Source organism: Enterococcus sp. DIV1307a, assembly GCF_050537425.1.
GTDB classification, from domain to species: Bacteria; Bacillota; Bacilli; order Lactobacillales; family Enterococcaceae; genus Enterococcus; species Enterococcus faecalis.
In genome coordinates this window covers 1,298,871-1,356,541 of the sequence record NZ_CP172914.1, presented here as the reverse complement: position 1 = coordinate 1,356,541, position 57,671 = coordinate 1,298,871, and the positions used below count along the sequence as shown (strand labels likewise).

The 57,671-nt window shown below is 37.3% G+C and carries 59 protein-coding genes and 2 pseudogenes (2 of these 61 cut by a window edge); 8 read left to right on the top strand and 53 right to left on the bottom strand.

Features of this window, described 5'->3' with window-relative positions; translation table 11 throughout:
- From IGL90_RS06605 to IGL90_RS06595, 3 genes are all read left to right on the top strand, one after another.
- Positions 1–1,547: the 3' portion of a sucrose-specific PTS transporter subunit IIBC gene (locus tag IGL90_RS06605; protein WP_002360285.1), read on the top strand. The gene continues 382 nt to the left of window position 1, outside the view; 1,547 of the gene's 1,929 nt are visible here — the last part of the coding sequence; its start codon lies beyond the left edge, outside the window; its stop codon occupies positions 1,545–1,547.
- A 272-nt stretch (positions 1,548–1,819) separates the two neighbouring features.
- Entirely contained in the window at positions 1,820–2,701 is an 882-nt protein-coding gene (locus tag IGL90_RS06600) for a helix-turn-helix domain-containing protein (RefSeq protein WP_002363971.1), read from the top strand.
- Between the two features lie 132 nt (positions 2,702–2,833).
- Positions 2,834–4,267: a cryptochrome/photolyase family protein gene (locus tag IGL90_RS06595; RefSeq protein ID WP_010826515.1), complete on the top strand. Its 1,434-nt coding sequence runs from the start codon at positions 2,834–2,836 to the stop codon at positions 4,265–4,267.
- Positions 4,268–4,371: 104 nt separating this feature from the next.
- Here the strand turns inward: IGL90_RS06595 and IGL90_RS06590 are convergent.
- The 9 genes and pseudogenes from IGL90_RS06590 to IGL90_RS06550 all read right to left on the bottom strand — a co-directional run bounded on the left by IGL90_RS06590 (position 4,372) and on the right by IGL90_RS06550 (position 14,114).
- Positions 4,372–5,230: pseudogene (locus tag IGL90_RS06590) on the bottom strand (IS30 family transposase).
- A pseudogene (locus IGL90_RS06585) lies at positions 5,216–5,353 on the bottom strand (helix-turn-helix domain-containing protein); the annotation flags it as partial. The pseudogenes IGL90_RS06590 and IGL90_RS06585, both read right to left, overlap by 15 nt.
- 218 nt (positions 5,354–5,571) lie before the next feature.
- A complete protein-coding gene (locus tag IGL90_RS06580) occupies positions 5,572–6,201 on the bottom strand; it encodes an HAD family hydrolase (protein WP_048736810.1) in 630 nt (209 codons plus the stop codon).
- 8 nt (positions 6,202–6,209) lie between these two features.
- Complete coding sequence (locus tag IGL90_RS06575; protein ID WP_048736808.1) at positions 6,210–6,971, bottom strand: DeoR/GlpR family DNA-binding transcription regulator; 762 nt, start codon at positions 6,969–6,971, stop codon at positions 6,210–6,212.
- A 222-nt stretch (positions 6,972–7,193) separates the two neighbouring features.
- Complete coding sequence (locus IGL90_RS06570; protein WP_048736806.1) at positions 7,194–8,630, bottom strand: catalase; 1,437 nt, start codon at positions 8,628–8,630, stop codon at positions 7,194–7,196.
- A gap of 302 nt (positions 8,631–8,932) precedes the next feature.
- Entirely contained in the window at positions 8,933–9,943 is a 1,011-nt protein-coding gene (locus tag IGL90_RS06565) for a hypothetical protein (protein WP_048736805.1), read from the bottom strand.
- Between the two features lie 138 nt (positions 9,944–10,081).
- On the bottom strand, positions 10,082–10,507 hold the full coding sequence (locus IGL90_RS06560; protein ID WP_002394459.1) for an 8-oxo-dGTP diphosphatase: 426 nt from the start codon (positions 10,505–10,507) through the stop codon (positions 10,082–10,084).
- A gap of 87 nt (positions 10,508–10,594) precedes the next feature.
- Positions 10,595–12,373 (bottom strand): ABC transporter ATP-binding protein, encoded by a 1,779-nt coding sequence (locus IGL90_RS06555; protein ID WP_002360293.1) that lies wholly within the window; start codon positions 12,371–12,373, stop codon positions 10,595–10,597.
- Positions 12,366–14,114 (bottom strand): ABC transporter ATP-binding protein, encoded by a 1,749-nt coding sequence (locus IGL90_RS06550; protein ID WP_048736801.1) that lies wholly within the window; start codon positions 14,112–14,114, stop codon positions 12,366–12,368. Before IGL90_RS06550 ends, IGL90_RS06555 begins: the two co-directional genes overlap by 8 nt.
- A gap of 136 nt (positions 14,115–14,250) precedes the next feature.
- On the opposite strand from IGL90_RS06550, the gene IGL90_RS06545 reads away from it, so the two are divergent.
- Positions 14,251–15,069 carry a helix-turn-helix transcriptional regulator gene (locus IGL90_RS06545; RefSeq protein ID WP_002357554.1) on the top strand — a complete coding sequence of 273 codons (819 nt, stop codon included), beginning with the start codon at positions 14,251–14,253 and terminating at the stop codon, positions 15,067–15,069.
- Positions 15,070–15,123: 54 nt separating this feature from the next.
- Here the strand turns inward: IGL90_RS06545 and IGL90_RS06540 are convergent, their stop codons facing one another.
- Together IGL90_RS06540 and IGL90_RS06535 are read right to left on the bottom strand one after the other, a co-directional pair.
- A complete protein-coding gene (locus tag IGL90_RS06540) occupies positions 15,124–15,651 on the bottom strand; it encodes a GNAT family N-acetyltransferase (RefSeq protein WP_002357555.1) in 528 nt (175 codons plus the stop codon).
- Between the two features lie 19 nt (positions 15,652–15,670).
- The gene (locus tag IGL90_RS06535) at positions 15,671–16,171 is read right to left on the bottom strand and encodes a GNAT family N-acetyltransferase (protein ID WP_048736800.1); all 501 of its coding nucleotides are present in this window, start codon (positions 16,169–16,171) and stop codon (positions 15,671–15,673) included.
- A 176-nt stretch (positions 16,172–16,347) separates the two neighbouring features.
- Between IGL90_RS06535 and IGL90_RS06530 the strand changes: the two genes are divergently transcribed.
- Positions 16,348–16,956, top strand: coding sequence for an NUDIX hydrolase N-terminal domain-containing protein (locus IGL90_RS06530; RefSeq protein ID WP_002363964.1), 609 nt, complete (start codon positions 16,348–16,350; stop codon positions 16,954–16,956).
- Positions 16,957–17,006: 50 nt separating this feature from the next.
- Here the strand turns inward: IGL90_RS06530 and IGL90_RS06525 are convergent, their stop codons facing one another.
- From IGL90_RS06525 to IGL90_RS06510, 4 genes are all read right to left on the bottom strand, one after another.
- Complete coding sequence (locus IGL90_RS06525; RefSeq protein ID WP_048736798.1) at positions 17,007–18,347, bottom strand: NADH oxidase; 1,341 nt, start codon at positions 18,345–18,347, stop codon at positions 17,007–17,009.
- A 297-nt stretch (positions 18,348–18,644) separates the two neighbouring features.
- Positions 18,645–19,088, bottom strand: coding sequence for a Fur family transcriptional regulator (locus tag IGL90_RS06520; protein ID WP_002357560.1), 444 nt, complete (start codon positions 19,086–19,088; stop codon positions 18,645–18,647).
- Positions 19,089–19,226: 138 nt separating this feature from the next.
- A complete protein-coding gene (cysK, locus tag IGL90_RS06515) occupies positions 19,227–20,159 on the bottom strand; it encodes a cysteine synthase A (RefSeq protein WP_002357561.1) in 933 nt (310 codons plus the stop codon).
- Between the two features lie 228 nt (positions 20,160–20,387).
- Positions 20,388–21,248, bottom strand: a complete 861-nt coding sequence (locus IGL90_RS06510; RefSeq protein ID WP_002357562.1) for a glucosaminidase domain-containing protein — start codon at positions 21,246–21,248, stop codon at positions 20,388–20,390.
- A gap of 354 nt (positions 21,249–21,602) precedes the next feature.
- On the opposite strand from IGL90_RS06510, the gene IGL90_RS06505 reads away from it, so the two are divergent.
- On the top strand, positions 21,603–22,793 hold the full coding sequence (locus IGL90_RS06505; RefSeq protein ID WP_048736796.1) for an MFS transporter: 1,191 nt from the start codon (positions 21,603–21,605) through the stop codon (positions 22,791–22,793).
- A 50-nt stretch (positions 22,794–22,843) separates the two neighbouring features.
- On the opposite strand, the gene tkt is transcribed toward IGL90_RS06505, so the two are convergent.
- On the bottom strand, positions 22,844–24,838 hold the full coding sequence (gene tkt, locus IGL90_RS06500) for a transketolase (protein WP_002360299.1): 1,995 nt from the start codon (positions 24,836–24,838) through the stop codon (positions 22,844–22,846).
- A gap of 71 nt (positions 24,839–24,909) precedes the next feature.
- The gene (locus IGL90_RS06495) at positions 24,910–25,152 is read right to left on the bottom strand and encodes a DUF896 family protein (protein ID WP_002384502.1); all 243 of its coding nucleotides are present in this window, start codon (positions 25,150–25,152) and stop codon (positions 24,910–24,912) included.
- A 150-nt stretch (positions 25,153–25,302) separates the two neighbouring features.
- Between IGL90_RS06495 and lexA the strand changes: the two genes are divergently transcribed.
- Complete coding sequence (gene lexA, locus IGL90_RS06490) at positions 25,303–25,923, top strand: transcriptional repressor LexA (protein WP_002357566.1); 621 nt, start codon at positions 25,303–25,305, stop codon at positions 25,921–25,923.
- 13 nt (positions 25,924–25,936) lie between these two features.
- On the opposite strand, the gene queG is transcribed toward lexA, so the two are convergent.
- The 31 genes from queG to IGL90_RS06335 all read right to left on the bottom strand — a co-directional run bounded on the left by queG (position 25,937) and on the right by IGL90_RS06335 (position 52,413).
- Positions 25,937–27,106 (bottom strand): tRNA epoxyqueuosine(34) reductase QueG, encoded by a 1,170-nt coding sequence (gene queG, locus IGL90_RS06485; RefSeq protein WP_010712461.1) that lies wholly within the window; start codon positions 27,104–27,106, stop codon positions 25,937–25,939.
- A gap of 23 nt (positions 27,107–27,129) precedes the next feature.
- On the bottom strand, positions 27,130–27,624 hold the full coding sequence (gene dfr, locus IGL90_RS06480; RefSeq protein ID WP_002360302.1) for a trimethoprim-sensitive dihydrofolate reductase: 495 nt from the start codon (positions 27,622–27,624) through the stop codon (positions 27,130–27,132).
- Positions 27,625–27,641: 17 nt separating this feature from the next.
- Positions 27,642–28,589, bottom strand: a complete 948-nt coding sequence (locus IGL90_RS06475; protein WP_002398298.1) for a thymidylate synthase — start codon at positions 28,587–28,589, stop codon at positions 27,642–27,644.
- Positions 28,590–28,606: 17 nt separating this feature from the next.
- Positions 28,607–30,496: an ABC-F family ATP-binding cassette domain-containing protein gene (locus IGL90_RS06470; protein ID WP_002365663.1), complete on the bottom strand. Its 1,890-nt coding sequence runs from the start codon at positions 30,494–30,496 to the stop codon at positions 28,607–28,609.
- Positions 30,497–30,679: 183 nt separating this feature from the next.
- Positions 30,680–30,901, bottom strand: a complete 222-nt coding sequence (locus tag IGL90_RS06465) for a hypothetical protein (protein WP_048736792.1) — start codon at positions 30,899–30,901, stop codon at positions 30,680–30,682.
- A complete protein-coding gene (locus tag IGL90_RS06460) occupies positions 30,898–31,233 on the bottom strand; it encodes an LXG domain-containing protein (RefSeq protein WP_240466834.1) in 336 nt (111 codons plus the stop codon). The genes IGL90_RS06465 and IGL90_RS06460 overlap by 4 nt, the downstream gene beginning before the upstream one ends.
- 225 nt (positions 31,234–31,458) lie before the next feature.
- Positions 31,459–31,806: a hypothetical protein gene (locus tag IGL90_RS06455; RefSeq protein ID WP_048737610.1), complete on the bottom strand. Its 348-nt coding sequence runs from the start codon at positions 31,804–31,806 to the stop codon at positions 31,459–31,461.
- Positions 31,803–33,398 (bottom strand): T7SS effector LXG polymorphic toxin, encoded by a 1,596-nt coding sequence (locus IGL90_RS06450; protein WP_240466833.1) that lies wholly within the window; start codon positions 33,396–33,398, stop codon positions 31,803–31,805. Before IGL90_RS06450 ends, IGL90_RS06455 begins: the two co-directional genes overlap by 4 nt.
- The gene (locus IGL90_RS06445; protein ID WP_048737189.1) at positions 33,389–33,751 is read right to left on the bottom strand and encodes a hypothetical protein; all 363 of its coding nucleotides are present in this window, start codon (positions 33,749–33,751) and stop codon (positions 33,389–33,391) included. The genes IGL90_RS06450 and IGL90_RS06445 overlap by 10 nt, the downstream gene beginning before the upstream one ends.
- A 9-nt stretch (positions 33,752–33,760) precedes the next feature.
- Positions 33,761–34,015 (bottom strand): hypothetical protein, encoded by a 255-nt coding sequence (locus IGL90_RS06440; RefSeq protein ID WP_048737191.1) that lies wholly within the window; start codon positions 34,013–34,015, stop codon positions 33,761–33,763.
- Positions 34,016–34,096: 81 nt separating this feature from the next.
- On the bottom strand, positions 34,097–34,363 hold the full coding sequence (locus IGL90_RS06435) for a YiaA/YiaB family inner membrane protein (protein ID WP_010828797.1): 267 nt from the start codon (positions 34,361–34,363) through the stop codon (positions 34,097–34,099).
- Between the two features lie 25 nt (positions 34,364–34,388).
- Positions 34,389–34,682: a WXG100 family type VII secretion target gene (locus IGL90_RS06430; protein ID WP_033594709.1), complete on the bottom strand. Its 294-nt coding sequence runs from the start codon at positions 34,680–34,682 to the stop codon at positions 34,389–34,391.
- Between the two features lie 369 nt (positions 34,683–35,051).
- Positions 35,052–37,106 (bottom strand): cation:proton antiporter, encoded by a 2,055-nt coding sequence (locus tag IGL90_RS06425; RefSeq protein WP_048737195.1) that lies wholly within the window; start codon positions 37,104–37,106, stop codon positions 35,052–35,054.
- Between the two features lie 35 nt (positions 37,107–37,141).
- The gene (locus IGL90_RS06420) at positions 37,142–37,474 is read right to left on the bottom strand and encodes an ACP phosphodiesterase (protein ID WP_002357572.1); all 333 of its coding nucleotides are present in this window, start codon (positions 37,472–37,474) and stop codon (positions 37,142–37,144) included.
- Positions 37,475–37,551: 77 nt separating this feature from the next.
- Positions 37,552–38,028, bottom strand: a complete 477-nt coding sequence (locus tag IGL90_RS06415) for a hypothetical protein (protein WP_010777638.1) — start codon at positions 38,026–38,028, stop codon at positions 37,552–37,554.
- 11 nt (positions 38,029–38,039) lie between these two features.
- Positions 38,040–38,234 (bottom strand): hypothetical protein, encoded by a 195-nt coding sequence (locus IGL90_RS06410; protein WP_002357574.1) that lies wholly within the window; start codon positions 38,232–38,234, stop codon positions 38,040–38,042.
- Positions 38,235–38,427: 193 nt separating this feature from the next.
- Positions 38,428–39,276: a DegV family protein gene (locus tag IGL90_RS06405; RefSeq protein ID WP_002382324.1), complete on the bottom strand. Its 849-nt coding sequence runs from the start codon at positions 39,274–39,276 to the stop codon at positions 38,428–38,430.
- A gap of 75 nt (positions 39,277–39,351) precedes the next feature.
- Positions 39,352–40,524, bottom strand: a complete 1,173-nt coding sequence (locus IGL90_RS06400) for an LCP family protein (RefSeq protein ID WP_002365661.1) — start codon at positions 40,522–40,524, stop codon at positions 39,352–39,354.
- Between the two features lie 143 nt (positions 40,525–40,667).
- Positions 40,668–41,516, bottom strand: coding sequence for a prephenate dehydratase (pheA, locus tag IGL90_RS06395; RefSeq protein WP_002389216.1), 849 nt, complete (start codon positions 41,514–41,516; stop codon positions 40,668–40,670).
- A 7-nt stretch (positions 41,517–41,523) separates the two neighbouring features.
- Entirely contained in the window at positions 41,524–42,030 is a 507-nt protein-coding gene (locus tag IGL90_RS06390; RefSeq protein WP_048737197.1) for a shikimate kinase, read from the bottom strand.
- Between the two features lie 19 nt (positions 42,031–42,049).
- Positions 42,050–43,336 carry a 3-phosphoshikimate 1-carboxyvinyltransferase gene (gene aroA, locus IGL90_RS06385; RefSeq protein WP_048737199.1) on the bottom strand — a complete coding sequence of 429 codons (1,287 nt, stop codon included), beginning with the start codon at positions 43,334–43,336 and terminating at the stop codon, positions 42,050–42,052.
- A gap of 6 nt (positions 43,337–43,342) precedes the next feature.
- Positions 43,343–44,437 carry a prephenate dehydrogenase gene (locus tag IGL90_RS06380; protein ID WP_002382322.1) on the bottom strand — a complete coding sequence of 365 codons (1,095 nt, stop codon included), beginning with the start codon at positions 44,435–44,437 and terminating at the stop codon, positions 43,343–43,345.
- 33 nt (positions 44,438–44,470) lie between these two features.
- Positions 44,471–45,637, bottom strand: coding sequence for a chorismate synthase (gene aroC / locus IGL90_RS06375; protein ID WP_002357582.1), 1,167 nt, complete (start codon positions 45,635–45,637; stop codon positions 44,471–44,473).
- A 1-nt stretch (position 45,638) separates the two neighbouring features.
- Entirely contained in the window at positions 45,639–46,715 is a 1,077-nt protein-coding gene (gene aroB, locus IGL90_RS06370; protein WP_002382321.1) for a 3-dehydroquinate synthase, read from the bottom strand.
- A gap of 22 nt (positions 46,716–46,737) precedes the next feature.
- Positions 46,738–47,763 (bottom strand): 3-deoxy-7-phosphoheptulonate synthase, encoded by a 1,026-nt coding sequence (aroF, locus tag IGL90_RS06365; RefSeq protein ID WP_002363948.1) that lies wholly within the window; start codon positions 47,761–47,763, stop codon positions 46,738–46,740.
- A gap of 36 nt (positions 47,764–47,799) precedes the next feature.
- Positions 47,800–48,666 (bottom strand): shikimate dehydrogenase, encoded by an 867-nt coding sequence (aroE, locus tag IGL90_RS06360; RefSeq protein ID WP_002369402.1) that lies wholly within the window; start codon positions 48,664–48,666, stop codon positions 47,800–47,802.
- A gap of 488 nt (positions 48,667–49,154) precedes the next feature.
- The gene (locus IGL90_RS06355) at positions 49,155–49,610 is read right to left on the bottom strand and encodes a hypothetical protein (protein WP_002357586.1); all 456 of its coding nucleotides are present in this window, start codon (positions 49,608–49,610) and stop codon (positions 49,155–49,157) included.
- Between the two features lie 89 nt (positions 49,611–49,699).
- Positions 49,700–50,074: a thioesterase family protein gene (locus IGL90_RS06350; RefSeq protein ID WP_048737202.1), complete on the bottom strand. Its 375-nt coding sequence runs from the start codon at positions 50,072–50,074 to the stop codon at positions 49,700–49,702.
- The gene (locus tag IGL90_RS06345) at positions 50,074–51,294 is read right to left on the bottom strand and encodes a CCA tRNA nucleotidyltransferase (protein WP_048737204.1); all 1,221 of its coding nucleotides are present in this window, start codon (positions 51,292–51,294) and stop codon (positions 50,074–50,076) included. The genes IGL90_RS06350 and IGL90_RS06345 overlap by 1 nt, the downstream gene beginning before the upstream one ends.
- Positions 51,291–52,070: a 4-hydroxy-tetrahydrodipicolinate reductase gene (gene dapB / locus IGL90_RS06340; protein ID WP_048737206.1), complete on the bottom strand. Its 780-nt coding sequence runs from the start codon at positions 52,068–52,070 to the stop codon at positions 51,291–51,293. Before dapB ends, IGL90_RS06345 begins: the two co-directional genes overlap by 4 nt.
- On the bottom strand, positions 52,063–52,413 hold the full coding sequence (locus IGL90_RS06335; RefSeq protein WP_002363944.1) for a nucleotide pyrophosphohydrolase: 351 nt from the start codon (positions 52,411–52,413) through the stop codon (positions 52,063–52,065). The genes dapB and IGL90_RS06335 overlap by 8 nt, the downstream gene beginning before the upstream one ends.
- A gap of 123 nt (positions 52,414–52,536) precedes the next feature.
- Between IGL90_RS06335 and IGL90_RS06330 the strand changes: the two genes are divergently transcribed.
- Positions 52,537–53,421 carry a YitT family protein gene (locus IGL90_RS06330; RefSeq protein WP_002357595.1) on the top strand — a complete coding sequence of 295 codons (885 nt, stop codon included), beginning with the start codon at positions 52,537–52,539 and terminating at the stop codon, positions 53,419–53,421.
- Between the two features lie 37 nt (positions 53,422–53,458).
- Here the strand turns inward: IGL90_RS06330 and IGL90_RS06325 are convergent, their stop codons facing one another.
- The 5 genes from IGL90_RS06325 to der form a co-directional block, all read right to left on the bottom strand.
- On the bottom strand, positions 53,459–53,998 hold the full coding sequence (locus IGL90_RS06325) for a ReoY family proteolytic degradation factor (protein WP_002361802.1): 540 nt from the start codon (positions 53,996–53,998) through the stop codon (positions 53,459–53,461).
- 9 nt (positions 53,999–54,007) lie between these two features.
- Complete coding sequence (locus IGL90_RS06320; protein ID WP_048737208.1) at positions 54,008–55,264, bottom strand: tetratricopeptide repeat protein; 1,257 nt, start codon at positions 55,262–55,264, stop codon at positions 54,008–54,010.
- Positions 55,265–55,273: 9 nt separating this feature from the next.
- Positions 55,274–56,314, bottom strand: coding sequence for a hypothetical protein (locus tag IGL90_RS06315; protein ID WP_048737209.1), 1,041 nt, complete (start codon positions 56,312–56,314; stop codon positions 55,274–55,276).
- Positions 56,315–56,620: 306 nt separating this feature from the next.
- Positions 56,621–56,896 carry an HU family DNA-binding protein gene (locus tag IGL90_RS06310; protein WP_002357604.1) on the bottom strand — a complete coding sequence of 92 codons (276 nt, stop codon included), beginning with the start codon at positions 56,894–56,896 and terminating at the stop codon, positions 56,621–56,623.
- A 247-nt stretch (positions 56,897–57,143) separates the two neighbouring features.
- Positions 57,144–57,671, bottom strand: the 3' portion of a protein-coding gene (gene der, locus IGL90_RS06305; RefSeq protein WP_002360340.1) for a ribosome biogenesis GTPase Der. The gene runs 783 nt beyond the window's last position; 528 of the gene's 1,311 nt are visible here — the last part of the coding sequence; its start codon lies off the right edge, out of view; it ends in the stop codon at positions 57,144–57,146.

Genomic DNA, 57,671 nt, shown 5'->3' with positions numbered 1-57,671 from the left:
GGTTAAAAGGTGTTATTTTTAACGATACTTTTTTACAATTATTCGGAGCAAGTGTAGCCAATATTCCTGAAAGCTTTCAACAAATTGTCTCTGTCATTACAGATACCGTCTTTGCCTTTTTGCCAGCTTTGATTGTTTGGTCTACCTTTAAAGCATTTAATGCGACGCCTGTAATCGGGATTGTTATTGGTTTAATGATGGTATCACCCATTTTACCAAACGCTTATGCAGTTGCAACACCAGATTCTGGCGTGAAAGCTATTATGGCTTTTGGTTTTATCCCAGTTGTCGGTGCACAAGGGTCCGTTTTAAGTGCAATTGCTGCTGGTATAATTGGCGCAAAGATTGAACTTTTTTTCCGAAAAAAGATGCCGAATATTCTTGATCAAATTTTTACACCCTTTATGACTATGTTAATTACTTTTTTAATCATGATTCTCGGAATTGGCCCAATTTTGCATACCGTTGAGTTAGGCATGGTAGATGTTGTCCAATGGTTGATTGGGTTGCCCTTAGGATTAGGTGGTTTCGTGATTGGTGCCTCATATCCTTTAATGGTTTTGATTGGTATTCATCATACACTAACTATGGTAGAAACATCATTATTAGCAAATACAGGATTTAATGCATTGATTACAATATGTGCCATGTATGGGTTTGCCAACGTTGGCAGTTGTTTAGCCTTTGCGAAAAAAGCGCAAGATAGCAAAGTGAAGTCGACAGCCATTGGTTCTATGTTGTCTCAATTATTTGGAGTTAGTGAGCCTGTGTTATTTGGATTACTTATTCGTTGGAACTTAAAACCGCTGCTATGTGTCTTGTTTACATCAGGTTTAGGCGGAGCAATTTTAGCTATTTTTCATATTCAATCAAATTCTTATGGCTTAGCCGTTATTCCTTCTTTCTTAATGTATATCTATAGTGCACATCAATTAGTGATCTATTTATTAGTCGCACTTTTATCTGTCGGTGTATGTTATGCATTAACCAGTCTATTTGCAATTCCGCAAGAAGTTTTGATTTCAGATAAAGTAATCGAAGAGGAAGAACGCGAAGTCTTTGAAATGCAACACAATACCTTAGATGAACAACTTTTTTCTCCGGTAACTGGTTACGCCATGAATCTTACTGCTGTTAATGACCCAGTATTTTCAAGCGAGATGATGGGCAAAGGTTTAGCAATCATGCCAACAGCGAACAAGGTTTACGCGCCTGCAGATGGTTTATTAAACTTGGTTGCAGAAACTGGGCACGCTTATGGTATCCAAACGGACGCAGGAGCTGAAGTATTAATTCATATAGGAATTGATACTGTCACATTGGGACAGGAGGTCTTTCAGACACAAGTAACCCAAGGTCATCGTGTTAAAAAAGGAGATCTTTTAGGAACGTTCGATCGAAAAGCCATTAAAGAAGCTGGGCTTGACTCAACTGTCATGGTTATCATTACAAATACTTCAAGTTATTTAAGCGTAGAGCCAATGATGTCAGATCATAATGAAATTACGCCGGAACAAATCATTTTAAATCTAAATACACCTAACTAAACAAAAGAACAGCAAGAAGTAGTTATCACTTCTTGCTGTTCTTTTTCTTAATAAAAAACCAATGATTTTCGGTTGTATTTGTCTATCCGTTTGTAGTATGATTGAGTCAGTTTTAAAGGAAACATGCCAAGTATGGAAGACCATACTTGACACGCATTGACTAATTAAACATGGGGAACGTTGCCATAAGTTGATGTTCCAGTCAATAATGCAAGTAAATCAAACATAGCATGTACCTCCTTTAATTGATAATCAAAGTATAACATTTTTTAATGAATTTACATAATAATACAAGTGGAGGTCTGTTCGTGAAGGTAGCAGGAGACAAAATAAAACAAGCGAGAAAACTTAAAAAAATCACACAATCAGAGCTGGCTAACGGCATCTGTACGCAAGCAACAATTAGTAATATTGAAAACCGTAATCTATGTGACAGTTTAGATATTTTCTCATCTATTTGCCTCCGATTAGATTTAGAAGTAGAAGAATGCATGATGATTTCTGAAGAAAAGAAAATTGAAAATCTACTAAACAAAGTCGAGGATTTATCTTTACGGTTATTTCACTTAGAGGCCTACAATTTATTACAAGAAGTGCCTGAAGGTCTTATCTTATCTAATAATGAACTAACGACTAAATTGTTATATTATAAGGGAATTACTTGTTTATTAGGAAAAAAAGATAAAGCAGAGGCCTTGTTTTACCTATACCGGGGCGCGGAAATTGACCGTAAAGTCAATATTTACAACATTTTAAGCCTGAATGCGCTAGGTACGCTATACGAACTGGAAAAAGATATGAGAAAAGCGCAAGTGTATTACGAAAAATCATTACAAGAATTGGAACAATTTAAATTAGAATGTTCCTTGGAGCGTTGTAGAATTTATTATAATTCTGCTAAATTCTACTCGGAAATGAAAGACTACCAAAAAAGTGTCATTTTAAGCGAAAAAGGGATTCAGATTTGTCGTGACAAACACTCCATTTATTTGCTAGATTATCTTTTATATGAAAAAGCCTTTAACAAACAAATGCTCGGGGAAGACACAGCCGATGACTATCGCCAAGCCTATTATTTTACACAATTTTTTGGCAATACGGAAGTCCTGCAATATATTGAGAAAGATATGAAAGCTTTTAATATTTCCTATTAATTTAATCAAAAAGCCGATAAAAGCTGAAAACTCAGTTTTTACCGGCTTTTTGAAAAATATAGGCAAGTTGCTTTTAAAAATCAGCAGTCACGGTTACGATAAGCAAGACGAAGTATTTAGGAGGATTTAAAAATGAAAAGAGTAATGTGGTTTAGACGTGATTTACGATTACAGGATAATAAAGCATTAGCACACGCGTTACAAAATTCTGCAGCTGATGAATTGATTTTATTATTCCAAATGAATCCTCAACAATTTATTCAAGAAAGTGCTAATCATAACGCTTTTTTTGCAAGCTTAGCCTCGTTCAAAGAACGAATCGATCAAGAGGCACATTTACAAATCATGGTCGGCGAACCATTAGATTTATTTTCACGTTTGAAACGCAAATTACCCGATTGGCAGGCCATTTATTTTAATGAAGATACTTGTGGCTTTGGGGCAAAGCGGGACCAGCAAGCTATGCGCTTTTTTGAAGAAAATAATATTCAGTCTTTCTCTTTTCAAGATGCCTATTTGCATGGCTCTGAAGAAATTAAGAAGAACGATGGCAGCAAGTACCAAGTGTTTACGCCCTATTACAATAAATGGAAAGAGGCGCCTAAAGAAACACCGATTCCTGTTTCCTATACAGCTGAAAAAATTTTTAGTGCGTGTCTTTTTCCAGAAGAGGAAGCAGCTTATCGTGAACAGATTGCGAGGATTCCTTTAACACACTATAGTGTCGGCGAAGAAACAGCCAGAAGGCGCTTAAATACTTTTATTGATCAAAAACTTCAATCCTATGAAAATAAGCGTGATTTTCCTTATCAGGATCAAACGAGTCATCTGTCTACTTTTTTAAGAACGGGAGAACTTTCGATTCGCACCATTTGGCAAGAGCTTGCATCTGTGCCTTCTAGCTTAAGTAAAGAAACCTTCAAAAAAGAATTAGCTTGGCGCGACTTTTACAATATGATCTATAGTGCGTTTCCACAACAAAAAGAGGAAGCTATTCAAGAAAAATTTCGTTATATTCAATGGACAAATGACCCAGAAATGTTTGTCAAGTGGCAAAAAGGGGAGACGGGGTACCCTATAATTGATGCCGCAATGCGACAACTGAATCAAACTGGTTGGATGCACAATCGCTTAAGAATGATTACTGCCTCTTTTTTAGTTAAAAATTTACACATCGATTGGCGTTGGGGTGAAAAATACTTTCAAAAAATGTTGATTGACTATGATGCTGCCAATAATATCGGTGGCTGGCAATGGGCTGCTTCAACAGGAACGGACGCTGTCCCTTATTTTCGGATTTTTAATCCAATTATCCAGTCAAAAAAATTTGATAATGACGGCCAGTTCATCAAAAAATATGTTCCAGAACTTAAGCAAGTGCCACAAAAGTATATTCATCAACCAAATCTAATGAACGAAGCCTTACAAACGCAATATCATGTACATTTAGGAGAAAATTATCCAAAACCCATTGTCGATTATGCATCAAGTAAAAAACAAACATTGTTTCTATATGAAGCGAGCAAAGAAATTCATCAAGAAATGAACAATCCAAGGTTTCAATAAACAGTAAACCCAACTAGCTTAGCAAACAACTTGTAAGGTTAGTTGGGCAAATTAATTAGTCGAAAGAGAAGTGCAATTTATCGGCTAAAGTTTTTTATTCTATTCTAGTTAACATAATATACATTATACAAAGTAGTTTTGAATTGGCGAATGTGCGGTGATTTCCACTTAAAGATTTTTCGTGGCCGTAAATTCATACTTTGAACAGCTTGATTGATCTTATTTTGAGAAATATTTTTAAAATTAGATGGTTTTGGAAAATATTCTCTGAGTAATCCATTATGATTTTCATTTGATCCGCGTTCATGTGGCGCGCATGGATTAGCATAATAGATTTTGCAGTCAAAAGTGTCTTCAATAAGTCCAATTTCAAACTGATTGACAAACTCGCTTCCACGGTCACATGTGATCGATTTCACACTATGTGGATACATTTCCACTAGACGCTTAATTGCTGTCATCATGGATCTACCTGTCTTGTTCGGTATCTTAATTGCTACATAATGCCTTGTTTTACGTTCTATGAATGTTGCTAGACACAACGGTATCTGCTTCCCAATGACCGAACTCCGTTCGTAACTGAACCTCTTCTGGTCGGTTCTCCAACGTGCGCCCTTCAAAGAAAGCTCGATCCGGCCGTTTTAATCGTTTCCCAGTATTCTTTATTTTGTAACGTTTTCCACGACCGCGTAATTTCTTAATATCGAAAGGAACGATCTTTTTGTAAATCCAGTTATAAATTGTTGATGTACAAACCTTTACACTACGAACTGCGTTCGCTATCTGTTCCGGCGAATATTTCATATCAAGATACTTCATGATAGTTTTAGTATTGTGTACAGTAGCCTTAGTAGTTGTTCCGCAATTTTTCTTGCGAATACGTACTAAATTACCAGCGCTAGTTGCTTGATAAGGCAAACTAGCGAGACTCTTCTTCTTTCTTTGCTCGGAACCACGTTTGATCTCTCTAGAGATCGTGGATCTATGCCGATCCAATCGGCGAGCTATCTCAGCCTGAGAGACTCCTTCCTTCAGATACGCTTCTATTTGTCCACGCTCTTCAGCTGATAAATGGTTATACGACATTTCATAAACTCCTATCTAAAAAAACAAACCCAACAAACGACGCTTCTAGTAAATCACAAAGATTTCTGCCCACAAATCCCTTAATGACAAGGCGTTCGTAGGTAGACCATTCTCATTTCACAATCTAGGTGATTGAAATCCTTGCTACGACAATCACTTGAAATAATCCTCACTTATGTTAACCGTTAATGAAATAACATATTTTTTAGTAAGCTGATCTATTTTAAGTGTTGTAATATTTCTAGAGGAGTTTCTAAACTAATATCTGCACTTGAGAATAGTGGATTTTCTTTTGCTCCCCACTTTGCTAAAGCAAATTTAGCTCCAGCTGATTGTGAGCTATGCATATCATAGATAGAATCGCCTATATAAATTGTTTCTTCGGGTAAACTTCCTAATTTATTTAATGCATATAGAATTGGTTCAGGATTAGGTTTATGTTTCGTTGTATCAGAGGCAGTTACTGAAATATCAAAAAGTTTACTTAAACCAAAATGTTCAAATTCATTTTCCATTTCTTCATTTGTTTTGGATGTAACGATCCCAATTTGTATCTCGTTTTCTTTTAACTTAGTCAATGCTTCTTCCACTTGAGGAAACAAAGTCGCAAGATGAGAGTATTGTTTAACATTTTCGGACCAACATGCATGTAGCTTATCAACTTCCTCTCCAGATGATGAATACCGTTCAATTGCTTTTTTACCTGGTATACCTAAGATATACTCTAAATTTTCTTCTGGAACGTCCAAGTTTTTCTCTTCTTTTAGAGTTTTTTGTAAAGACTTAATCATGACAAATTCTGTATCTAAGATTGTTCCATCTACGTCAAATAATACCGTTTTAATCATGTTTGCACCTACTTTGAATTTATTATAGAGACATTACTATCTGATATTGTTCTTTCTAAATCATCTGGTAGACGACTTTCTATAACAAGAAAATCAATATCTTCGAAATCTAAACCTTTATAGTTATGACTTAATCCGATTTTTGTATTATCAATTAGTAAAACTACAAGTTTGGATTGTTTTCTTATCTTTTTTTTGAAATCTATATCTTCATCGTAGGCGTAATAAATGCCTGAAGTTGTGATTCCAGCGGCACTCATAAAAGCAACATCAAAGATAAATGAATCCAGCTCAAGCATTGGTTTCGTTCCAACGACATTTCGTTTGATAGGATCGACGCTTCCACCTAAAATCTTAGTTTTACATTTAGTATTTCTCAATAGTTGGTCGGTAATATCTAATGAATTTGTCGTTGCTATGACATTCTCATAAGGTCTTATATGTCTTGGAATGCAACTGACCGTTGTCGAAATATCTAAAAAAATATGGGAATTATCTTTTACTAAATTACTAGCAGTTTTTGCTAGAATATCTTTTTCAGCACTGAGATCTTCAGTACGTTCAAGATATTCATCTAAACGACTAAAGGTATTGGGCAAACTAATTCCACCATATGTGCGATCAATAGCATTACTTTGAGCTAATTTGACAATATCTCTTCTTGCTGTATCTCTTGAAGAACCTGTTAAGTTTATAATTTCCTTCAAACTAAGAGTTCCGCGCGTCTTCAATTCCTCTAAAATTAACTCAAGTCGTTTCTTTTGAATCATAAACATGCCTCCTTTTAAGCTGGTATAAGCATATTTGTACATTAGCTTAAAATAGCTTATTTGTCAATGTTAACCCTCGATACATAACAAAAACACTCAACAATAATTTGCTGAGTGTTGCACTTTATTCTAGTATTCGGGAGTAGAGTAAAAAGCATTGAAAAGCAAACAAAACCAGTCTTTAGTTTATCTAGACTGGTTTTGTCACGTACGTTATATAAATTATGCTTGTTGCTTGATGGCTTGTGCGACGCGTGCTCCATATTCTGGATTTACTCTAGTGAACAAATCAATTTGACGCGCGATGATTTCTTGATTTTTCACTTGACCTAAAGATGCCGCTATATTGTTAATTAAGTTTTCTTTTTCTTCGCTTGGCAGCAAATTATACAAAGCGTTTGCTTGTGTAAAGTGATCTTGATTATAGCTATAATTACCAACATTTCCCTCAACTTCAAAGGAGCTAATTTTCGCCTTAGGATCTTCTTTTGGTGTTTCAGTATAACTATTTGGTTCGTAATTAATTTCGCTATTGCCATTGTCAAAACGCATATTGCCGTCTTTTTGGTAGTTATTTACAGGTGCTTTTGCTTGGTTGATTGGCAATTGGTGACTATTAGCGCCCACGCGATGACGATGTGCGTCCCCATAAGCGAACAAACGTCCTTGCAATAATTTATCTGGAGAAGCTTCAATACCAGGAACGAAATTCCCTGGTGAAAATGTTACTTGTTCAACCTCTGCAAAATAATTCTCTGGATTTCTATTTAAAGTCATCGTGCCAACTTCAATCAGCGGATACTCTTTTTGAGAAACCGTTTTTGTTACATCAAAAAGAGTTTCTTTCATTGTTAACGCATCTGCATACGGGATAATTTGCACAGATAATGTCCAAGAAGGAAATTCTTGATTTTCAATTGCATTATGCAAATCTTCAATATGGAAATCTGGGTTTTTCCCAGCAATTTCTTCTGCTAATTGACTCTCTAGATTTTTGATTCCTTGATTCGTCTTGAAGTGATATTTAACAAAAAATACTTCTCCAGCAGCATTGACCCATTTGAATGTATGGCTACCAAAACCATGCATGTGACGGAACGACAACGGAATGCCACGATCACTCATTAAAATTGTTACTTGATGAAGGCTTTCCGGTGAATGAGACCAAAAATCCCAAACTGCTTCTGGACTTTTCAAATGCGTCCGCGGATTTCTTTTTTGGCTATGAATAAAATCTGGAAACTTAATTGCATCACGAATGAAAAAAATGGGCGTATTATTGCCAACTAAGTCGTAATTTCCTTCATCTGTATAGAATTTAAGCGCAAAACCGCGAGGATCACGCAATGTATCTGATGAACCTAACTCTCCAGCTACAGTTGAAAAACGAGCGAATAAAGGTGTTTCTTTGCCAACTTCAGATAAAAAATCTGCTTTAGTATATTGTGCCATTGATTGACTCACCTTGAAAACACCATGAGCACCAGCACCTTTGGCATGAACAACCCGTTCTGGTACGCGCTCACGATTAAAATGAGCTAATTTTTCTAATAAATGAACGTCTTGGATTAGGACAGGTCCAAATTCTCCTGCAGTTAGCGAATTTTGATTATCGCCAACTGGACTTCCTTGTGACGTAGTTAAATGTTGATTTTTCACCTAAAACACTCCTTCATCTAAAATTATACTCATTGTATAAAAAAACCACTCTGCATAACAAAAATAATGCTTAAAAACACTCGAAAACATTTGTTATTTAATAGAATGATTAAAAATAGCAGTAGAATTTAAATCAAAAACAAATGTATTAACTTTAAACTGTTTACACCACCAAAAATAACAACCAATAATTCAAAGAAAACTAAAATGCTGTTTTTTTATTCAAAAAAGACCTAGCATCCCAATCATGCTAGGTCTTTCGTTACTTTTTTTGAGGGACCGTTTTTATTGGTCATTCAGCGTTATTGATTGATCGCAACAGTCGTGTCTTCAGTCGATAGACCTGTCATAGAGGTGCTATCGGAAAATATTTTTTCAACTTCTTGTTCTGATAAAATATTTTCTTTCTTAGGCATTGAAATCGTCGCTTTTTTGGCTTTTTGTGTAATGCTAATTTTACTAGATAATGATTCAAGTCCCATGTCAACGTTCTTGTCTTGCTGCGGTTTCACATTAATCAACATATTTGTTTTATTTTCTTTTGTATTAACAGAAACTTTAGCAGAAACATCTTTGATTTTTTCGAAAGGATCTTGTTCTTTACCTTTCTCAGATGCTTCTGTCGTAATTTTGATTAACTTTTGTAATTCTTTTTTTGTAAACGTATGGGTAATGGTGTCCCCTTTTTTCTCGAACGTATCCTTGTCTAATCCTTCTAAAAACTCTTTGTATTCTTCCATCGTTTGCTTAAGGTCTTCTTCAGATTCTTGAGTCTCTTTAATTGTATCTTGCCATTCTTTCGCGCTTTCCTCGTTCATTGCTAAAAGATCAATGTATTTTCCTTTTAGTTTTTCTGTATCTAACTGAGAACTGTCAATAGCACCGTCAGTCATTGAGTCTGCGACAGCGACAATATATTCCATCATATCTGTTGCTAAATAGAGTTTTGGCTCTTTGCCCTCGTTATCTAATGATCCAACCAATGAAATCGGTACATCCATGCCCATCGCTTTTAATTTCATCTCTAAGTTGAATGCTTTTTCTTTTTTGGCATCTACTTGAATCTTCCCAGAAAGCGATGCGTCTTTGATTTGCGTGATGAGCATCCCGATCATAGGATTCGTTTGTGCACCATCTTCTTGTGAAAATTTCATGTCACTAATTGACATAGAGAAATCCCAAACCCCAGATTCTTGTGCGTTTTGATTGCCGATCCCTTGAATGAACTCATCTTTCGCACTTTTGCCACAGCCTGTCAGTAACAAAGCTGAACAGAAAACGCCTGCGATAATCCCCACTTTTCTTTTTAACACACTTTTTCCCCCTCATTATATAAAAATTAATTCCCTTTTATTAAGAATAGCAAACATTGCTTATAAATAGCAATGTTTAATTTTAGATTTCCTCTCTTTTAATAAGTGGGATTGATTTAATCTTTTAGGTTTGAATCATTAAGCTGTATTATTTTTAAAATAAAATTGCTTTTCGCCAAAAAATACTGGGAAAAGTTCTGCTAAACTGCCAGCTAAAGGACCTTCTCGCAATTCTTTTTCAGTGACCCAAAACAAGGGTTGTTCCGTTTCTTCTGGTAGTTCATCCGCTGTTTCTGCAATGAATAATGTGGCTAATTCCCGCGCACCCGAACAATCATTCAGCCATTCTGCAACACCTACTAATTGTGGCTTTAGCACTAAGCCTGTTTCTTCAAGGAGTTCGCGAACCATGGCTGTTTCCATACCCTCGTTTTTTTCAACATGCCCGCCAGGGAACGTCCAACCAGGCCAATCCTTTTTTTGTCGTTCTTGCACAAGGATTTCATTTTTCTGATTTCTAATCATACATAATGTTGTTAATTCCACTTCAAAATTCCGCTTCATTTGGCACCTCATCATTTTTCCTTTGTTAAGGTTACGATACAGAAAAACAGAGAAAGATTCAACTAAGAATTTTCTCTGTTTTATCATCTAGCTCTTTAATAAGTCGTATTGCGATTGATATAAATGATGATATAACGCATGTTTTGCCATTAGTTGATCATGAGATCCTTCTTCCACAATACGACCACCATCAATATAGAAAATTTTATCGCTATTTTTGATGGTAGAAAGTCGATGAGCAATAATAAACGATGTCCGTCCTTTCAGAAGTTGTTGTAATCCTTCTTGTAACAATTCTTCTGTTTTTGTATCAATACTGGAGGTTGCTTCGTCTAAAATTAAAATTTTGGGATCTGCCAGTAAAGCACGAGCAAATGAAATTAATTGGCGTTGTCCTGCCGAGAGTGTACTACCCCGCTCTTCCACAACTGTTTCATAGCCATCTTTTAAATCCTTGATAAAATCGTGCGCACGAACAATTTTTGCGGCTTGGATGACTTCTTCCTCTGTGGCTGCTAAATTTCCGTACCGAATGTTTTCAATAATCGTTCCTGAAAAAATAAACGTATCTTGAAGCATTACCCCCATTTGTTTCCTTAACGAACGGAGTGTCACATCGCGAACATCATAACCATCAATTTTAACGGCCCCTTCATTCACATCATAAAAACGACTTAACAAATTGATGATTGTTGTTTTACCCGCACCTGTTGGCCCAACCAAGGCGATTGTTTGTCCTGGCTCAATATGAAAACTAACATCGGTCAAAATATTTTTTCCTTCTTCATAACGGAAATAAACATGCTGAAAGTCGACGGTTCCTTTAATTGGCGGCAACTCAATAGCGTGCGGCGCATCTTGAATTTCTGGAACAACATCCATCGTTTCAAAAATCCTTTCCAAATAGGCAGTTGCAGTAATCAGAGAATTGTAAAAGTTACCAATATTGATGACCGGATTCCAAAAGTTATTGATATAACCGATAAAAGCAATTAGCGTCCCAGTGGTAACGGACACACCTAATTGACGGATTCCTACGAAATAGATAAAACAAGTCGTAATGACGGATATATTTTGCACTGCTGGCCATAATAAATACTGGACACGCACAGCTTTCATAAAGGATTGACGATATTCTTCGCTTACCTCGTTAAAAATCTGGAAATTTTCATCTTCTCGTGCAAAAGATTGTGTAATTTTAATTCCTGAAATACTTTCATGAATATAGGCATTTAAGTTTGATTGTTTATTGCTAAGCTCTTGGTAAGCTTTCCGTTGTTTCCCTTGGATAAATAGAACCATCACGAACAACACAGGCAATAGCAGTAAACTGTATAAGGTTAATTTCACATCAATAAATAACATGAAAATTAAGGTAATAATCACATTAAATAAATCAGAAATTAAATTGATCAATCCGTTACTTAGTAAATCACTTAACGTATTGATGTAATTGACCACCCGAATTAAGATTTTTCCATGCGGCCGACTGTCAAAATAAGAAAATGGTAATTTTTGTAGATGCTCAAAAATTGAAAAACGCATATCTTTTAAAATATCTTGTCCAATTTCTGTGATGGCATATATTCGATAACGCATACACCAACCAATAATCACCAAGGAAAATAGGAAAATAGCCCCTAGTATCAAGAGTAACGAGAGATTCTTTTGTGGAATTACTTGGTCAATCGCAATTTTAGTAAAGTAAGGGCCTAACATACTTGCCAGATTAGCTAATATGATGACAAATAATGTTTTAAAAACAGCTTTTTTGTAAGGTTTAATATAGGCGCCTAATCGTTTATAATGAGACCAATTAAATTCTTTTTCTAAAGTCTCATCTACATCAAACGTATTTCTAGCCACGCGACTCACCTTCCTTTGTCAGACCTAATTGTTTTTGATATACGTCAAAATATTTGCCTTTTTGTTCGACTAATTCGCTATGAGTACCGCTTTCCACCACACGGCCTTTTTCCATCATCAAAATTAAATTGGCCTCTCTCACAGAAGAAATTCGGTGGGCAATAATAAATGTCGTTTTCTTTTCCGTCAAACGACCTAGTTCTTTTTGAATTTTTGATTCTGTTTCCATATCAACAGCGGAAGTTGTGTCATCTAAAATTAAAATAGCTGGATCTTTGGTTAAAGCACGGGCTAGTGAAATCCGCTGTTTTTGGCCACCAGATAGGCCAACGCCGCGTTCACCAACAATTGTTGCATAACCTTCGGGCATTCTGGAAATAAAGCTATGGGCATCAGCAATTTCAGCCATCATTTGCACTTGTTCCAAGTTAGCCAGTGTATTACCAAAAGCAATGTTATCTTCTATCGTATTGGAAAAAAGAAAGACATCTTGCATAACCATGGAGATATTTTCTCGCAATTTACGAACAGAATAGCTTTTAGCATCTTTTCCATCAATATAAACAGTGCCTTTGGTTGGATCATAGAACCGAGCGATTAAGTTAACTAAAGTGGTTTTGCCTGAACCAGTTTCCCCTAAAATACCAATTGTTTCACCAGGTTTTGCTGAAAATGAAACATCCGATAAAATGGGGGTTTCTGGATCATCTGAAAAATGAAAGGACACGTGATCAAACGTCACATAGCCTTGGATCGGTTCTGCTTCTTTTTCCCGAGCAATGGGAATCTTCGGTTTCGTTGCTAATAACTGACGAATTTTAATGGACGATGCCGTAAAGCGTTGCACATCATTGATCAACCAGCCACTCATTCGCATCGGCATGTTCAACATCCAGAGAAAGCCGTTAAAGGCCACTAAATCACCAATTGTCATCCGACCTTGAATCACAAAGAGGCCACCAAGAACTAAGGCAATAACATTTAAACTACCTGCAAAACCGTCTAACCACGGTAAATATTTTTTAGAGACATCTGCGGAAGCCATATTCCATTTTTTATAGTCTTCATTGTGCTTGTTAAACTTTTCAATTTCATAAGGTTCTTGAGAAAAAGCTTTAACCACCCGATTTCCACCAATATTTTCTTCGACCATTGAATTTAACCGAGAAAAACTTTCCCGAATCTCAAAAAATACCGGATGCGATTCCTTCGACATTTTTTGTGTTAACAGAAAAATCAAAGGTGTAATTAAAATTAATGCCAGCATCAATTGCCAATTGATCGTCCCCATCACAATCACGGCTGCGATGAACCATAAAATACATTCTAAGAGGTTATAAGTGACCCAAGAAACGAAATGGCGGATAGCGTCTGTATCCCCTGTCATTCGCGCCATAATGTCGCCAACACGTGTATGATTAAAGAAATCAAAATCTAATTCTTGAAGTTTGATATACATATCTTTTCTTAAGTCAAATAACGCAGATTGTCCGACCGATTCAAACAAGACTTGATAACTATAACGAACAACTGTCCGAATAACGGTCACCCCAATCATAACCCCAAGAATTGGGACAAGCTCTTCAGTTTTCCCCTGATTGATTACTTGGTCTACAATTCTGCCAGATAACAATGGAATAATAACAATTAAAATAGCGTTAATAACGACAAAAATAACAGCTAGCAGTAACTTATTCTTATTTTTTTTAGCATATTGCCAAATCCATTCAAAACTATTCATTTTCTCCCCTACTCTCTCTTGTTTTTATGGACGTGTATAAGATTACTGTTTTTTTATAGGAAAAGAAATGGGCATTCTTGTATATTTTGATGTACAATATAGTATAGAAAGCGGATACAAGTAGGAGTGATTTTTTATGAACTACACAAATAGTCGAACGTTTAATCCTGAAATTTTATATGCCTTCGATCCTTGGAACGAAGAGACCCACCCTTATAATTGTCATCATCATGAATTTCTGGAAATATCTATTCTTTTAGAAGGTGAATCTGAATATATTGTTCAAGGGCAACAGTACCATGCCACTGCTGGTACGGTGTTTCTTTTTAATCCGCGAACGGAACATGGTGAGCAACAAAAAGCAGGAACTTACTCACATCAACTACACATTGGCATTTCAAATCTCTATTTAGAAGGCTTAGCGCGAAACGTATTTCCAAATAAATCAGCTTTATTAGATTTAAGTCATTTACATGGTGCTTTTTTAGAAAAAGCTTGGCAAATTGTTCATGAATTAAACCATCAAGAAGTTGAATCAGCGTTACAAATTAAAGCTTTAGTTATTGAACTATTGGTCTATATTTTAAGAAGCTTAGCAGTTGATCAAGAAAATAAAATTGAAACTCGGCTATCGAAAACGGAAAAAAGAAAACGAAATTTAGTCAATCATACGATTTATTATCTGGAAACGCACCATGACGAAGAAATTACTTTGGAACAGTTAGCAGAAATGTTATATGTTACCCCGACTTATTTGTCGAAAACCTTTAAAGCGGCCACAGGCGTTGGGCCAATCAATTATTTAATTCAAATCCGCTTAAACCATGCGAAAGAATTGCTGAAAAATGATTCCTTAAGTGTCAAAGAAGTGGCAAAAACGGTTGGTTACGAAGATGCCTATCATTTCAGTAAATTATTCAAAAAATATTATGGAAAATCCCCTTCACAATTTTAAGATAAAAAAACAAGGAATCGTCGGCTTCATTGCGTCCGTTTCCTTGTTTTTGCTTTACGTTGACTCTTTTAACTGTTTCGTCATTGTATAATCGGTATGGCGTTCATTTCCCATATAAAAATCATGTTCATCTGTTTTGACGAAGCCTAACGATTGATAAAATTTTTGCGCTGGATGATTATGTTCCCAAACACCTAACCAAACCGTCTCTTTTTCTGCTTCTTCCGCTAATTCAATTGCTTTCGTAATCAAATGTTTGCCTAAGCCTAAACGCTTAAAAGATTTACGAATATAAATGCGCTCAACTTGTAACGCTTGTGGATGTTGATAGGTAATCTGAGCATCACCGTGATTTAATTTCACATAACCTGCAAGTTCATTATTATAAAAAGCAAAGAAATATTGCGAATCTTTATGTAAGATTTCGCTTTCTAAAACTGCTGGACTAAATTTCCTCTCATAATGTGCCTGTAAATCCTCTTCGTTTTCGCCATCTCCATAAGTATCTGCAAAAGTCTCTTGGCAAATGGCCTCTAATTCTGGTACGTCTGCGACGGTACACTCTCTAATAAATACTGACATACTAAAACTCCTTTGTAGATTAAATCAACTGTTTAATTAAAATTAAACAAGGATTCCAAGCGTCCCATAATGTCGGAAAAACCTCAAGGCGCTTAAAACCCAATGATTCGTAAAAACGAATAGTATGATCGTACACGGAATAATTTCCTTCGTCAACTGTTTTGACTTGAATAAAAAAATAGTTATTTTTAGAATACGTTTCCACGCTTTCTATCAATAACTTGCCGATACCTTTGCGATGATACCGCTTTTTAACTGCCATACAATGGATTTCTACTGTATCTTTACTTGTTTCTGAAAGTGTTATAAAACCGAGTATTTTATTCTCTACATCCTTTGCCACCCACATAGGTAAAGTGCTAGCTATATCGATATACTTGCGGGTCTCTTTTTCAAGGTCAAACCATTCTGGAAGATTAAACAATACTTCTTGTGCTGCCTGAGTCTTTTTATCTGCATTTTTTTCCCTTATAATTGTAAATTCTTTCAATTTACAACCTCCTTTTTGTTTACATAACAAAATTATTGTATACCCAATCTTTTTTATTAAATAATAGCATAGGTAGTTTAAAAATGTAAGTTAGTCATTTATTCTTTATTATTTCCTTAAACCGACTCCTTTTCTCGCTAAATCTGCCCTTCCTTTGTTTTTTTCTGTTAAACTAAACGTATTAAGTCTATGAGGAGCGTGCGTATATGGATTATCTGAACACCTATAAGCGGTTGCTAGCATTGGCGGATGCAGGTCTTTTTTACGGGAAAGATGCTTTTGATCAAGAACGTTACCAAGAACTACGAGAACTTACGTTACAACTTATTAGCGCAACCGGACCCGAAGCGACTGTCTTGCCCGACTTAGAAAAAATCTTAACTAAAGAGGAAGGTTATCCAACACCGAAAGTAGATGTTCGCGGTTTAATAAAAAAAGAGAATCGTTTTTTATTAGTTGAAGATTTACGGACCAAAGAATGGTCATTACCTGGTGGCTATGCCGAAATTGGCTGCTCTCCTAAAGAAAATATTGAAAAAGAAGTATTGGAAGAAACTGGCTTAGTTGTTACAGCAAAAGAATTGCTTGCTGTTTATGATACAGATAAACGAAAAGACATTCCTCAACTATTTCAGTACTATAAAATGATCTTTTCTTGTGAGATTTTAGAAAATCATCCCTTTGAAAAAAACATTGAAACCTCGAATTGTGCTTATTTTTCTTTAGATAATCTCCCCCCTCTTTCTATCAAACGAACAACGAAAGAGCAATTAATGGCATTAATGAACCAAACAACTGGAGCGCTTAGTGACTAACAAAAAAGATGAGGAACAGAAGTTCTTCATCCTTTTTCTATTATTATTAATTACATATTTTCTAAAGCGGCTTGGGCTAATAAGTTTAAGTAGTTCCAAGGGCGATCAAAATGTGGTTGGAAGAAGAAATCAGAAATCGCTAAATCTTCGACAGTCATTTTATTTTGGACCGCTAATGATAAAGTATTGGCAGATTGTGTGATATCATATTTAGACATCAATTGACCACCAACAATGCGTTGTGTTCCTTTTTCATAGACTAATTCCATCAGAACTTTTTCAGTTGTTGGCATAAACTCTGGACGATAGTTATCTTCGAAAACAGTTGCTTCGACATCTAGTCCGTTTAATTTGGCACTTTCTTTTGTCACACCTGTTGAACCAATTTTCCAACCGAATAAATATAAACCAGAAGTTCCCTGTGTGCCACGATAAGCCAATTTTTGTTCAGTCAAATTACGACCTACTAGCATACCTTGACGAACAGCATTCGTTGCTAATGGGATATAATTTTTTGTTTGACTTGGGTTGTAGTGAACAACTGCACTATCACCCGCAGCAAAAATATCAGGATTGCTTGTTTGCATATACTCATTGACTTCAATTGCACCATTTGGTAACATGTCAACTTTATCTTTTAATAATTCTGTATTTGGACGGAAACCAACACACATAATCACCATATCTGCTTCGAATTCTTGACTTGGTGTAATGACTTTTGCTACTTTTCCTTGCTCATCTGCTACGAATTGTTGGACATTTTCACCTAAAGCTAAATTAACGCCACGATCAACTAATTCTTTTTCTAGAACATCTGTGAATGGCTTATCTAAATATTTATTTAAAATGCGGTCTAACCCGTCAACTAAAGTGACTTCTTTACCAGATTCTACAAAAGCTTCTACTAATTCAATACCAATATAACCGCCACCAACGACAACGACACGTTTGGCATCTTTCGCTTTTTCGATGATCACGTTGGCTTGTGAATAGTTCTTACATAATAAAATATTTTCAGCATCAATTCCTGGAATTGGTGGAATAATTGGCCAAGAACCAGTTGTCATCACTAATTTATCATAAGAAACGGTCTCAGTTGCACCCGTTTGTAAGTTTTTTGCTGTAACAGTTTTGTCGTCCACGTTGATTTCTTCAACATTGTGTTCCATCTTCACTGTTGCTCCTAAAGAAGCCAGTTCTTCTGGATTTGAATAAAATAAATCAGCAGCATTTTTAACTACGCCTCCAACGTACAAGGCAATTCCGCAAGATAGGAAGGAAATATTGTCATTTCTTTCATATACAGTGACTTCCGCCTCCGAGTGATTTGCTAAAATACTTTTAACTGCTGAAGTTCCAGCATGGGTACATCCTACGACTACGACTTTCATGTTGTAAATCCCTTCTTTCACAATCTTTGTTTTGCAGAGGTGACGTCTCCCTCTGTCTGTTTAAAATATATCAGAGGAATCAAGCTTATTCGAGTTCTATGCTTGTGAATCGCATATAAAAAAATTCACAAACTGTTGCTAATTCTTAATAATAGCTAGTTAATTTTTTGTTTTTAAGAATTTAAAAGTCAATAACCACACAAAAAAACAAGCATAAGAGTGAAAACTCTTACGCTTGTGAAATTTGCCTAGACAAGTGACTTATCTTTTGATAAATTTTTAACAGTATGTAATTTTTTACACATTCTCCTGTTGTGCTTGTTGGCAATCTGGACATAATCCATATAATTCTAAACGATGTTCATTAATTTCGAAGCCTGTTAATTTACTAGCGGCCATTTCAACGTCCTCTAACCCTGGATAATGAAAATCAACGATTTTACCACATTTTTGACAAATCACGTGATAATGTTTCTTCGAACTAAAATCAAAACGACTAGATGCATCGCCATAACTCATTTCTTGAACGAAACCGATTTCAGTAAATAAACGTAGATTGTTGTAAACCGTTGCTACACTCATATTTGGAAAATGATCTTCTAGTGCGCGATAAATTTCATCAGCTGTTGGGTGTGTATGATTTTCGATTAAATATTCCAAGATAGCATAACGTTGCGGAGTAATTCGGATATTGGCTTCTTTTAATTCAGCAAGTGCATTTTTAACCAATACGTTGTCCATCTTTGTATCCCTCCCCTGTCTATCTTTCTTAAATAATACTATTTCTTATTACGATTGACAAGAATTATTGTAGGATTCTCGTGGAAAAAACGAGCATTTTACTAAACTAAGAGAAATGCTCGTTTTTTTGCGTGTTTTTTATTCTGGAAATTCGTAAAGAGCTGTCGAAAGATAACGTTCACCGTTATCTGGAACCAGCGCTAAGACACGTTTGCCTGCGCCTAATTCAACTGCCAAATCAATGGCAGCTTTAATTGCTGCCCCTGCTGAAATCCCCACAAGGATGCCTTCTTTTGGCCCCATTAAACGAGCAGTTTCTAATGCGTCTTCACTAGAAACAGCGGCAACTTTTTGATAAACAGTGGTGTCTAAAACTTCTGGGACAAAACCAGCGCCTATTCCTTGGATTTTATGTGGACCTGGTTCGCCACCTTCTAAAACAGGCGACTCCGTTGGTTCTACTGCAACAATTTCAATATCTGGAAAAATCCGTTTCAATTCATGGCCAACTCCTGTAACGGTTCCTCCAGTGCCAACACCAGAAACAAACGCATCTAAGCCACGTTTACCAAAGACATCAACAATTTCTTTTCCTGTTTTTTGTTCATGTACCATTGGATTAGCTGGATTATTAAATTGCAAAGGCATGAAGTACCCGTGTTCTTCTGCTAAGGCTGTGGCTTTTGCAATTGCCCCTTTCATTCCTTCGGCACCAGGGGTTAATAATAGATCAGCCCCATATGCTTGCATTAATTTGCGGCGTTCAATACTCATAGTATCTGGCATCACAATCTTAACTGGATATCCCAACGCAGCACCTACCATTGCTAACCCAATGCCTGTATTACCACTAGTCGGCTCAATAATCGTTTGTCCAGGTTTTAGGCGACCATCTGCTTCGGCTTGTTGGATCATGCTTAAAGCAATTCGATCTTTCACACTGCCACCAGGATTAAAGAACTCTAGTTTAACAAAAACATCTGCAGCTCCTTCTGGTACCATCCGTTTTAATTTCACAACTGGGCTTTGACCAATTAACTCTGTTACTGATTTTACATAACCTTTAGTCATAATCCTACATCCTCCAATTTTACAAACAATATAATAATTCTTTCTCTAAGCATAGCTCAAAAAAACGATTTCTACCAGAAAAACGAATTTTAGTTTGTGAAAAATTAAATAAAAAAACAGATTATGCTCATCAAATAATTGCTGCTAGCCCTACCTATTTTCACGATAAAAGACCTTACAAAAACTACTGCTTTTGTAAGGTCCGTCTTCAACTAAATAATTGCAAAATTAACCGATTTGGATGGTTTGACCCACCGATAAAACAGAATCCAATGTTAATCCATTTAGTGACATTAAATTATCAACTGTCGTTCCAAAACGTGCAGCAATGTCCCACAATGTGTCGCCGTTTGCGACAGTGTAACTTTGACTAGCTACAGTTTCTGCTGTTGCTGTTGCAGAAGCCGCTGTATCGATTGTTGTATCAACGGTTCCCGTTGTATCTGAATAACTAGTGGTTTGAGCGACTGGTGCTCCCCAATCATATTGAGTTAAATTATATGCTTCAATTAACCAATTCAATTTTTCGGCATAGCCTGGATCAGTTGCATAACTTCCAGCTAAAGCGGCTGTTGCATCGCGATAACTGCTAGTATTACTCTTCCAAACGCCTGAATAATGGTATGTATCCCCAAAAGCAGTGGAACGAATAACATTGGCATGATCTTGGAACGATTCCGCATAAGAATTATAACTTCTAAATGCTGCTGTGACGGTCACCCATTGTCCGTCTAAATATTCTTTTGTTGGCATATAAACAGATTGTCCATTATAACTTCCTTTTACACCAAACAAGTTATAGTTCGGTGCAGATGCTAACCCAGAACTACCATAACTACTTTCTAGCAACGCTTGAGCAATCATGACGGAAGCATACATATCATTGCTATTGGCAACGGCTGCTGCTGAATTTCCGATTTCATTAATAAATGCTTGCTGGCTAGATTCTGCTTGGGCAGGTACCGCAGCACCAACCACAGGTGCTAAAATCATTGAAGTCCCCGCAACGGCGGTAGCACGTTTATAAGCTTTTTGCTTTTTAAGAGCTTTTTGAATATGTTTACTACTTCTTGTTAACTGTTCGCTCATTCATTTTTCCTCCTCACTGTCTCACTTTTCTATTTTACCGTTAATTTCCTATTGAAACAAGAAATAAACGTATTAAATTTTGAGTTTTAAAATTTCTGTAATGTAATTGAAATCTTGTTTGTATTTAATTAACCCTCTTCACACTTGTGAAAACAACCACTTCTTCTTTTCAATTTGATGAGATTTTTGTTATTTATCCTCTTACTTTTCTTTATTTATTGTGATAAACTTTTTAATGGACTTGTCACTTTTTGAACAAACTTTATAAGAGAAGTCTGTTTTTGTAGTCAAAACAACTATTACCGAGTAGTTGTTGTATTACAAAATGAATTACATAGAAATGTAGGTGGTTAGATGAAGAAACAACAATCGGGTTTAACAAATCAAGTGACGTTTTTATTAGCGTTAACTTGCGGGGTTGTGGTCGCCAATATGTATTATATTCAACCAATTGGCACCCAAATTGCTCAGGCCTTTCAAGTCAGTATTGGTTCTATTGGTTTTGTTACTATGCTGACCCAATTAGGCTATGCGCTAGGCTTACTTTTTCTTGTTCCATTAGGCGATGTCGTTGATCGCCGCAAATTAATCATTCGAGTAGCCGCGCTCTCCTCGCTGTCTCTAAGTGCTGCGTTTTTTGCACCAAGTTTTCTCCTTTTTGCACTCTCTTCTTTTTTTATCGGGCTGCTCTCTATTGTCGCCCAAATTATTATTCCTTATGCTGCGGTCATGGCGGGACCAGTGAACCGTGGTAAAGTAACAGGTCGAATGCTGGGCGGACTATTGACAGGAATTTTATTGTCTCGAACGATCTCGGGTTTCATTGCTAGTGCAGCTTCTTGGCGAACAGTCTACTTAATCGCCGTAATATTCGTGTTAGCATTGGTCGTTCTACTTCAATTAAAATTGCCCAAAACAGTGATACATACTCAAACTTCAAATCGATTAACTTATTTAGGTTCTTTGAAAAGTCTTCCTAAGCTAATCAAATCGCAACCTTTGTTAAGAGAAGCAACTGTCAATGGCTTTTTTATGTTTGCAACCTTTTCAATCTTTTGGTCTACATTAATTTTCTTTGTTAGTAGTCCAGCTTATTATTGGGGACCGAAAGAAGTCGGTATTTTAGCAATTTTTGGGTTATCAGGGGCTTTCGTAGCACCCATCATTGGTCGTCTATCCGATTATTATCCAGAACGGAAGATTGTTTTGATTGGCCTGTTAATGCAGTTCGGTAGTTTTATCTTACTTTTTCTAGGTGGAACACATGTGGTCTTACTAATCTTAGCAATTATTGTTTTAGATATCGGTACTCAATTTGGGCAAGTAGCCAATCAAACACGCGTTCAAAATTTGGGAGAAGAAGCCAGCAATCGTAACAATACCGTCTTTATGTTTTTCTATTTCATCGGCGGTTCACTAGGGTCATTGATTGGGACATTAATGTGGCAAAACTATGGTTGGTCTGGTGTTACTTTAACTGGTATTGGATTCCAATTGTTCGCATTATTTTTTCACTTTATGCTCTTTGCTCCCAAAAAGAAATGAAGCAAAAAACCTGAATGCTATCACAAGCATTCAGGTTTTTTAATCTTTATTTATAGTGATTTATAGGTATTAACCACATTTTCAGGAGTAAAGCCGAATTTTTCAAGAACTAGACCGCCAGGTGCAGAAGCGCCGAAGTGATCAATTGTAATTGTTTTGCCTTCCGTCCCTACATAGCGTTCCCAACCAAAGCTTGCTGCAGCTTCAATCGCCACACGTTTTGTCACAGCTTTAGGTAACACACTTTCTTTATATTCAGCAGATTGTTTTTCAAATAAATCAAAACTTGGCATTGACACGACAGATACATCGATGCCTTCTTCCGCTAATTTAGCTTGTGCTTCCACTGCTAGATTTACTTCAGAACCAGTCGCAATTAAAATCCCTGCTGGTTGTTCACCTTTTTGTGGTGACAATACATAAGCACCTTTTTGAACAGAATCAGAAGCGTGTTCTAACGTTCCTTCTAAAACAGGTAAGTTTTGACGACTTAGAACTAAAATAGTTGGTGTTTCCGTAGAAGTCATAGCAATTTTCCAAGCAGCAACAGTTTCATTGCCGTCTGCTGGACGAATCACATGAACATTTGGAATGCAACGAACACTTGCTAATTGCTCAATTGGTTCGTGTGTTGGCCCATCTTCACCCACCGCAACAGAGTCATGCGTTAAGACGTAAGTTACAGGAACTTTTTGTAAAGCGGCTAAACGGATTGCTGGACGTAAGTAGTCAGTAAAGACGAAGAATGTTCCGCCATAAACATGGCTACCACCGTGTAATTGAATCCCGTTCATTGCTGCAGCCATTGCAAATTCGCGAACACCAAACCAAATATTACGGCCTTCGTATTGACCAGGTTCGAAATCTTTTTCTGCAGCAACCATTGTATTATTTGAGGCTGATAAATCAGCTGAACCGCCCCAGAAACTTGGAACAACTTTTGAAATAGCTTGAATCGTTTCTTTACTTGTTACACGACTTGCGGCACTTGTTCCTAGTTCATATTTAGGTAATTCTTGTTCCCAACCTTCAGGTAATTGATTGGCAAAAGCTTCTTTAAATTGTTTGGCTAATTCTGGATGCGCATGTTCATAGTTCTTAAACATCTCATTCCAAGCCTCTTCAGCTTTTTGGCCTTCGTCAATCATCGTTTCTTTAAAACGAGCAGCGACTTCCTCTGGCACAGTAAAGTCAGGATATTCCCAACCATAAACAGCTTTAGCCGCTGTAATGCCCTCTTCACCAATTGGCGCGCCGTGAACGGAAGATGTTCCTTCTTTTGGTGCTCCGTAACCGATGACTGTTTTAACTTCAATCAGTGTTGGTTTATCTGTTTCAGCTTTAGCCGCTTCAATCGCAGCCTCTATTTCATCTAAATCATTGCCGTCTTTAACTAAAATATGTTGCCATCCGTATGCTTCATAACGAGCCCCAACATTTTCAGTAAAGGCTTTAGAAGTTGGTCCGTCTAATGAGATGTCATTTGAATCATACAAGACAATTAATTTACCTAATTTCATATGACCAGCCATTGAACTTGCTTCTTGAGAAACACCTTCCATTAAATCGCCGTCACCACAAATTGCGTACGTATAATGATCCATAATAGGGAAACTATCACGATTATAAGTTGCAGCTAAATGCGCTTCAGCCATTGCCATACCAACAGCCATAGCAATCCCTTGTCCTAGAGGTCCCGTTGTTGCTTCAACACCATCTGTGTGGTGCACTTCTGGATGCCCTGGTGTTTTACTATCCCATTGACGGAAATTTTTCAAATCGTCAATTGTTACGTTGTATCCTGATAGATGTAATAAGCTGTACAACATTGCAGAGCCGTGGCCTGCTGAAAGTACAAAACGATCACGATCAACCCAGTTTCTAGAAGTTGTGGGGTTCACCTTTAAATGTTTTGTCCAAAGTGCATACGCCATTGGGGCAGCACCCATTGGTAAACCAGGATGTCCTGAGTTCGCTTTTTGTACGGCTTCAATACTTAATGTCCGGATTGTATTAACGCCCAATTGATCTGTCTTGTCAAACAAAAAAATCATCTCCTAATTTAGGTTTTTTTTACCTTTATTCATAGTGTAGCTTATTTCGACAATGAAAGCAATTACTTTCTGTTGTGAAGTCCTTTTTCACGTTGAATTTGTTTTAGTTTTTCAGGAGTCACATCGGTCCCTTCTTGATCCACGACCTTCATTCCTTCGATATGGTGACGCATCCCTCCACGAAATGCTTCTAAATACTCTTTACGTAATTCTTGTTGTTCGACTTTTTCTTTCGCACTAAGTTCTTCCACTTTTGCTTTATTCGCTAATTCATTTATACGGGCAATTTTTTCTTTCGATAACATCAAAATCCCTCCTTACTCTCACTGTCTATATTATAAGAACTGCCTTAAAAAAACAACTATATTCTGATATTTATAAAACACGAACGCTTGTTTGATTTCGTTCGCATTTTATGGTACACTAATTTTATCAATTGAAAGAAGGTGCGGGTTTTGGCGAAACGTACAGAAACAAGACAATTAGAAGTACTTAAATATATATACGAACAAGTCGAATTAAAGGGCTATCCGCCAACCGTTCGCGAAATTGGGAAGGCTGTTGATTTATCCTCAACTTCTACCGTTCACGGACATTTAGCTCGTCTTGAAAAAAAGGGTCTAATCTTACGTGACCCAACAAAACCGCGAGCAATCGAATTAACACCAGAAGGCTTGGAAAAGATCGGAATTCAACCGACAACTATTCCGATGTTAGGTGTCGTAACTGCTGGTGAACCAATTTTAGCGGTGGAAGAAGCATCAGATTTCTTCCCGTTACCTCCTGATTTACGTACAGAAGAAAATGCTTTATTTATGTTGACGATTCGAGGAGAAAGTATGATTAACGCAGGTATTCTAGATGGCGACCAAGTGATTGTTCGTAAGCAATCGAATGCCAATAATGGCGACATCGTAATCGCAATGACCGATGAAGATGAAGCAACCTGTAAACGATTCTTCCGAGAAGTAGATCATATCCGCTTGCAGCCTGAAAATGATGCATTAGCGCCTATTCTTTTAGATAACGTTACAATTTTAGGTAAAGTTGTTGGTTTATATCGCAATCATATTTAATAAAAAAAGGAAGTCACTCCGTTGAGCGGCTTCCTTTTTTGCTTGTTAACAAGTGAATAGCCTTTTGGGCTTCCTCGATAACCTCTTCTTCAGTTTCTACAGAAAGTAGATAATTTAAAGCTTCTAAACTTTGCTCGGGTTCTCTTTTTGCGAGCTGACCTAACGACCAAGCAGCTGTTCCGCGAATGACAGGACGCTGATCATTTAAACAGAGAATAATTTGTGGGATAGCTTCACGGCCGCCCAAATTCGCTAACGCAATTAAAGCATTTCGTTGCAATGGTTTTTTGCCACGCCAAGAGCCTGCTAAGTGTCCGAATTGCTGTTTAAACTCTTTATTGGAAATAGTTAATAACGGTGCCAATTTGGGATAGACTTCTTCAATCTTTGGTTCCATCTCTTCATGAAAATGAAAATCTTTTCCTTTATTATAAGGGCAAACCAGCTGACAAATGTCGCAACCATAAATGACGTTACGCATTTTTTTTCGATACTCTTCAGGCATCATGCCTTTTGTTTGCGTTTGATAAGACAAACATTTTTGAGCATTCATTCGACCGTCCCCTAACAAAGCCCCTGTAGGACACCCTGTGATACAACGAGTACAATCACCGCAACCATTTGGAACAGGTTCATCTGGTTCAAATTGAATGTTGGTGGTCACCTCACCTAAATATACAAAGGAACCAAATTCTTCGGTAATCAGTAGACCATTTTTACCAATGAATCCTAAACCCGCCCGCTGAGCAACAGCGGTGTCAACATATTCGCCAGTATCTACTTGCGGCCGAAAGTGCCAGTGTTCTTTTTCTGCTTCAGTGGCAGCTTGCTCTTCAATAAAAGCAATTAATTTTTGCAACCGATCCTGCAAAATGTGATGATAATCAATTCCCCAAGAGGCTCGCGCAAATTGTCCACGCTTTTCATCTCTAGGCATTTTTTCCTGAGCTTTGGTGGGATAAGCTAAAGCAATGGAGATAATACTTTTAGGATGCTCAAACGTTTTTTCTGGGTAAATTCGTTCTTCCACATTTTGATGTTCAAATCCCGAGTTATATCCTCGCTCTCGTTGTTCATGCAGAGAATCTTCTAATTCAATAAATGGTTCAGCATGAGTAAAGCCGATTTTATCGATGCCTAAACGTTGACTCTCTTGAATAATTTTTTCTTTCAATGTCGGCATTGCTCATGCCTCCCTTCATTTTATTATTTATCGTTTCGATGATACGTTTCATAGTCATGTGCATAGAGATTTTTCTCGTCCACGACGCCGGGAACAGTGGCAACTTTTTCCCAAACAGACCAGTCGATTTCTGGAAAGAAAGTGTCGCCTTCAAACGTTTCATGAATCATCGTCCGATATAAGACATCGCATGCGGGAATCAATTCTTTAAAAACGACAGAACCTCCACCAATAACGGTCACGCCTTCATACTTGTCAGCATACGCAAGAATTTCCTCTACGGAATGCATAACCAAAACGCCTTCAGCTTGGTAATCCGGATTACTGGTAAGAACAATCGTTGTTCGATTTGGTAACGGACGACATCCCATGCCTTCGAAAGTTGCACGTCCTAAGACCAATGTATTATGAATTGTTTTTTCCTTGAAAAATTTCAAGTCGTTGGGTAAATGCCAAGGCAATTTGCCTTCTTTACCAATCACTCCTTGTTCATCTTGGGCCCAAATAGCTGCTAACATAGCTTCTCTCTCCTTTTTTATACGGCAATCGGCGCTTTAATCGTTGGATGTGGGTCATAGCCTTCTACTTTAATATCTTCCATATCAAAATCAAAAACAGAAGCCTTGTCTGGATTCAAAACGAGCGTTGGGAAAGAACGAACTTCTCGTGATAATTGTTCTTGCATTTGCTCCACATGATTTTGATATAAGTGGGCATCTCCTAGCGTGTGTACAAACTCGCCCACTGCTAAACCTGTTTCATGTGCAATTAGATGTGTCAATAAAGCATAGCTTGCAATGTTAAAAGGAACACCTAAAAAAACATCGGCACTGCGCTGATAAAGTTGACAGCTTAATTTTCCTTCATTTACATAAAATTGAAACATAGTGTGACAAGGCGGCAACGCCATTGAAGGCACATCTTCTGGATTCCAAGCAGAAACAATTAAACGGCGAGAATCAGGATTGGTTTTAATCATTTCAATCACATTAGCTAATTGATCGATAAAGCTACCATCTTTGGTTTCCCAGTGACGCCATTGCGCACCATAAATATTCCCTAATTCACCATATTTTTCTGCAAACTCTGCATCATTTAAAATGGTGTCACAGAACTTTTGATGTTCTTCTTTGTATTGTTCTGCAAACGCTGGATCTTGTAAGACACGATGCCCAAAATCCGTCATGTCTGGTCCTTGATAATCTGCGCTTTTTACGTAACGTTCGAACGCCCATTCATCCCAAATATGATTATTTCGCTCTAACAAATAGCGAATATTCGTGTCGCCTTTTAAAAACCACAATAACTCACTTTTAATCAAGCCAAACGGTACTCGTTTGGTTGTTAGTAAGGGAAATCCTTTGGCCAAATCAAAACGCATTTGATAGCCAAATAAACTATACGTACCAGTTCCTGTACGGTCTTCTTTAAAATGACCTTCTTCTAAAATCTTTTTTCCTAGCGCTAAGTATGCTTCTTCCATCTTATTCCCTCCGTCTCTTAATCCGCGTATTCACTCAAGTATTCCCAACGATTCATTTTTTCTTCTAACAATTGTTCCGTTGCTGTTACTGCTTCTTGCAATTCTTGTAAACGAACAAAATCATCACCCTGATGATTCATTTCTTCAGTTAATGTTTCTAATTTCGTTTCTAATTGTGTGATGTCTTCTTCAATTGTTGCCCACTCTTTTTGTTCCATATAAGTCAGCTTTGTTTTTTCTTTCTTTTCTGTCGATGCTTCTTTTACTGGTTTATTGAGCGGTTTTTCTTTGACCTTTTCTTGTTCTTTTTGGTTCGCCAAATATTCACTCATTGTGCCATAAAATGATAGGATCTGACCATTTCCTTGAAAAACTAACAATTTATCCATTGTTTTATCCAAGAAATAACGGTCATGAGAAACAGCAATTACCGCTCCTTTAAACGTTTGAATATAATCTTCTAAAATGGTCAATGTATCAATGTCCAAATCATTGGTTGGCTCATCCAATAATAACACGTTAGGCTGACTAATTAATAATTTTAAGAGATATAACCGGCGTTTTTCTCCACCAGACAGTTTGCCAATCAGTGTCCCGTGCATAAAACGAGGAAATAAAAAGCGCTCTAACATTTCAGCGACCCCAACGCTGCTTCCATCACTGCGTTTCACTTCTTCTGCTGCTTCTTGCAAATAAGCAATCATTCGTTGATTAGGATCCATTTCTTCGTTTTGCTGGGTATAATAGCCAATTCGGACGGTTTCACCGATACTATATAGACCACTCTCTAAAGGAATGCGGCCAGCTAAAATATTTAATAATGTGGATTTGCCTGCACCATTTTTACCAGTAATGCCAATTCGATCGTTTGCTTGAATGAGTAAATTAAAGTCTTTCAAAAGCTGTTTATGATCAATGGCATAATTTCCTTCCTTGATTTCCAGAACTTTTTTCCCTAAACGCTGCGTGGCAAAGTCTGCTTCTAAGGTGCCATTGGTTTGTACCTGATGCAAGTTTTCTTTTAAATCCTGAAACCGATCAATTCTTGCTTGCTGTTTCGTTCCTCGTGCTTGAACGCCTGCTCGCATCCACGCAAGTTCTTGTTTGAAGAGGCGTTTTCTTTTTTCTTCTTGTTCTACAGCGACACGTTCACGTTCGGCTTTTTCCATCACATACGTTTCATAGTTTCCTTTGTATTCATACAGTTTTCCAAAAGAAAGTTCGAAAATCCGATTGGTTACTCGATCTAAAAAGTAGCGGTCATGGGTCACCATTAAAACCGCGCCACGATAGTTATTTAAAAAGTTTTCCAGCCATTCAATCGTTTCATAATCCAGATGGTTCGTTGGTTCATCCAATAACAGTAAATCAGGCGCTTCAATTAAGACTTGCGCCAAGCTTACTCGTTTTAACTGCCCACCAGAAAGCTCACCTATTTTCTTTTCCAATGTGGGAATACCTAATTTTTGTAAAATAATTTTTGCATTGGTATCTGCTGTCCAAGCATCTTGTTTATTCATGGCTTCTTCTGCTTGCGTGTAACGTCTTTGAACCCCTTCGTCTAAACCATTCTCACTTAAAGCAGCTAACGCTAATTCATAATTTTTGACCGCTTTTATGATCGGGCTGTCTCCCTGAAACACGGCTTCTGCAATCGTAATATTCTCGTCAAATGTTTGATTCTGGGAAAGGTACCCAATTTGATAATCACTTGGCTGCTGAATTGCAGCAAGATCACCATCACCGCTATCTACGCCAGCAATAATATTTAATAAACTGGTTTTCCCTGTGCCGTTAATCCCAATTAAACCAATGCGATCTTTTTCATGAATCAAAAAAGAAAGATGATCAAATAGTGTTTTTTCCCCATATGTTTTGGTTAAATCTGTTACTTTTAATTCTTTCACCGACACTACCAACTCCTTCTATTTTGGTCTTGCTTATTGTATCAAAAATCAGCGTATGCGGCTACCAAAAAAATAAATTATAGACGTTCAGAATAATCTTCTTCAAGAGAGAATTTCATATGTAGCGAACCTTAACCTTGGACAAAAATTCAAACCCGTTTTGTCCAAGGTTCTGTATGTTCTTTATTTTCTTGATAAATAGCCTCGAGCAAGCTCCCAAACACTGTCTTCATAATTACTAAAAACTGTGTATATATCTTTTCCCAAAGGATTGAACAGTGAACTACAGGAAACACTGGGATCACAACCTTCAATATAAATATGCGTATGATTTTTTGTTGGATTGGCCAACCAAATTCCAAGTCCGTAATGTTCTTTTTCATTTCCTGCATGTTTTTTAATCATTTCTGAAATGCTCTTTTCAGATAAGATTTCATAGGAGAACAGTCCATCCCAAAAGTTACAGTTGTTTCATTCAGGACTAAGATGCCTTGCATCGCCAACTGCATTTCTTCTAAGCTAGTGGCGAATAAGTTTTTGGTTTGTCGGTCAAACTCATTGAGCTTTTGAATTTGCTTGTGGAGTTTGTCAATGTCTTGTTGCATGCTTTCTGCCATCTTAATAAAGGTCCGTTGGGCATTTTGTAAGAGTTCATAAATTCCTGGAATTGGCTGACTATGGGCTAATGTGGCGACTGCCCTAGCAGAATCGTGCAATAATTGTTGGTTGGCTTTCATGATTTTTAGGTTTTATATTTACTTTAAATAGAGTGATTACAGTTAATTCAAACCACAACCACTCCAGTTATTTTTAATGAATATACAGTTAGCTTTTGTTAGTTATTGACAATTTGGTTAATAAGTTAATCCTTACTAGTCAAGACTTTATCACTTGATTACCAGTCTTGTGATAAAGTGCCTTTTTTGTCTATGGATTTTCTATACACTAAAACCTAGATTTTGTTAATATCCCAAGGATATTAACAACTCTGCACCAACTTCCCTACATTTTTTCCATTCACTAGCATTTTTGAGTGCTTCTTCACACCAAAGCGCTTTATTCTTACTCATATCATCTAATTTTTCATCAATATCTAAAAATTGCTGATACTGTTCTAAAGTTATCCAATTATTTTCAAATAATTCTTTTGCATAATTTAATGTAATATCTGAAAAATCTGAAGCTATTTCATCAGCAACTGTAAAACCTTTTAATTTTTTGATTTGTTCTTCTGCAGGCATTGAAAATTCTTGAAGATTTTCGATAACTCTACCATATAACATTGTCAATTTTTCTACGTCTTCAGTCATTCTTTCACAACCTTTCCATTCATATAAATTCTAGTAATTCCATATTCTGGAGAAGATACTTTGTAATATGGTAAATCTCCATGATGACCACCTCCAGGGTGATATTGAATATATCTTGAGCTTCCACTAGATCCTGCAGGAGGATTCATACTAAATCCCCCACCTTGTTCAAAAGGAATACCCGCATTTCCACCTTTTTTCAAAGGAGTTGCGGTCCACCCCTCTTTCTCTACAAATTCAACAATATCTGTAGGATTAACATTAGCCAAAGAACTAGGTGTATTTATTATATTATCTACTGAATTAACTGGATTTTTCCATTTAACATTTCCAACACCATACTTATCTTTAAAATAATTATTCCAATCTTTTCCTGATACAGAATTTTTTACGCCAAAATCAGTTTCAGGTGGGTTAGCCCCACTAGCTTTCTTATATGGTACCGTTCCAGCACTCTTATTCCTATCAAGCGTATAAGCCTGTCCATTCTTACTTCCTTTTAAGACATTACCCGTGCTACCAGTTTCTTTTGAAAATGTCTGGGTACTTCGGATTACTGCGGTACTTAAGCCTAACATCCACAGGGAATCCCACACACCTGACTCTTGGATTTCATCCATGACTCCTTGACCTTTTGACAGGAGACCTAATCCTAAAACTCTGTCATCTTTTTCAAAGTAATTATAACCTTTTTTCTGTTGGTTATTGACCCAGATAGTCAGTTCCTTTGGCGTCAATTCTACTACATCTAAGTCATATTTTTTTATTAGAGAAGCCAAGTTTCCTGATAGTTTTTTCTCGTCTATTCGGTAGGAATAGCCGTCCTTTTCTAGCATGTAATAATTGAAACCGTTCTTTTTATCATGAACATAAAGAATGGTGCAACCCGCTAACAGCTGTTTGTCAGTCACTTCATTTTTAGTATCTTTTTTGATTTCCGTGAAGTAACTTTTATCAACACCACTTGGCAGGGTGTAGAGACCGTTGTTTTTGACAGTTGTTTCATTCAGGACTAAGATCCCTTGCGTCGCCAACTGCATTTCTTCTAAGCTAGTGGCGAACAGGTTTTTGGTTTGTCGGTCAAACTCATTGAGCTTTTGTATTTGCTTGTGGAGCTTATCAATGTCTTGTTGCATGCTTTCTGCCATCTTAATAAAGGTCCGTTGGGCATTTTGTAAGAGTTCATAAATTCCTGGAATCGGATGACTATGGGCTAGCATGGCGACTTCCCTAGCAGAATCGTGCAATAATTGTTGGTTGGCTTTCATGATTTTTATTTTTAATTTGAGTTTGTCTTCATCTAAAAAACCTTCACTGGCAATAAACGCATCCGCAGCGCTGTATTTGGCCAAATCACTTTGGACATTATCAACGGCGGCAGTCATTCGATGAATCGTCGGAATCACTAATTCTGAAAATAGCCCTTTTCCCGCATTATAGGCAGCACCAGACAATGTATGACCGTCGATAGCTGCGATTAGTTGCTGACAACCTGCTGTTAGCTCACTGGTGGTTGTTCGGGCAACTGCTAGGTTGCTGGACAGCGCGCGCATCATTGCTGAAGAATCGCTACTGGAGTAGATTAATCCCATGACAACCGACTCCTTTCTCTTTGGAGCTGTAGTCGTTCTTCATTCGATTGTGCGGTTGCTTTTGTGTATCTTTGACTTAATTCATGTGTCTGTTGTTGTAAAAAGCCCCTTAAATAGCGTTGTTTTCCAGAGAGCTCCTCTTGCTCCCAACGCGTCGGCTTACCGCCTTTATGAATCACTTCTGCGTTGAGTTGCTCAAGTTCGCGAAAATTTCTAGTTAGTTCAGACTCTAGTGTACCAAAAATGGTTTGGATTTGCTTCTTTTCCTTCGACAATTGATCCATTGCTCGTTCTTTTTCGACAATCTGTTCCGCGTAGTTCCTTCTTAATTTTTCATTCGTATCCTTTTCCATCGTTTCTCCTTATTTAAACGTTGTTTGGCTATCTCTAGCCGCCATCGTTGCCGCTAATTTGGGGAATTTATTGGCTTGTGCGTTGACACCATTGACTACTTTTGCTAATTGATTGAGCAATTGATTACTGACTTTAACCCCTTTTTTCATGCTTGAAATATTGCTTTCTCCTAAATGACATATTTGATTTTTATTCACAGATACATTCTTAATCCCGGCAATTGCCTTTTGGGCAGTGCCTTGATTGGATGCGATTTTTACCATCAACTTCCTCCTTTAATTATTATATAAAAAGAGCATTCAAAAGAATGCCCTTTCAATTCATTAAAAATCAGAAGAAATTTCTTACTCTTCTGATTCTTCATGTGCTCGAAACATCTGATTATATCTTTCTTCATCTTCTTGATTATCTCTAATGACTTTAGATAAAGTGAATGAAGAAGAAATTAACCCTACCGATCCCATTAAATAATATCCCTTTACCATTAAAGGCTCCTTTAATGTATAAAGTCCCACCAAAATTAATACCACAAAGAACAGAAACGAACCCCATGCTAACATCACAAAAGCTGGTGTGTTTCGATAAGCTTTTTTCTTTAAATGATTATTCATTTTCCCCTCCAACAACTATAATTATTTAAAAACCAAATGAATGTGCATCCTGTTGATCTCGTTGTGCGACAGTATCAGCGTATTTGTTCAATTGTTGATTGATGCTAATAAGTAATTCTTCCATTTTTTTCACGTTACCCTCTAATTGATTATATTGTTCCAAGTACGCTTGAAATGCTTCGCCTTTCCATTGTTGCGAAATTTGTTGATTCATTGAATTAACTTTGCGAATTGCATTGTTAATTTGATTCGAGGCTTGTGCGTAAACTTTAGCTTGACTCTTAAGTTGTTCTGGAGTTACCGCAACTGTCCCTACCATTTTCACCACTCCTTTTTAATCGTATATTTATTATTACAATAATTAAATTGTACACACAAACACCACATAAATAAAGGTTTTTTTAACGAAATATTAAAAATTGTTATTAAATAACGTTTTAGGCATATATCAAGAAATATAAACAAACGTTGCGAATAATCATTAAAATATTTATTTTATTAAAAATTATATCTATCAATGGATTTTGTTATTATTTTTAATTAAATGTATAATTATTATAAAGAAAAAACCACCGTAAAAATTCTTTAAAATAAAAAATTTTACGGTGGTTTTTAGTCTGTACTTAAAATTTAGTTATAGGATTTTTAAATTTTGAAGGAGATATCAACTCTTCTCATACACTATTACTTATTCTTTATTAAAATTTTTAACAAATCGTTTCAGCGGAACGTTATTCATTTCGCCGCTAATCGAATAACTCTCTAATAAATTGACATTTTTTCGTAACTCGTTCGCTTCGATAATTGAAATGCGTTCAGATTGTTCGTAATGATCAATCATCCGTCGTTCTTCTTGGAAGCCTAATAATAGGTCTTTGACATAGTCTGTCTCCGTATGAACAATATATGAATCAATAAATTCGCCTTTTTCAAACTTATGGGCTAAATCCAAGCGTCCGTCAATGAAGAAATCAATTAAATCATCATCATAGACACCGCGCAAATTATCTAAACTCTTCAGAATAACTTGAGAATTTCTTAGAAAAACTTGGCGAATATTTTCTAGTTCTTCATTTCGTAATTCTTTTTCTTCTTCAGAAGCTTCACCACGATTGAAAAATAGCTTAGGATGTAAAAGAATCGAAATGATTTGTCGAGCAAATAATAACCAAAAGCCTACAATCGATAATAATTGTTTGGCAATCGACCGTTGCATCCGTGTAATCAAGCGTTGATACATACGATAACTTCTGACACTAATTTCTCCTTGTTTCAGACTTTCTTCTAAGCCGTCTCGTTCAATGGACACAATTAACGTCCGCAACTCTTGCACTTCTTGTTTTCGTTCTGCACTTAGCTGCTCGGTATACAATTCTTTTAAACGATCTTGATAATTTTCAATGACCGCATTCATTTCACCACGAGGATTCTCTTCATTTTGCTGTTTTAAGACATCAATGACATCACGTAATAAATCAATTTCGATTGACTCTTCATTTTCCACTTCCGTCTCTGAATCAGTTAAAAATGGTAAAACTAGAATCCCGCCAATCAGAGTCACCAAAATAACACAAGCCGTAATAAATAGTAATAACGGTCGTTCTTTAAAATGCTCGCCGTTAATCGCTGTTGGCAAAATAAAGATGGTGGCTAAACTCACTGTTCCTTTAACACCGCCAAAAGTTAAAATCAGCATTTCATTCATTGCGTTTTTAACTTTCTTAAGTCCATGTTGAAGCGTGTAAACACTGAAAATGGCTAAGAAACGAATCAAAAAGACAACGGCGCTAATAATTAGAACAACCATTAGTAGGAACCAGTTTGAATATTGTTGGTCAATCCAAATTGGCGAAAACACTTGAGAAAGTTCAATTCCTAAGAATAAGAAAACTAAGGCATTTAAGGTGAACTCAATCATACTCCAAATACTTTCGCCAACATTTGACAGTTCTGCTTCAAAAAGCGAAACTTTTTTCAAACTAGACGCTTGCATAATTCCAGCAATCACAGCAGCAATAATTCCAGAAACGCCAATCAACTCTGAAATTAAATAAGCAATAAATGGCAAGAGTAATTCAATCAACAAGTAGCCTGTAACATCTTTTGCCACTGCAGTTTCAAGTAAATGAACAATTTGCTGTTTTAATAGAACTAACACGATTCCGACTACCGCTCCACCAATACTGGAAATAACCAAGGTCCCTGCCGCTTCCACCGGCGAAAATGACCCCGTTAATAAAGCCGCTAATGCAAATTGAAAGGCTGTAACGCCTGATGCATCATTAATGAGTCCTTCACCAGATAAAATGTTCATCGAACGTTCAGGAATGTCAATTCGACCTGATAACGAACCTACCGCCACCGCATCCGTTGGCCCTAAAGCCGCTCCAAAAGCGAAGCAAGCGGCTAATGGTAAAGTAGGCAAAATCATATGCAGGGTCCAGCCGACTCCGACTAAGGTAATTAACACACCAAAAAAGGCCAAGAAAAGAATCATCCCGAAATTTTTCATCATTGCTTTCAGATTGATTAGCTCCCCTTCTCTAAATAAAAGCGGTGCAATAATCATTACTAAAAACACTTCAGGCTCAAATTCAATTTCCTGCCCCATTTTAGTTAAACCAATTAGAACGCCTACAATAATTTGCACAATTGGCAGAGGAATGACGGGAACAATCCGGTTGAATATGTTTGAGAAGGTAATAGACAGTGCAAAAACAATGATTAGAAAGGTAAATTCCATCCTATCATTCCCTTCTATATTAAATTTTTATTGACTTACCGATCAAAACATTTAAGTAATTTTTTCTTTTTAAGAATAATTTTCTTTTCGACTTCTTCTAACTCAGAACTGCGTTCGCAAAGTTCCAATTGAGCGCGTCGTGCTTCTAAACGAAGAAGTTCTCCTTTAATTAATTCAATTTTTTTGTAGCGTAAGAAATTTTTCTTTTGCATACGTTCTGCAAAGTGTTGTCGTTTTTCTTCAGGGATTGCTTGATATTTCTTTTTCAAGTCAGCGACACACTTTTCAAATTCTTCACTCACCGAAACAACTTCCTTCCAAAATTTAATCTGACTAATTATAACAAATTTTACCAAAAGTACAAGCAAAATTGCTTTCTTTTTTTCAAAAGAAATTCAGACAAAACTTAACGCGGGAAAAGCTGATTTCTAGGAGCTGAACATGGTTAATCTTCATTAACAATAATATCAATTTCTGCCTCTTCATTCATCCGTGTTGAAAGAAAAAGAACCATTTCTTCTAGTGGCGCAGAAAAGCGTAAAACCACCCCTCTTCTGCCTTTTTTTAAATACCCTAAACGAATACCGTTCGGCTTTTGAACAAGGACAATCTTTTCGATATCTTTAAAGGCCGTACCCCGATTGTCAAAAGGATGCGTAATAATACAGTCCTCCGCAAAACCTCTTGCATCGTAAAGAAAACTGAAGATAATCAAAATATATAACACACTTCGAATCATTTCAATTTTATCTCCTGCCGAAAATGCATTGGCCAGAATCATTAAACTAAAAAAAGCAACTAAATATTTTGTTGTAGGATGTTTTACAGCCGGAATTACAATACTTTTACGTACGAAGTAAAAGTAACCATACATAACGACGACAAATAAAAATAGCAATAACGTAAATCCATCAATAATCACAAACGACTCCTTTATTTCTTTTTCTTTTGAATATCTGTTAATATATCATTTATTTCTTTAATTTCTTTTTTTGATTCGTTAATCTTTTTGATAACCGCCTCACGGTTTTTTCCAGGCGGTAAGTCAATTGATTCTTGGTAGTAGTTTGCTAAAGCTTGAACTTTTTTCATTTTTTCGCTTTGCAACAAGGCTATATTTCTTTTCATTTAACCGCCTCCTCTTCCTTAGTATACATTACTTTGTAAGGAATTGCTTAATTTGCAAGATATTTTCTAATAAAAAGAAGTAATTTTACATTTTCTTATAAACAAAAAGTATCCGGCTGAGTAACAGCAGCGAACGATAAAATAATAGAATAAAAAATGAGACAGAAGTAGTTTACTTTTGTCTCATCTTTTATTATTGAGCTGAAATCGCTAAACCAATTGCTTTTTCCCCTAGGTGGGTCCCGATAACTGGACCAAAATGACCGATTTCAATTTCTGCATTTGGGTATAGCTTTTGTAATTTTGCTTGTTCTTTTTCAGCAACGATGCGGTTATTGGCATGAATCACGTACAGTTTAACTGGCGCTTCAATCCCTGCGTTTCGTTCACCAATAATCTTTTCTGCACGAGCAAAAGCTTTCTTTGTTGAACGGATTTTTTCAAATAATACAATCTTTCCATCTTCAAAAGTCAAGATAGGTTTAATCTTCAATAGCCCAGCGATCAAGGCTGCGCCATTCGTTAAGCGACCGCCACGAACTAAGTTGTTCAGATCTTCTACAATTAGATATGCATACGTATTATCACGAATTAAATCTAATTTGGCAAAAATTTCTTCTAAGCTGGCTTTTTCTTCTGTTAAATCTAAAGCAGCTTCTACCATGTGTCCCATTGGCATACTTGTAATTTTTGAGTCATATGGATACAAAGCAACGCCTGGGATTTCATCAGTAAGTCCGTGCAATGTATGAACAAAACCAGAGATTCCTGAAGAAAGATGAATGCTGATGATGGTGTCGTACCCTTGTTCAGCGATTGATTTGTAAAGCTCTAACACTTCTCCTAAAGCAGGTTGTGAAGTCGTCGGAAATTCTTTACTATTATTTAGCAATGCATAATATTCATCTGCTTCAATGTCAATGCCTTCGTTGTATATTTTTCCATCTAAAATGACTGGGATGGGAATTACAAAAAGATTCGGATGATCTTTAATGCGCTCGGGTAAATAAGCTGTACTATCTGTCACAATAGCAATTTTCATTTTGTAACCTCGTTTCACTAATTTTCCACGTTGTTTCTAATATAGCATAAAAAAGGATATTTTAAAATGCTTTCCTTATTCGTTCAGGAATTTTTCGATGGCGTCAGCATTTTTTTGTTCATCTACTTCTAAAATACTGCCTGCATAAGAGGATTCACCAAAATTCCAAGAATCTGGTACCGGAACCGATAATGACTCAACCCCTGCTTTTCCTTTAATCAACAATGATGGTCCGTTCGTTAACATGAAACTAACAGGCACATCTGTCGACATATAGCCGACTAATTTCCCAAGTGATTCTGGGGTTCTTAATAAAGTCATTGGGTTTTTCATTTGGCTCATTACAGCTGACATAACTTGTTGTTGGCGACGAACCCGACCAAAGTCGCCTTCTTCATCCATCCTAAAGCGAGCGTATTGAAGTAAGACATGTCCATCCATGACCTGTTGCCCTTTTTCAATATCAACGCCATCTAAATTCAGTGATTTTTCTGCATCGATTTTGACACCTTTTGGAAACATAGAGTCAACAATTTTTTCAAATGATTGGAAATCTACCTTAGCATAATATTTCGTATCTAAATTAAAGTTTTGTTTTAACGTTTCACGAACCAATTCAGCACCGCCATAAGCGTATGCGGCATTAATTTTATTCGGCCCGACACCAGGAATGTCCACGAATGTATCACGCATAAATGAAATTAATTTCGGTTTTTTTGATGGTCCATTTAGTTGGAGAACCATTATTGTGTCGGCTCGTCCAGCATCTTCCCCACGTGTATCGCTGCCAAGAATTAAAATATTCTTAGCCCCGTTGCTACTTTTGACACCATTAAATGTTTCTACTTTTTCTTGAGGCAACGAGTCATCATGTTCTGCTGCAGATTTTCCTTTTAAAAACATGACTGTACTATAGGCAAATAACAGAATCAATAGGATCACTAGCCATTTGAAAAAGCGTTTTGTTTTTGATTTTTTACGTTTCTTTTTTGGTTTCTTGTCTTTTTTTCCGCGGGGTGGTTGGTCAGAACCGTTGCCACCACCTGAATCTGTTTGATGTCGCCTCTCACTTCTGCGACTGTCCTCAGTATAGCTGTCTTCGTAAACTGGCTCTTGAAGGCTTTCAGCTAGTTCTTCTGGTTCTTCTTCTCTATGTTCACCCATTGATTTTCGGGGATTAAAGGTCTTTTTATGCTCTGCTGGTCTCGATTTTTCATGAATATGTTTATAACGATCTACACGACTCATCGTGTCACTCCTTTACCTCTGTGTTTTATCACCTTTCTTAGGATACCTCATTTCGCAGGAAATTCCTATTACAAATATGTAATTTAATAAAAAATGAAACTCACTTTATCTAATAAGTAAGCTTCATTTTCATTTTTAACTCTTTAAAGTGTGGACAAAACATAGATCGGGTAATCCCCTAAAATTTTTATTTCTGCGCCAATGAGTTCCAGTTCTGTTAAGGCTGCTTCAATTAATTTTTCTGGTTGATCATTCACTAAGTCCATTAAAAAGAAGTACTCTCCTAGCTTTGTTTTCAACGGCCGCGATTCTATTTTGCTAAGATTAATCCCTCGCCAACTAAACACGCTTAATGCTTTGTGTAAAGAGCCAGGAACATTACTTGGCATCGTAATCGCCAGCGTTATTTTTTTCTCAGATAGCGGGAAAGAAATCGCTAAATTTTCAGAACCAAGAACCCAAAATCGGGTTTGATTTACCGATAAATCTTGTATATTTTTTTCAACAATGGTCAAATCATACATTTCCGCAGAAAGTTTTGGTGCAATAGCTGCAAAAGGTAATTCTGGATGTTCTGCAATGTATTTGGCGGCGTAAGCTGTTGAAGGCGTTGCTTCTAAAATCGCTTCTGGAAAGTTTTTCTCTAGAAACATCTGCGATTGAGCTAATGCTTGCGGATGTGATAAAATTTTCTGACTTTGTTGCCAGATCGATTGATTCTCTTTTGCCACCATTAATTGTTGTTGAATCGGTAAAACTAACTCTGCTTGGACAGGTAACTGCGCTTGATGATACAAATAATCTATCGATGCGTTAACAGTTCCTTCAATCGTGTTTTCTATTGGGATAATACTACATGCCACTTCTTGCTGTTCAATTGCTTTCAAGCAAGCTGGAATCGATGCGTACGGTATCAACGTAGCATCAGGAAAAGCAGCCAACGTTGCACTGTACGTAAAGGAACCAATCGGACCTAAATAACCAACTTTCATCGTTTCTCTACTCCTTTAATTGTTGCAGAATTTCATTGATAATTTCTTCTGGCGAGCGATTGGTCGTATCAATTGTCATCTTCGCACATTCTTCATAAAAATTTTTACGAGACTCAAATAAAGTAATGATTTCTTTTGAAGAACGTTCTATAGCTAAGGGTCGTTGGTTTTCAGTATCTTCTTTGATTCTTTTTAACAGCTCTTCTGGTGTCGCATGTAAATAAACCACTTGCTGAAAAGATTTTAATAAGCTACGATTTTCTGGTCCGACAACAATCCCGCCCCCAGTTGAAAGGACGGCTGTATTTTTTGACAGCTCCTTTAAAAGTTGGGTTTCCTGTTCTCGGAAAGCTGCTTCACCATATTTTTCGAAATAGTCAGGAATTGAGCGTCCTATTTTTTCAATTAACGCTGTATCTAAATCAAGATGAGGCATCTTTAGTTTATTGGCCAAACTTTGGCCGATAGTTGTTTTACCCGCACCCATGAAACCAATTAAAACAATGCTTTCCATGGTTCGTTATCCTCCTTCGTTAACAACTTAAACGTTCTAAGTCGTCAAAAAATGCTGGATAAGAAACTGAAACTGCTTCAGCCTTATCTAATTCAACAGTGCCTTCTTTTACAAGTAATGCAGCAATTTGTAACATCATCCCGATACGATGATCCCCATAACTGGTAACTCTTCCACCATGTAAAGAAGTTGGTCCATGTATAATTAAGCCATCATCAGTAGGCGTGATGTCGGCGCCTAAAATTGTTAATTCTTTCGCTACTGCATCAATCCGATTGGTTTCTTTGACTTTCAATTCTTCTGCATCTCGAATGATTGTCGTGCCAGTAGCCTGAGTAGCTAACAAAGCAATAATCGGTAACTCATCAATTAAACGTGGGATAATAGCGCCACCAATCTCTGTAGCTGTCAATTGACTCGTTTTTACAAGTAAATCGCCAGAGTGATTGGCCTCATCTTCATTTAAAATAGTGACGGAACCACCCATGTTTTTAATCACATCTAAAATACCTGTCCGCGTTTGATTTAAGCCAACATTTTTCAGAAGTATCTCGCTATCTGGGACTACTAAACCCGCAACTAAAAAGAAAGCTGCAGAAGAGATATCGCCAGGAACTACCACATTTTGACCTGTTAATTGTTGCGGTCCAGTTAACATAATTTTTTTACCGTCTACTTCAAGCGTCCCACCAAATTGTCGAATCATCTCTTCTGTATGATCACGTGTCTTTTCTTTCTCAACCACTACAGAAGTGCCCTTGGCTTGCAAAGCGGCGAATAAAATAGCCGATTTCACTTGAGCACTCGCAACAGGCATTGTGTAGTCAATCGGTTGCAAATTTTGAGTCCCGCGAATAGAAATTGGCGGAAACTCCGTTTGCTGAACCCCTTGACATTCCGCTCCCATTTGGTTTAAAGGAAGCATTACACGATTCATTGGTCGTTTGGCAATAGACGCATCACCAGCTAGGCGCGTTTCAAAGGGACAGCCAGCTAAAATGCCCAGCATCAGACGAATTGTTGTCCCTGAATTTCCAACATCAATTGTATTCTTCGCCTTTTTTAAGCCTGCAAATCCTCGCCCCTCAACGGTGATTGTCGTCCCGTCATCTTCAATGTTCACACCTAAAGAACGAAACGCCGCTAAGGTACTTAAACAATCTTCGCCTCTTAGAAAATTTGTAATCGTCGTTTTTCCAGAAGAAATCGCTCCAAACATAATACTTCTATGGGAAATCGATTTGTCGCTAGGAACCATCAGAGTCCCTTGTAAATGCTTCACATTTGTACGTAGTTGCACCCTCATCACCTCTTATTTTTCGTAACACGTATAGTTCGTTTTTTTAGATAAAATTTGTTTTGCAGCTTGGCAGTCTGGTTGATTTTTAAAAGACAATTGAAGAATCCCATAGATTTCTTCTCTCGTTTCTAAAATTTTAATATTTGTAAGAGAAAGGTCCGCTTCGCCTAAAATTTGCGTAATTTCAGCAATGATTCCTGGTTGATCTGGTACATCAACAAACAGATCATAGAAAGCTGGGATTGCGCCTTCTTTATGAATAGGCAATTGAGCACGTGTTTCTTTGGCCTTATCAAAAAAATTACGAATAGCTGGGGCATTTTTTTCTGTTAACCATTGGCAAACAGTAGTCATCTCTTTTTGCCAATTTTCTAGTAAGTCCAATAATACTAAGCGATTGCTTAATAAAATATCCGTCCACATCGTTGCATCAGAGGAAGCAATTCGAGTAATATCTCTGAATCCTCCAGCCGCTAGCTGCTGCGCTCTAGGGTAAGTGGTATTCAGTTGCTGACTTTCGTTCACTAACGCTGCGGCAACAATATGTGGCAAGTGACTTAGAGCACCAGTAATTTCATCATGTTCCTGTGCAGGCATCGTAATAAACTTCGCATGCGTTCCTTTTAGTAACGTTTGTAACTCCTGAATCTGTTTGTTTTTTTCGCCATGGTCATCGGTAAAAATATAGTAGGCATTTTCAAACAAACGTTCATCAGCGGCTGTTACGCCGGATTTATGTGAACCAGCCATTGGATGACCACCAATAAAATTTTTCATGTTAAGCTTTGTTGCTAACTGATTAATTTCCACCTTGGTACTACCCACATCTGTGATCAGAGCAGTTTCTAGTGATAATTGGTTTAATTCTTCTAGTTGTACTAAAGTTGCTTTAACTGGGGAACAAAGAAAAATAATCTCTGCTCGTCTTGCCCCACTTGTTAAAGATTCAGCTATCTCATCAATTAGACCCGTTTTCTTAGCAAATTCAGTTGCCTCCGCTTGATTATCGAAACCGATAATCTCACTGTTTGGATGCCCTTTTTTGATACACAAAGCCAGTGAACTCCCGATTAGCCCTAATCCTACGATTAAAATACGTTTCTTCATTTTTTCCCTCCATATACTTGCGACTTTCTTCCATTAAAAGTTTTGAGTATATAGACGATAACGTTTCACTGCTTCTTTCATTTGTTCAAATGAGTCACTATCAAATTTTTCGAGCATAGCCTTTGCTACTTCCGTTGCAACAACGGCTTCACAAACAACGCTAGCGGCCGGTACCGCCGTGCTATCAGAGCGCTCAACACTGGCCTTATAAGGCTCTTTTGTATCAATATTCACGCTTTGTAATGGTTTATAAAGGGTTGGAATAGGTTTCATGACACCACGAACGATGATTGGCATTCCGTTGGTCATTCCTCCTTCAAAACCGCCTAAATTGTTGGAAGTTCTGGTATAACCAGTACTTTCGTCCCAAACAATCTCGTCCATCACTTGACTACCAGGGCGTTGTGCCATTTCAAATCCAATGCCAAACTCAGCACCTTTAAAAGCGTTGATGCTTACAACTGCTTGCGCAATTTTGGCATCTAGTTTACGATCCCATTGGACATAGCTACCTAAGCCAGCTGGAACGCCACCCACAAGTACTTCTACTACCCCACCAATTGTATCGCCATTTTTCTTGGTTTGGTCAATTAGTTCTTTCATTTTTTCTTCTACGGAAGGATCTAATACGCGAACGGCAGATTGTTCAGATCGTTCTTGAATTTCACGAATCGTTAAATTTTCAGGGATCGTAGCTTCAATCCCACCTAATACCGCGACATGCCCAGCGACTTGGATATCCAGTTCAGCTAAGAGTTTTTTAGCAACCGCACCAATCGCCACACGCATCGTTGTTTCTCGTGCCGAAGACCGTTCTAAAACATTCCGTAAATCATCATGTTGATATTTCATGCCACCGACTAAATCAGCATGTCCTGGACGTGGTTTGCTGACGCGGCGGATTTTCTTTTGTTTTTCAGGAACTGGCTCTACTGACATCACGGAGGTCCAATTTTTCCAGTCTTTGTTTTCGACAATCAACGTTACTGGTGAGCCAAGTGTTTTACCATGCCGAATACCCGAAGTAATACGTACTTGGTCTTTTTCAATTTTCATCCGTCCCCCACGACCGTAACCGCCTTGACGTCTTGCTAATTCTCGGTTAATCTCTTCGCTACTTAAAGGCAAGCCGGCTGGTAAGCCTTCAATAATAGCAGTTAATTCAGGTCCATGTGATTCGCCTGCTGTAATAAAGCGCATCTTAAATTCCTCCTTCTCTGTTTAAAAATGCTCGAATTTCTTCCGTTGGTAAAGAGACAATTTTCGCTTGACCAATTTTTTCTAAGACAATGATTTTAATCTGTCCCCCACGTGTTTTTTTATCATGTGTAATTGCTTGATAGAGACGTTCTTCTGACCAACGATCTGTGGTTACTGGTAAATGGAACTTTTCTAGCATGGTGACCAACTCTTGGGTAGTCCCAAGTGGGGAAAGCCCTTGTTGTTCTGCGACTTGAGTTATTTGAATCATTCCTAAAGAAACGCCTTCACCGTGAGCAATCACCCCGTAACCAGCTGTATTTTCTAATGCGTGGCCGATCGTATGCCCAAAATTCAGAATCAAACGTAAGCCCAAATCTAATTCATCTTCTTCGACGACATCACGTTTAATCTTGCAACAGGCCGTGATAATTTCTTCTGCATGTGCCACTAAATCTTGTTCATTTTCCAAAGAGGATAAACGGTGCCACAATTCAACATCAGCGATAGCTGCTGATTTTACAATTTCTGCAATTCCTTCACGCACACGTCTAGGTTCTAATGTTTTAAGTGTATTAGGATCAATTAAAACCCCATCTGGTTGGGCAAAAGTACCGACAAGATTTTTGGCTTTTTTAGTATTAACCGCTGTTTTACCTCCAATGCTACTATCTACTTGTGCCAGTAAGGTTGTTGGTACTTGCAAAAAGTGAATACCGCGCATATAGGTTGAAGCGACAAATCCAGCTAGATCTCCCACAACGCCTCCACCTAAAGCAATTAGACCATCACTTCGAGTCAATTGCTGTTCCGCTAAAAAATCATAAAGCAGTTGAGCTATTTCGAGGCTCTTACTTTGTTCACCTGCCGCTACAGCAATCAATGATGTTTCAAAACCAGCAGCTTGCAATTCTTTCTCAACAGCTGCGCCATATAATTTATTCACCGTTTCATCGGTAATAATCGCTACCCGTTGTGGCTGCCACAGGCTACGTACCCAGGTGCCAATTTTATCTAAGGCACCTGTTTCGATGGTTAAATCATATGAATGTGTAGGTAACGTTACGGTTAATTTCATGTCCTCTACTCCTCTGTCTTTACTAATCTTCTAAAGCATTAATTTCTTTCATTGCTTTTTCGATGATATGAACTTCTTTCATCATACGTAGGTAAGTTTTTTCATTCAAGGATTGTGGCCCATCTGACCACGCATTCGCTGGATCTGGATGAATTTCTACAATCAAGCCGTCCGCACCTGAAGCAACACCTGCTCGGGCCATTGGCGGTACTAAATCCCAGATACCAACACCATGACTCGGATCAACAATAATTGGAAAATGACTTAATTTTTTAATTAAAGGCACCGCACTTAAATCAAGTGTATTGCGCGTAGCGGTTTCGTACGTACGAATCCCACGTTCAATGAAGATCACATTGAAATTTCCTTGCGCAGCAATGTATTCAGCTGCGTTTAGCCATTCATCAATCGTACCAGCAATCCCGCGTTTTAAGCCAATAGGTTTTCCAGTTTTACCAACCGCTTGTAATAACTTGAAATTTTGCATGTTGCGCGCACCGATTTGTAAAATGTCACTGTATTTTGCGACAAGTTCTAAATTCGCTTCATCCATCACTTCTGTAATGACTTGCATATCTAATTCATCAGCCGCTTGGCGAATGTATTTTAGTCCTTCTTCTTCTAGTCCTTGGAAAGCGTATGGCGACGTTCTAGGTTTGAATGCACCACCTCGTAAAATTGTTGCACCTCCAGCTTTAGCAATTCGCGCACATTCGCGAATCTGATCTAAGCTTTCGATTGAACAAGGGCCCGCCATCATGGTCATACTGCCGTCACCGATTTTAACACCGTTCACATCAACCACTGTATTCTCTGGATGAAATAAACGACTCGTTAGTTTGTAAGACAACGAAATGCGGACACTTTTCTCCACGCCTTCTAATGCTGTTAACTCTGCTTCAACTAATTTTTCTGTATCACCAATCAAGCCTATCACTGTTTTTCCATTATCTTGACTTGTTTGAGTAGTTAAGCCTGCACCTGTTACTAAATCAATGACTTGTTTCATTTGCTTTTCGGTTGCATTTTCTTTCATAATTACGATCATTATATTCTCTCCTCATGCCTTTAAACGGCGCTCTTTTTATCTATTTTCAATTTTACGTTTTACGACTGATACAGGCATTTTTTGTCCTGTCCATTGTTCAAAAGCAGCAGCGCCTTGATAAAGTAGCATGTCCAAGCCGTTGCTTGTTTCTGCACCACGTAAACGGGCTTCTTTTAATAACTGTGTTTCTCTGGGATTATAAATAGCATCATACACAAATAACTTCGGTTGAATCATTGCATAATTTTCTATAGGACTACTATGCGCATGTGGATGCATACCCACACTCGTTGCATTAACTAACAAGACGCTTTCAGCAACATCTTTTGCTAGTTTTTCAGTATCCGCTAAATCGTTTAAATGAATTACACAGTTGGTTCGTTCAGTGAAATTTGCCAGTTTTTTTTGACTGTCGTTAAAGCCCGCGCTTTTCCTGTTGTAAACGGCGATTTCTTTCACGCCATCTAAAGCAGCTTGGGCAATGATTGATAAGGCTGCACCACCTGTTCCTAAGATGGTCATTTTATTCTGAAAAACGTCAACCTTTTTCTCTTTCAAACTCCACATAAAACCAGTACCATCCGTGCTGTCTCCGTAAAGTTTTCCATCTTTGTTGACAATCGTATTAATTGCGCCAACCAGTTGAGCGGTAGGACTTAGTTCATCCATATAACTTACAGCCGCCACTTTATTGGGCATTGATAAGTTGGCCCCTAACATGTGAAACGTTCGAATCGCTTCAATTGCTTGTGGCAATGTCTCTTGTCCAACGTCAAACGCCAGATACCGAGCATCAACTCCTAAATTTTGAAATGCTGTATTATGAATCAACGGTGAAATACTGTGTTGGCTGGGTTTCGCGAATAGCCCAGCTAAACGAGTGGCTCCAGTTATTTCTTTCATCCTGTGTGCTCCTTTACGAAATTTTTTTAGTAAGTTTCTGAAATCCTAATTTTTGGCCAAACAAAAAGGATATTCACAGTAAATTTTAAGAAAAATCTACAGTGAATACCCTACAAAAAAGCAATATAAAAGCCACTATAGATTTTCTTAAATCTACATGGCTGAAAGTCATCTTAAATTTCCCTAGCCATTATAGATACAAACGTTTGTTGTCTGTACCCATAATGTTATGAATACAAACCTATCTAAAATAGCTAAAGTAAAAGTTATTCAGTTGTGTATGGTTTTTCTTCGTTGTTGTCATAAGAATCACTCCAAAACTGATTTAATTAAGAATTGTTAACAGTATACCGCTAGAAAAAACATGTGTCAACACTTATTCCCTTATTTTTTTGACTATTTCATTAAAACCAATGTTATTTTATTTGTCAAAAGGCTCAAAAAAGCCACAGGAACCAGTCATTTCACTGATTCCTGTGGAGCAAAAATTATTTTAATTCTTCAGCGTATACATCATCAACTGTTTGTGTTGGATCGATAACAATGTATAAGTTTTTAGTTTTTTCGCTGACTTTTGTAGATTGATAGATGTTATCCAAGCCCTCATCTGTTTTATCTTTGTAAGGGAAATAAACTAAATCTGGTGTGCCATTTTTGTAAAGAATTTCCATACGTTCGATATCTTCATATTTTAAAGCACGAGAGAACATCCCTAATTCTAAGCCACCTAAGTTAATATCGTGGGTTTGAACATGATCTCCTTCTTGGAAAATTTCAATTTTGAACCCTTCACATGGATGAATTTCAACAAATTCACTACCATGGATACGGCCAAAACTTGTTGTAATATGTTTGATCCATAAATCACCAATAAAACGACGATCAATCGTCCAAGTTTCACCATTTCTGAAATAAAATTTAAGTCCTGTCATTTCTCTAGCCATAGCACAAATCTCCTTACTTAAAAATAATTTCTTACATTATTAGTTTACCATACTTTTGATAAACGGTCACAAACTTTCGCTGTAGATTCTTAATATTTTGTTATTCTTTTTAAAAAAGAATCAATATCAACTACTGCACGTTGGTGAGAACCTTTGGCAATTTGTCGTTCTCCTTCATAAGCAACAAATTCATAGCGTATTTTGTGTGCAGTCTGTTCAATGCTGGTCATCGTAACAACGATTGTCGCCCCTACCGCAGATGGATATAAGTGGTGTAATTCTAACACCGTTCCGACAGTTGTTTCCCCAACTGATAATTGGTCCTTCACAGCTTCTTTGGCTGTTTGTTCAATCATGGCAGCTAAAGCAGGAGTTCCTAAAACTTCTAAGTCACCAGAACCGAGAATTTTAGCCGTTTGTGATTCTTTCACCAAGAATTCTTTTGTAAACATTTCTGTTGGCATTATGCTTTCTCTCCTTTTGAACGTTGTTTTTTGGCAAACGAAAGCAGAACTTCTTGTTTATTCTCTAAGCTACCTTCAACAACGTGTTGCTCGATTTCAGCAATCAGTTCCCCTAACCATTTGCCTGGTGTTTCTTCTAAGACGGCTAAAAGGTCTTTTCCTGTGATGGCCAATTCATGTCTTTGATGAATGGGTAATGCCTTAACTAACTCTTTTGTTACTTGTACTTGACTCTCTTGTTGGTAATAATATAAAAGCCTTTCAACAAGTACTGCTGATTCTTCGCCTAATTCATAAAGCATCATTGGCTGCCAGTCGTTACTCAAGCGAAAACGCAAACCGCGTACTAATTGTGAAACGTTTTGAATTAATTGATTTGAAAGTTTCCAAGCCTTTAAGAAGGAGCGAATTTCTGCTTCTGGTAAATTCAACGATTGGATAAGTAACGTCCACGCTTCTGCTTCTGTTTCAATTTGACGAGCAGGCAAGTTCATTAAACGAAAAAGTCCAGCCCCTTGTTCTCGTAATTTGGGACAATATTGATAGCATTCTGTTTCAATAAACGGAGCTAAGCCACCTTGTCGATTAACCCCTAAAAGCATTTTTACAAATTCAATTGTAATGCGTTCTACTGAAATTTTTTCCAATAAAGGATGAAATTCAGCGATAGCGGCTAAGGTTTTTTCTTCAATTTTAAAATCTAATTGGCTAGCAAAGCGTAAGCCCCGCATCATTCGCAGAGCATCTTCATGAAACCTCTCATGGGGATTACCGACAGCACGAATGGTTTGATTAGTTAAATCTTCGATACCATCAAATAAATCAATGATTTCACCTGTGCTGTCGAGCGCCAAGGCATTAATCGTAAAATCTCGCCGTTTTAAATCTTCTTTCAAGGAGCGAACAAAGGTGACTTCATCTGGTCGACGAAAGTCTTGATAAGTTGACTCGGTACGAAAGGTTGTTACTTCATACTGTTGGTCTTCCATCAATACAAGGACTGTACCATGTTCGATACCCACATCAACGGTTCGTTTAAAAATTTGCTTGATTTCTTCTGGATAGGCACTTGTCGCAATATCGACATCATGAATTGGTTTATTTAATAAAGCATCACGGACACTGCCCCCGACAAAATACGCTTCAAAGCCCTGTGCATTGATTTCACGAATAACGGGAGCGGCTTCTTTAAATTCGTTTGGAATAGTTGTCAATTTCATAGCATCTGTTCCAATCCGTAAAGTAGTTCTGTTCTCTGTACCACTTGCCGACAAGCTAACGCCACTCCTGTCATGAATGAACGTCGATCATAAGAATCATGCCGAATAGTGAGCCCTTCACCTACACTGCCAAATTGGACTTGTTGGTGTGCCACTAAACCAGGTAAGCGGACACTATGGATTCGCAGACCCTCGAAATCAGCCCCGCGTGCCCCTGGTATTGATTCTACCTCTTGCGGATTCCCTTGTTTTTTTGCTGGCCGAACTTCTTGAATCATTTCTGCAGTTTTTATAGCCGTTCCACTTGGTGCATCTAATTTGTTATCATGATGTAATTCAATGATTTCCACATCCGGAAAATACTGTGCCGCTTTTTGGGCAAATTGCATCATTAAAACTGCCCCAATTGCAAAGTTTGGCGCAATTAAGCCGCCGATGGCTTTTTTTCGAGATAGGTTTGTCAATTCGTTGATTTGTTCCTCCGTAAAGCCTGTCGTCCCAACAACAGGCGCCATACCGTGTTCCAACGCAAAACGCGTATTTGGATAGGCGGCTTCAGGAACCGTAAAATCAATCCAAACATCTGGTTTGACAGCTAGGACTTCTTCTAAGTGCTGAAAAACGGGAATTGCGGTTTCATCATCGAAAGAAACAGTTTCTTGTGCTTCATGAGGATCATACACACCTACTAATTCAAAGTCTGCGGTTTCTAAGACCATTTGGGTAGCAGTACTGCCCATCCGTCCTTTAAACCCAGCGACAATTATTTTAATCATGTGTTTTCCCATCCTTTCTTTCAAAGCGATAGCGATCCCGCTTGTTAAATTTGGCCATATTTTCTTCAAAAACTTCGGTTAAATCAATCTCTAAAGAATTTGCCATGCTAATCAATACAAAAAAGACATCTCCAAGTTCCTCTGATACTGTCTTTGGTTTTTCGTCTGCTTTTTTCTGTTTTTCACCATAATAATGATTGACTTCACGGGCTAATTCTCCGACCTCTTCCGTCAAACGAGCCATTTGTCCTAATGGTGAAAAATAGCCTGTTTTAAACTGTTGAATATAATCATCAACTTCTGTTTGCATCGATTGCAAACTACGTTGTTCTGATTCTGACATTTTACCCCAACCTTTCTTACTCTACCTCCTACATCTTATCAAAAACTTGGCTATCTGGAAAGCTTCTACTTGTTGTTTTATATAGAGAATGATACAGTTTATACTGTAAAAGGACGTGATTAAATGGAAGAACAAAGATTTTATTTTAAAGATGTGTTATTTATTGTATTAGGAAGCTGTATCTATGCCTTTGGTTTGGTTACTTTCAATATTGCCAATGATCTAGCCGAAGGTGGTGTCACGGGGATTACTTTGATTTTAAGAGCCTTATTTCATTTTAACCCAGCATATACGACATTATTAATCAATATTCCGCTCTTATTAATTGGTGGCAAAATTTTAGGCAAACGTTCCCTCTATTATACGCTAATTGGCACCGTGTCGTTATCGGTATTTTTGTGGTTTTGGCAAAAATTTCCTGTTGAAATTAATTTAGATCATGATTTATTGATTGCTGCTCTCTTAGCTGGTTTGGCCGCAGGATTCGGTAGTGGCCTTGTTTACCGCGTAGGCGGAACCACTGGTGGGACCGACGTCATTGCCCGCATTTTCGAAAAATACTTTGGGATTAGCATGGGCCGCTCGTTGTTACTTTTTGATGTTGCAGTCTTACTCCTCTCGTTGACCTATATTGATGTCAAACGAATGATGTATACTTTAATTGTGTCTTTTGTTTTCAGTCGTGTTGTTGATTCTGTACTCGATGGAGCCTATGCTGCGAAAGGAATTTTAATTGTTTCCAATCATTCCGAAGAAATCGGTCAAAGTTTAATGGCTTCTTTAGAACGTGGGGTAACATATTTAAATGGTGAAGGTGCTTATTCACAAGTGGAAAAACGGGTTCTCTACACGGTAGTCAGTCCTCGAGAAATAATGGAAGTCAAACGGATTGCTAATGAAATAGATGAAAAAGCCTTTGTGTCCATCATTAACGTACATGAAGCAATTGGCGAAGGCTTTACTTATGCAAAACCCAGCAAACAACGGCGCTTTAAATTAAAACAATAAATAAAACCCAGCATTTTCAATAAATGCTGGGTTTTATTTATTGTTGTTTCAAACGATTTAGTTCATCGGATAATTCTAAAAACGCTTCTTTGTTGCCTGTTTCTAAAGCATCATCAATTTGAGCTTTAATTAATGCCATTCGCTGCGTTTGTTCTTCTTGCTTAAAATATTGATCAATCGCTCTGGCAACTTCCTGATCCACTTGTTCATTCCATGGCGCAAACGGATTATCTTCTAAAACAGATAAATACTGGCTCGTTTGCCAAGCCTCTGGAAATACACATTCTAAATAAAGAGCTTTCCGCCAATTCATCCGAATCTCATGAAAAATTTGTTCCGGATCTGTAAATTCTTGTGCTTGGATAAAAAGCAATAACGGCTCCTTACCTAAACCATCCGCTACCACACGAATCCCCCGATCGGTTTTCTCTACGTTCTCAACAAAATGAACATTATTTAAAATCGCATCGTGCGTTAATAAGTAATTTAAAATCCACAGTACTTCTCTTCTTCCAAAAGGCACGGTATTCACTAACCAAGTTAAAAATTTTTTCTTTTCTGATAAACTAACAAACATCGTCGTTTCCTATCTTTCTTCCATATCTGCTAGCACAGATTGCATGTCGACATCACCAGGTTCATGTTCCAAATAGTGGTATAACAAGTGTTTTGCTTTTTCAAGTTCGCCTTCTTCTCGTAAGAACAATGCGTATTCTTTTAGAAATTCTGGTTCGTGAGACAATTCTTGCGCTGCTTGTTCATAATGAACTTTAGCGACGGCAAAGTCTTCTAATTCGTTGTACGCTTTTGCTAAGTTCCATTCAGCATAAGGATGATCCGTTTCCTCTAAATCATTTAAGATAGTAATTACTTCCTCAAAACGCTCTTCCGTGATGTAGAGATTACTTAAGGTCAAACGACTTTCATCTGTTTTCTCACCTAATTCCAAAGCTTTTAACAACCAGTTTTCAGCACCAGCAATATCGTGTAAGCGATAGGCATTTTCAGAGGCAAATTGGTATAACTCTACTTGGAATGGGTTTTCCGCAATTCCTTCTTCGATCACCGCTTTTGCTTCCTCTAATTGCTCTTCTTCTTGGAGCGCTTCCGCTAAATATAGATAAAGCGATTGATAATGTGGGTTTAGTGTTTTTAATTGCTGGAACAACGCAATGGCTTTTTGATTCTCATGTAACTGTAAATAAGTGAAAGCTAACTGGAATAAACGATCGTCTGTTTGTTCTTCTTTGACCGCGGCTTCCAAATAAGGAACCGCTTCTTCAAAATCACCTAACATGCTGTAACTACTTCCTAAGCGTTCATTCAAGGAAATAGCAGAGATTTGCGCTGTCCCGCTTTCTACAATGCTTTGATAATGAGTGATAGCCTCGACAAATTGACCATTTGTAAAATATAGTTCTCCCAAAGCAAATTGAATTAACGGCTCTTCTGGCATAAGATTAGCCGCTTCTTTTAATTTCGCTTCACTGACTTCTGGAATCCCTAAAACTTGGTACAAATCCGCAGTAACTAAGAGACTTTGAACATAACTGTCACTAGTTTCTGGAATTTTTTCTAAATAGATGAATGCGTCATCTATTTCATTATTTTCAATGGCGATTTCTGCTAATGGAATGTTTAAGCCATCTGCATCGGGAAATTGTTCCAACAATTGTTGGAAAATTTGTTTGGCTTCTTCTAGAAAACCTAAAGATAATAACGTTTCCCCTAAATCAGCTAAGGTATTTTCATCATCTTTCTTTAATGCTTCTTCAAACATTAACTGTGCTTCTGCTAAATTTTCAGCTTGTAATGCTTGAACCATTTTTTCACTATATGACATAATTTCCCCTCAAATCTCTTTTAAAATTTCTTGGTATCTTTCAATCGTTGTTAACAGTTGATCGGGCGTTGGCTTTAAAGTTGCTCCTAGTTGACCGATTTTTTCCAACACCATAGGAGGACCTAGTGTTTCTGTGTGAGCCAAGACTTGTTCTGCGTAATCAGCACTTAAAATTTCTTTTGGAAACGCCACCGGAAAACCTAAGCGAATAAACCAAACGATAAAATTTTTAAATTGAAAGTCAAAGTGATTGACTTGCTGGCTCCATAAAACTTGTAACAATAATCCCAATAATCGTTTCATGGGACCTGATAACAAATGGCCATTTTCGGTTGTAGCAAAGGCCGCTTCAAAAACTCGGCCAAATTGATCCACTTTTTCCTCTGCTCGTTCATAAAAGGATAACAACTCGTCTAAAATACCATTAAATGACGTTTGATTCAACCGTTTTTTATCTGGATACGTTTGGTATAGCATTTGTAAATAAGCATAATCACAGACAAGACCCGCTCGAATAAAAACGAGCAAATCAATTAAAGGAGCGGCACCTTTTTTATTGGTCAAGGTACTATCAAACAAAATTTCTTCTGAATGATTTTCTATATGCATGGTTGCATGCTGTGCTTGCTGAATTGTGACACTTGGTAAAAGTCCTTGGCGTAACGCTTGAACAGACACAGGCATCAGCCAACATTTGGAGGAACACTTACTTACTTGGTGCAAAAATGCGGTTAATTGTAGTACCCCTTCATTACCCAAACCAATCAATAAAACATCCTGATTTTCTGGCCAATCAGCTAAGAAACGTAACACACTTTCTAATTCTGATAAGTCATTGCAATGAACATCATTGCGACAAATATACCAGTTTAATCCCAACTGTTCCCCAAAGGCATAATTAATCTTCTCCGAAAAAAGATCATAGTAACGCTGATTCGCCAAAACAACGATTGACTCCGTCGTTACTGGTCGTTTTTTTAGGACAGAAGCAAATGTTTCTCCATAAATAATAGCGACCTTGTTTTCCCCTCTAGAATAGTTGTATTTCATTGATTCACCACCTTAAGACTGTTTCCTCTTCCTTCACCCCAAGTCTAGCATAACCACTAAAAAACAGCTACTGGCAACAACTTATTTTTGTCCTTCATTCATAAATCTTTCTCTTTTTATCAAAAAAGCAAGGAGCGAGTGTCGAACCGTTCCCGCTTGATTCTCGGAGCGAAGCACGTTTTTCTCACCCAAGGTTCGTTACAATTTAGCCTTTTAGCGTACTGTTTCGACCACCTCTTAAAATAACATTTTTTATGTATGATTCAAAAAAGAACCCTTGGAAACCAAGGGTTCTAATTGTCTGTCTTATTTCACTGCATCTTTCAATGCTTTACCTGGTTTGAATGCAGGTACTTTGCTTGCAGCGATTTGAATTTCTTGTCCAGTTTGTGGGTTACGTCCTTTACGAGCTGCGCGTTCGCGAACTTCAAAGTTACCAAAACCGATTAATTGAACTTTTTCACCTTTAGCAAGAGTTTCTTGAATTGTTGAAAAGACAGCGTCTACTGCTGCAGTAGCATCTTTTTTAGTTAAACCAGTTGAAGATGCAACGTTTTCGATTAATTCTGCTTTATTTGCCATGGATCATTTCACCTCCTCTATAAGAGATACGATGTTTTTACACACCTAAAGTTCCGTCTATTTTTGAGTGGTCCAAAAACAGACAGCAAATATTGATCTGGTTCAATATTCTGTTAACAAGATAGCATAAGAAAGTTGTAATAGCAAGGTTTTTAGTGTATTTTAACCAGTTTTTTCAAAAAATAATCATTTTTTCTCAAAGTTGATAAATTTATTTGAATATCTAAAAAAAGTATGGTAGAATGCACTATTTTCGGCGTCGCGGAATGATTTTAATCGGCGTGCCCTCAAACGTAAATGCTTTTCTGATTTGATTTTCTAAAAACCGGGCATAAGAAAAGTGCATTAGTTCTTCTTCGTTGACAAAAATAACAAATGTAGGTGGTTTGACTGCCACTTGTGTTGCATAAAAAATCTTCAAACGTTTTCCTTTATCAGTTGGTGTCGGATTAATTGCTACAGCATCCATTATAACGTCATTTAACAACGCTGAAGGAATCCGTAAGTTTTGATTCATACTTACTGTTTCAATTAGTTCAGGCAGTTTGTTTAAACGTTGTTTGGTTAATGCAGACACAAAAATAATGGGTGCATAATCTAAATATTGGAATTCATCACGAATTTCCGCTTCAAAATCACGCATTGTATTTGTATCTTTTTTGACTGTATCCCATTTGTTGACCACGATAATAATACCGCGACCTGCTTCATGGGCATAGCCCGCCACACGCTTGTCTTGCTCACGAATACCTTCTTCTGCATTCAAGACCATTAA

What these genes read in the sequence shown, in the direction of transcription:
- IGL90_RS06600 (WP_002363971.1), top strand. Translation starts at nt 1,820, where the DNA reads ATGAATTTACATAATAATACAAGTGGAGGTCTGTTCGTGAAGGTAGCA.
- IGL90_RS06595 (WP_010826515.1), top strand. Translation starts at nt 2,834, where the DNA reads ATGAAAAGAGTAATGTGGTTTAGACGTGATTTACGATTACAGGATAAT.
- IGL90_RS06580 (WP_048736810.1), bottom strand. Translation starts at nt 6,201, where the DNA reads ATGATTAAAACGGTATTATTTGACGTAGATGGAACAATCTTAGATACA.
- IGL90_RS06575 (WP_048736808.1), bottom strand. Translation starts at nt 6,971, where the DNA reads ATGATTCAAAAGAAACGACTTGAGTTAATTTTAGAGGAATTGAAGACG.
- IGL90_RS06560 (WP_002394459.1), bottom strand. Translation starts at nt 10,507, where the DNA reads ATGAAGCGGAATTTTGAAGTGGAATTAACAACATTATGTATGATTAGA.
- IGL90_RS06550 (WP_048736801.1), bottom strand. Translation starts at nt 14,114, where the DNA reads ATGAATAGTTTTGAATGGATTTGGCAATATGCTAAAAAAAATAAGAAT.
- IGL90_RS06545 (WP_002357554.1), top strand. Translation starts at nt 14,251, where the DNA reads ATGAACTACACAAATAGTCGAACGTTTAATCCTGAAATTTTATATGCC.
- IGL90_RS06540 (WP_002357555.1), bottom strand. Translation starts at nt 15,651, where the DNA reads ATGTCAGTATTTATTAGAGAGTGTACCGTCGCAGACGTACCAGAATTA.
- IGL90_RS06530 (WP_002363964.1), top strand. Translation starts at nt 16,348, where the DNA reads ATGGATTATCTGAACACCTATAAGCGGTTGCTAGCATTGGCGGATGCA.
- IGL90_RS06525 (WP_048736798.1), bottom strand. Translation starts at nt 18,347, where the DNA reads ATGAAAGTCGTAGTCGTAGGATGTACCCATGCTGGAACTTCAGCAGTT.
- IGL90_RS06520 (WP_002357560.1), bottom strand. Translation starts at nt 19,088, where the DNA reads ATGGACAACGTATTGGTTAAAAATGCACTTGCTGAATTAAAAGAAGCC.
- cysK (WP_002357561.1), bottom strand. Translation starts at nt 20,159, where the DNA reads ATGACTAAAGGTTATGTAAAATCAGTAACAGAGTTAATTGGTCAAAGC.
- IGL90_RS06510 (WP_002357562.1), bottom strand. Translation starts at nt 21,248, where the DNA reads ATGAGCGAACAGTTAACAAGAAGTAGTAAACATATTCAAAAAGCTCTT.
- IGL90_RS06505 (WP_048736796.1), top strand. Translation starts at nt 21,603, where the DNA reads ATGAAGAAACAACAATCGGGTTTAACAAATCAAGTGACGTTTTTATTA.
- IGL90_RS06495 (WP_002384502.1), bottom strand. Translation starts at nt 25,152, where the DNA reads ATGTTATCGAAAGAAAAAATTGCCCGTATAAATGAATTAGCGAATAAA.
- queG (WP_010712461.1), bottom strand. Translation starts at nt 27,106, where the DNA reads ATGCCGACATTGAAAGAAAAAATTATTCAAGAGAGTCAACGTTTAGGC.
- dfr (WP_002360302.1), bottom strand. Translation starts at nt 27,624, where the DNA reads ATGTTAGCAGCTATTTGGGCCCAAGATGAACAAGGAGTGATTGGTAAA.
- IGL90_RS06475 (WP_002398298.1), bottom strand. Translation starts at nt 28,589, where the DNA reads ATGGAAGAAGCATACTTAGCGCTAGGAAAAAAGATTTTAGAAGAAGGT.
- IGL90_RS06465 (WP_048736792.1), bottom strand. Translation starts at nt 30,901, where the DNA reads ATGATTAAAAAACATGCAGGAAATGAAAAAGAACATTACGGACTTGGA.
- IGL90_RS06460 (WP_240466834.1), bottom strand. Translation starts at nt 31,233, where the DNA reads ATGAAAGCCAACCAACAATTATTGCACGATTCTGCTAGGGCAGTCGCC.
- IGL90_RS06455 (WP_048737610.1), bottom strand. Translation starts at nt 31,806, where the DNA reads ATGACTGAAGACGTAGAAAAATTGACAATGTTATATGGTAGAGTTATC.
- IGL90_RS06450 (WP_240466833.1), bottom strand. Translation starts at nt 33,398, where the DNA reads ATGGGATTAATCTACTCCAGTAGCGATTCTTCAGCAATGATGCGCGCG.
- IGL90_RS06445 (WP_048737189.1), bottom strand. Translation starts at nt 33,751, where the DNA reads ATGGAAAAGGATACGAATGAAAAATTAAGAAGGAACTACGCGGAACAG.
- IGL90_RS06440 (WP_048737191.1), bottom strand. Translation starts at nt 34,015, where the DNA reads ATGGTAAAAATCGCATCCAATCAAGGCACTGCCCAAAAGGCAATTGCC.
- IGL90_RS06435 (WP_010828797.1), bottom strand. Translation starts at nt 34,363, where the DNA reads ATGAATAATCATTTAAAGAAAAAAGCTTATCGAAACACACCAGCTTTT.
- IGL90_RS06430 (WP_033594709.1), bottom strand. Translation starts at nt 34,682, where the DNA reads ATGGTAGGGACAGTTGCGGTAACTCCAGAACAACTTAAGAGTCAAGCT.
- IGL90_RS06425 (WP_048737195.1), bottom strand. Translation starts at nt 37,106, where the DNA reads ATGGAATTTACCTTTCTAATCATTGTTTTTGCACTGTCTATTACCTTC.
- IGL90_RS06410 (WP_002357574.1), bottom strand. Translation starts at nt 38,234, where the DNA reads ATGAAAAGAAATATAGCCTTGTTGCAAAGCGAAAAAATGAAAAAAGTT.
- IGL90_RS06405 (WP_002382324.1), bottom strand. Translation starts at nt 39,276, where the DNA reads ATGAAAATTGCTATTGTGACAGATAGTACAGCTTATTTACCCGAGCGC.
- IGL90_RS06400 (WP_002365661.1), bottom strand. Translation starts at nt 40,524, where the DNA reads ATGAGTCGTGTAGATCGTTATAAACATATTCATGAAAAATCGAGACCA.
- pheA (WP_002389216.1), bottom strand. Translation starts at nt 41,516, where the DNA reads ATGAAAGTTGGTTATTTAGGTCCGATTGGTTCCTTTACGTACAGTGCA.
- IGL90_RS06390 (WP_048737197.1), bottom strand. Translation starts at nt 42,030, where the DNA reads ATGGAAAGCATTGTTTTAATTGGTTTCATGGGTGCGGGTAAAACAACT.
- aroA (WP_048737199.1), bottom strand. Translation starts at nt 43,336, where the DNA reads ATGAGGGTGCAACTACGTACAAATGTGAAGCATTTACAAGGGACTCTG.
- IGL90_RS06380 (WP_002382322.1), bottom strand. Translation starts at nt 44,437, where the DNA reads ATGAAGAAACGTATTTTAATCGTAGGATTAGGGCTAATCGGGAGTTCA.
- aroC (WP_002357582.1), bottom strand. Translation starts at nt 45,637, where the DNA reads ATGCGCTTTATTACAGCAGGCGAATCACATGGACCTGAATTAACTGCT.
- aroB (WP_002382321.1), bottom strand. Translation starts at nt 46,715, where the DNA reads ATGAAATTAACCGTAACGTTACCTACACATTCATATGATTTAACCATC.
- aroF (WP_002363948.1), bottom strand. Translation starts at nt 47,763, where the DNA reads ATGATCGTAATTATGAAAGAAAATGCAACCGAAAAGCAAATGAAACAA.
- aroE (WP_002369402.1), bottom strand. Translation starts at nt 48,666, where the DNA reads ATGAAAGAAATAACTGGAGCCACTCGTTTAGCTGGGCTATTCGCGAAA.
- IGL90_RS06355 (WP_002357586.1), bottom strand. Translation starts at nt 49,610, where the DNA reads ATGGCTAGAGAAATGACAGGACTTAAATTTTATTTCAGAAATGGTGAA.
- IGL90_RS06350 (WP_048737202.1), bottom strand. Translation starts at nt 50,074, where the DNA reads ATGCCAACAGAAATGTTTACAAAAGAATTCTTGGTGAAAGAATCACAA.
- IGL90_RS06345 (WP_048737204.1), bottom strand. Translation starts at nt 51,294, where the DNA reads ATGAAATTGACAACTATTCCAAACGAATTTAAAGAAGCCGCTCCCGTT.
- dapB (WP_048737206.1), bottom strand. Translation starts at nt 52,070, where the DNA reads ATGATTAAAATAATTGTCGCTGGGTTTAAAGGACGGATGGGCAGTACT.
- IGL90_RS06335 (WP_002363944.1), bottom strand. Translation starts at nt 52,413, where the DNA reads ATGTCAGAATCAGAACAACGTAGTTTGCAATCGATGCAAACAGAAGTT.
- IGL90_RS06330 (WP_002357595.1), top strand. Translation starts at nt 52,537, where the DNA reads ATGGAAGAACAAAGATTTTATTTTAAAGATGTGTTATTTATTGTATTA.
- IGL90_RS06325 (WP_002361802.1), bottom strand. Translation starts at nt 53,998, where the DNA reads ATGTTTGTTAGTTTATCAGAAAAGAAAAAATTTTTAACTTGGTTAGTG.
- IGL90_RS06320 (WP_048737208.1), bottom strand. Translation starts at nt 55,264, where the DNA reads ATGTCATATAGTGAAAAAATGGTTCAAGCATTACAAGCTGAAAATTTA.
- IGL90_RS06315 (WP_048737209.1), bottom strand. Translation starts at nt 56,314, where the DNA reads ATGAAATACAACTATTCTAGAGGGGAAAACAAGGTCGCTATTATTTAT.
- IGL90_RS06310 (WP_002357604.1), bottom strand. Translation starts at nt 56,896, where the DNA reads ATGGCAAATAAAGCAGAATTAATCGAAAACGTTGCATCTTCAACTGGT.